We start from the raw sequence: 55,804 nt of genomic DNA, 5'->3' as shown, positions 1-55,804 counted from the left end.
ATCGCGCCCGGTTCGTCCGCGTGGACGATCGCGCCGCCGCTGCTCCTGATCGGCACCGCCGCGGGCCTGCTGTTCGGCATCGCCGACGGCCTCGCCCTCAGCCTGGTCGAGCCCGACCGCGCCGGAATGGCGTCCGGGTTCCTCAACACCATGCGCCTCGGCAGCGAGGCCATCGTGATCGCGGTCTTCGGCGCCGTCCTGGTCAGCCTGGTCGGCACGCGCGTCCTGCACCACCTGGCCGGACGCGTCGCCGCCGGGGACCTGACCGGCGGCGACCGTGCCCAGCTGGCGGACGCCTTCACCCACGCCCTGCACGTCAGCCTTTGGGGACTCGCCGCCGTCAGCGCGTTCGGCGCCGTCCTCATCTTCATGCTGCTCGCCCAGCCCCGCCGCCGCGCCTCCTCCCCGGCGCCCGCCGCGAGCGAGCCCGCCGCCGCCCCGGCCGAGGCCCGCTGACCCGGCCGGACTCCAGCCCGTCCGGACGGGCTAGAGCGATTCGGCGGCCTCGATCGCCTTGCGCAGCCGGGTCAGCTCCTTCGGGAAGTTCACCGTCGCCGCGCCCACGAGGACACCCTCGCGGGTGAAGGCGACGGCGAACTTCCCGTCTTCCGGCGCGCCGGTGACGACGGTGCTCGCGTCGGCGAGGTGCGGGAGGCCCGCGTACTGGATCCGGGTGCCGTGCACGCGCGTGCCCAGCGCCGGAACCTGCCCGAACGGGACGGCCCCGGACGGCCCGCGCAGCAGGTTCCGCGCCGCCGCCGCGCCCTGCTCGTTCGCGTTCGACCAGTGCTCGATCCGGACGGGCTCGTCCCCGAACAGCGCGTGCGGCCAGCGCGCCACGTCCCCGGCGGCGACGATGTCGGTGTGGCCGCGCGCGAACAGGCGCTCGTCGGTCACCACGCCGTCGTCCAGGTGGACGCCGCTGCCCTCCAGCCACTCGGTGTTCGGCACGACGCCCGTCCCGACCACGACCAGGTCGGCGTCCAGCGTGCGCGAGCCGTCCAGCCGGACGCCGGTCACCCGGCCCTGCTCGCCGACGAGTCCCGCGACGCGCGTGTTGGTGACCAGCTCGACGCCGTTGGCGCGGTGGTGTTCGGCCAGCCAGGTGCCGACCGTCCGGCCGAGGACGCGGACCATCGGCTCCGCCGCGTCCACGATGGCGACCTCGTGCCCCGCCGCGCGGACGGACGAGGCGACCTCGCCGCCGACGAACCCGCCGCCCATCACGACCACCCGCCCGCGGACGTCGGCGAGCGCCTTCCGCAGCTCCAGCGCGTCGTCGAGGGTGCGGAGCACGTGCACGCCGGTCAGCGCCATCTGCTCCTCGGGCAGCCGCCGCGGACGGGCGCCCGTCGCGATCACCAGGCCGTCGTAGGGCAGCTCGGTGCCGTCGTCCAGGGCGACGGTCCGGGCGGCGCCGTCCAGGCGGACGGCGCTGCGCCCGCCGAGCCAGTCCGCGTCGATCGCGTCCGCGCCGGGGAGGCTGACGTCGTCGTCGCCGTCCAGCACGCTCTTGGAGAGCGGAGGCCGGTTGTACGGGCGGTGCGGCTCCGCGCCGACGAGCGCGAGCGCGCCCGCGAACCCCTCCTCGCGCAGCGTCACCGCCGCGCGCAGTCCCGCCAGCGACGCGCCGACCACGACGATGCGCTCATGAGTACCCACTGCAAGCTCCTTCTGCTCGGTCCCGCTGCCCCGCGACAATACCTATAGGGGGCAGGGGTATCAAGCGATCATGGGAAGGCCGCCGCGCGCGGGCGGCCCTCACAGCGCGAGCTTGAAGCCCTCGTGGCTGCGCTCGAACCCGAGCGAGTCGTAGAACCGGTGCGCGTCCAGGCGCCTCTTGTTGCTGGTCAGCTGGACGAGGACGCAGCCGCGTGCGCGCGCCCGCTCGGTCGCGTGCTCCATCAGCGTCCGGCCGAGCCCGCCGCCGCGCCGGTCCGCGCGGATGCGCACCGCCTCGACCAGCGCCCGCTCCCCGCCGCCCTTGCCGAGGCCGGGGATGTAGGTCAGCTGGAGGCAGCCGACGACCGTCCCGCCGTCCCCCTCCTCGGCCATGACGAGCAGCTCGTTGCGCGGGTCGGCGTCGATCGCCGCGAACGCCCGCTCGTACCGGGCGGTCACCTCGACCGACGCCGGGTCGACGACGGTCTCCTCGTCGGCGAGCAGCGCGAGCACCGCGGGCAGGTCCCCGCGCGTCGCCGGACGTACCACGTGGGCAGGAGGGGGCACCATGCCCCGGACCCTACCGGGCCCCCTCAACAGGGGTTTCCCTACCTTCGCCCCCGCGGTGGTTCCGCCCGGGGCCGCCAGGGCACAGGCTGGATGTGAGTGACCGGAAGGACTGCCCCGGCTGCGACGGAGCCGGGGAGCAGCGACTGGGGCCGTTTCGGTTCGCCTGCTTCTTCTGCCGTGGAGCGGGACGTCTTGGCGAGGACAGTGAAGTGAGCAGTGGTACGGACCCGGCCCCGCGGAGGGCCTACACGCCGGTGTGGGAGCAGCCCGGGTCGGAGATCATGCCCGGCTGCCAGGCGTGCCTGGGCGTCGGGCGCGTCATCAGCCTCGGCGGGGACGTCCGCGGCGGCCGGCCGTCCAAGCTGACCGAGGCCCCCTGCCCCGTCTGCGCCGAACGCTGACCCGCACCCCCATCCCCTCGGAAAGCCGACCTGCGCCCTCCGCGGCGCGCCATGGGGCCGCCAAGGGTGGGGCAAGAAGGGGGAGCGGTCGCGTCGCGTGATCACCGGCCGGGAATCTCCCCGGTGACCGCGTCCGGGGAGCGGGCGCGCGGTGGCTGCGAAGGGGGCGGCGGGTGGTCGGCGCGGACCAGACGTCGGTGGTGGTGATCGCCGGGGCGGCGGTGCTGGCGCCGCTGCTCGCCGACCGGCTGGCGCGCTGGGTCGCGGTGCCGGGGGTGGTGCTCGAACTGCTGCTCGGCGTGCTGGCCGGGCCGGTCCTGCTCGGCTGGGCGAACGACCACGGCGCGATCGGGACGGTCGCCGACTTCGGCCTGGCCATGCTGATGTTCATGGCCGGGTACGAGATCGAGTTCGACCGCATCCGGGGCGGCCCGCTGCGCGAGGGGCTGACCGGCTGGGTGCTCTCGCTCGTGCTGGGCCTGGCCGCCGGCGGGCTGCTCGCGCTGACCGGCGACCACGGCGCGGGCATGGTCGTCGGGCTGGCGCTGACCACGACCGCGCTCGGCACGATCCTGCCGATCCTGCACGACGCGGGCATGGTGGCGACGCCGTTCGGGGCGCGGGTGATGGCGGTCGGGGCGATCGGCGAGTTCGGCCCCATCGTCGCGGTCGCGCTGCTGCTCACGAGCTCGCAACCGGGCCGGACGGTCCTGCTGCTGATCGCGTTCGCGCTGGTCACGGTCGCCGCGGGCCTGCTGGCGGTGCGCCAGCACGGCTCGGCGCGGATGGGGCGGCTGCTGCGCGCGACGCTGTCCACCAGCGCGCAGATGGCCGTCCGGATCACCATGTTCGGGCTGATCCTGATGCTGTGGATCGCCGGCTCGTTCGGGCTGGACGTGCTGCTCGGCGCGTTCGCGGCGGGGGTCATCGAGCGGATGGCGTTCGGCGCGAGCGACCTGTCGCCCGGGCAGGAGTCGCTGGTCGACGCGAAGCTCGAAGGGATCGGGTACGGGTTCCTGGTGCCGTTCTTCTTCGTCGTGAGCGGGATCCGGCTCGACCTGTCGGCGCTGGCCGACGACCCGCGCGCGGTGCTGCTGGTGCCCGGCTTCCTGCTGCTCTTCCTGGTCGTCCGGGGCGTGCCGACCTACCTGGTGAGCCGCCGGGACGAGGCGCTCGACCGGCCCCGCCGCCGGGCGCTGTCCCTGCTGGCCTCGACCGCGCTGCCGCTGGTCGTGGTCATCACGACGATCGGGGTGGAGGACCACCGGATCAAGACGAGCACGGCCGCGGCGCTGGTCTGCGCGGCGATGCTCTCCGTCCTCCTGTTCCCCCTGCTTGCCATGCGCCTCGCGAAGGAGCCCGCCGCAACGGGCTCCTAGCCGCAACAGGCGCCTAGAGGTTGGGGTCGGCGGGGTGCGGGGCTACAGGGAGCGGGGCCGCCAGGCGGCTTTCGCACATGTCGACCAGGACTCGGTAGGCGGGCTCTCCCATGAGCTCGACCAGTTCCGGGCGGTAGGTGATGTACAGGGGGTCGGGCGCGTCGTGCGCGGAGTGGGCGCTGGTGCACCACCAGTTCAGCCCGTGCCCGCCGGGACCCCACGTCCGCCGCTCGTACTCGGTGATCGTCACGATGAGGACGCGGGTGTCGTCCGGGCGGTCCCGCCACTCGAAGGTGCGGCGGATGGGCAGCTGCCAGCAGACGTCCGGCTTGTATTCGAGCGGTTCGCGCCCGTCCCGGAGGGCCTGGGCGTGCAGCGCGCACCCGGCGCCGCCCTTGAAACCGGGACGGTTCAGGAAGATGCACGCGCCGTTCAGGATGCGGGTGCGGCGCCCGCCGTCCGGCGTGGACGCGGTGAAACCGTCGCGCGTGCCGGTGCGGTGGTACTGCCAGACGTCCGGGGTGAGCCGCGCGACGTGCCCGGTGACGCGCTTCTCGTCATCGTCGTCGCTGAAGTGCGCGCCGAGCGAGCAGCACCCGTCGTCCGGACGGCCCGGGACGATGCCCTGGCAGCCGCGCGCGAACAGGCAGTTCCAGCGCGAGGTCAGCCAGGTCAGGTCGCAGCGGAACACCTGCTCGGCGTCGGCCGGGTCGGCGAACTCGACCCAGGCGCGCGGGAAGTCCGGGGCGGCCTCGTCATCCATCCGTCCACGTTCTCGCATGTCAGCCCGTCTCCGCCAGTGTCCACAGCAACGGAACGGTCAAACCGTCAGTCCACGCACGGGATGCCGCCGCCCTTGACCGCGCCGCCCTGCGCGCCGGTCGTCGGCAGCGTCGCGGTGGGCTTGGGCGCGGAACCGCCACCTCCGCCGAGGGACGGCACGACCGCCGCGGGCCCGAGGACGACCCGGACGGTCCCCGCCGGAAGCGACGGATCGGCGACGGCCTTCACCCCGAACAGCTTCGCGATCTTCTTGGCGTCCGCTCCGTCCGGCCCGTCCGCCCCGTCCTGCCCGCCGTACCGGACGGTCGTCCGCGCGGACGGCGCGGTGTTGGCGACCTTCCCCGTCGCGTAGCCGCCCTGGGACAGCGCCCCCGCGACCTTCGCCGCGAGCCCGGCGTGCCCGCCGCCGTTCAGCACGTCCACGGTGGTCTTCGCGCCGGAGCCCGAGGCGGACGGCGCGGGCGCCTGCTTGGGCGGGTCGAGCGTGTCGTGCACCATCGCGCGGATCTTGTCCGGGTCGACCAGGTTCACCGACTGCCGGTTGCGGGTGCCGAAGCCCTCGATGGGCAGCGTGTGGAACTCGACGTTCCCGCCGGTCAGGCTCCTGGCCTGCTGCGCGAAGCCGAGGACGTCCCACTCGGCGTCCATCACGACGTCCTTCCTGGCGACCTTCAGCAGCCCCCGCATCCGGCCGAGGTCGCCGAAGATCCCGTCCTGCTTGAGCTTGTGCGTGACCGATGCCAGGAACGCCTGCTGCCGGTGCGTCCGGTCGAGGTCGCCGTTGGGGAGGCCGTGCCGCTGCCGGACGAAAGCGAGCGCCTGCGAGCCGTTGAGGTGCTGGCGTCCGGCGGGGAAGTCGGCGCCGGAGTAGTGGTCCTGGACGGGGTGCTTGAGGCAGACGTCCACGCCGCCGAGCGTGGTGGCCAGGTCGTAGAACCCGGCGAGGTTGATCTCGGCGAAGTGGTCGATCGGGACGCCGAGCAGCTTCCGGACGGTCGAGATCGTGGACCTGCGGGCCGCCTCGCGCCCGTCGTGCTCCAGCGCGTGCTTGTCGTGCACGCCGCGGGCCATCAGCTTCTGCTCGGTGAACGCCTTGGTGACGCCGTAGGCCTCCTTGATCTTCCCGTGCTGCTGCGGCCCGACCGCGTCGGCGTAGTCCACGTAGTCGTCGCGGGGGATGGAGAACGCGGTCGCCTTGCCGCCGTCGTTCGGGACGTGCAGCAGGATCAGCGTGTTGGTGTTGTAGCCGCCGACGCCCTCCTCGTTCACGCCGCGCGCGCTGCCCGCGTGCAACTGCCGCAGGATCGCGTTCGGCAGCGGGTCGCCGTTCTGGTCCTTCCGCGAGTCGAGCCCGATGAGCAGGATGTTCGTCGCGCCGTCGGTCGACTTCGGGGCGTTCCCGATCGCATGGGACGAGCCGAGGCCGCGCAGGTTGTCCAGGACGAAGTAGGCCAGCCCGCTCGCCACCAGGACCGTCGCGGCCGCCGCGCAGGCGACCGCGTACACCAGCCCGCCGAGCACGCGCCGTCCCCGCCCGCGCGCAGGAGGGACGTCCTGCCCCGGCGCCCGCCCCGGCGCTCGCCGCCGCGTCGGCCCGGGCACGGCCGTCCGCCCGCGGGGCGCGCCCCCGCGCTGCGCCCCTCCGCGCGGGCGGCCGTGCGCTCCGCCGTACGGCCCGCCGTCGGACGGACGGCCCCGGTGCGTGGACGGTCCCACGGTTCCCCTTTCGGTCGGCGGTCGGGTGAAGCCCGCGCGGCGGATCCCGCGCGGCGCCGGTTCAGCGCGCGGTCGTCGCCCGGACGATCGCGACCGCCGCCACCAGCAGCGTCGCCGTCGCCATGGCCACGAACCCCGCGCTCAGCCAGCGGCTCACCGCGGTCGCGAGGCCCACCCCGCCGCGCGCCGACCCGGTGTCCCCGAGCAGTCCCGCCACGGCCGCCGCGACGGCGTACGCGAGCGGCGGCATCGGGAGCACGAGCCGGACGCGCCGCGCGTTCACCAGCGCCACGGCCAGCACCGACCCGGCGACCAGGCTCGCGCCGAGCACCAGCCCGGGACCGCCGCGTCCGAGGCCGTCCACCAGCGCCCCGGCGAGCGTCACGCCGCACAGCAGCGCGCCCGCGCCGAACCCGGTCAGCATCGGATCGATCCGTTCACGTGGCTTCCCCGTCGTCGGAGGCTGGTCGTGCCGCTCAGCCTGCCAATACTTAAGCATAAGCGCAAATAATGAAATGATCATTCTGCCCGACGCGGTGGCGCCCGTCCCGGAAAAGGGCGAAACCCGCTCGGAGCGGCGAAGCGCTCCGGGCGGGTCCCGGCAGGGTTCAGGCGGTCACTTGAGGCCGAAGGCCCTGATCACCTCCTGCTTGACCGTGTTGCCCGCGTGGTCCTTGGCGGACGCGCGGACCGAGACGAACGCGCCGGGCGTCCTCGGGAAGGAGACGCGGCCCGTCCAGGACGCGCCCCGGCGGTCGAGCCGGACGGTCTGCCACGTGGCGCCGTCGTCGAACGACACCTCCAGCGTCGCCGCGGTGGCCTTCGCGCCCGCGCCGACCGCCCCCGGCTGCTGCCAGGTGCTGATCCCGATCGTGCCGTTCGACCCGGCGCGGACATTGCCGCCCGTGTCGGTGCCGACGCTGTAGCCGAGCTGGAGCAGCGGCAGCATCGCCTTGGCGTCGGTGCCCGTGGAGGTGAACTCCCACGCGCTGCGCGTGGCGGTCGAGAAGCGCCGCGCGGCGTTGGTCGTGTCCTGCTCGAAGCGGTACGCGGCCGGGCCGTCCACGTGCGGGACGTCCCGCTGGATCGCCTGCGACGTGGACTTCGCGACCAGCGTCCCGTTCTGGAACAGCCGCGAGGCGATCTGCGTCCGGTCGTCGGCGCCCGTCGTGAGGGTGCCGCCGTCGGTCGGGACGTTCACCTGGAACCAGTCGCCGGTCCGGGCCGGTCCCCAGTAGCCCTGGCCGAGCCGCGGCCGGGTCACCGGGTCGAACCAGGACAGCGTGGACGCGCCGGGGGAGTAGGAGCGCCGCTCGTAGCGCTGCTCCCAGCCCGCCGGGTCCTGCGCGTCGGCGTACCAGGTGTTGCCCGGCTCGGTGGACACGTAGCTCACGCGCGTCCGGCCGAGGCCCTGCGGGTCGGTCGGGCCCAGGCACGGCGGCCACTGGTAGTCGCGGCAGTCGAGCCGCGCCTCGAACGCGACCTGCTTCGGTTCGCCGACGAACCGCTCGTCGATCCGCGCCAGGCGGTCATCTCGGATGCTCCAGGAGAGCCGGGACGGGATACCGCCCGGGTACGACTTGCTCAGGTCGTACTTGTACGGCGCGAACTCCTCGGCCGAGCCGACCAGCCGCGCGTGCCGCTTCGCTCCGGCGAGCAGCCGGGCGCCCTCCGCCTGCGTCACCGACGCGACGGGCAGCGTGGACGGCAGGTAGTTCGTGAACCGCCCCGGACGGTCGTTCGCGACCAGCAGGAACGCGGCCCCGGCGGCCTGCGCGGCGTTCACCGCGTCGGTCGGCGCGACCTTGTCGCTACGGGTGATCACGACCGCCGCGCCCTTGGCCGCCACGCCCTTGTACTCGTCGGCGCTGCCGTTCCCGGCGGACACGACGGGCAGGTCGACCCGGCCGTCCAGGCGGACCGCACCCCGGAAGTACAGCGGGTCGATTCGGCCGATCCCGGCGGTGCCACGGACGTCCAGGTACGGCTTGGTCATCCGGTACCGGACGGCGAAGTCGTACGTCCCGCCCGCGACCTTGCCAGTGGGCAGGGCGTACAGGTCGTCCATGTCGTTCGCAGCGGTGTAGGACGTGCTGAACGACGCGTACTGGCCGCCGATGCCCGAGTCATGGAACGACCCGAACCGCCGGTAGTCCGGGACCGACTGCTTCGGCGTCCGGACGGTCAGCCTGACCGCCTTGCCCGCGTCCAGCGTGAGCGCCGTGTTCTTGGTCAGGTTCAGATGGGGGTTGCTCAGGAACGCGACGCCCGCCGAGCCGGGACCGTGCTCGCCGGGGACCGCGACGAACCCGGTGATCGAGTAGACGCCGGGGGCCAGCCGCTGCTCGGGCACCGCGCCCGTCGCCGGGTCGGCCGAGATCTGGTGGACGAACTGGTCGCCGTACCGGTACAGCGAAAGGTCGCCGCCGAGCGGCTTGCCATCGCGGCCCTTGAGCGTGACGTCCAGGTTGTACCGCTCGTCCTCCTTGACCAGGCCGACGGCGGTGTGCGCGACGACCTTGCCGTCCGGGCCGGCGGCTTCGACCTGGCCGGTGAAGTTGCCGGTGCCGGGGGCGTCGTCCGCGTCGGCGGTGACGTTCACGTCGGCGCTGCCGTGCGCGGGGACGGTGATCTCGCCGGCCGACAGCTTGAACAGACCGTCCGCGGCCTTGCCATCCGGGCCGGACGCGTGCGCGCTCAGCTTGAACGTCTGCGCGCTGTCACCGGAGTTGGTGAAGGTGACCGGCTTCGTCACCGGGTCCGTGCCGGTGTGCGGCCAGGCGTGGAAGCCGAAGAACTGCGAGCCGGTCGCGGAGACGTCGCCGACCGCGCCGGGCAGCCAGAGCCGTCCGGTGCCGATGTCGAACGCGGACGTGCCCTTCAGCTCGGTCGAGGTGGACATGAGCGCGGCCTTGATCTGCGGCGCCTTCCAGTCCGGGTGCTGCTGGGCGAGGATCGCCGCCGCGCCCGCGACGTGCGGCGTCGCCATCGACGTGCCGCTCATCTTCACATAGGAGCCCGAACCGGGGGAGTCCTTGGACCGGGCCGCGATGATGTCCACGCCGGGCGCGGCGATGTCCGGCTTCATGCCGTGGTCGCCGCCGCGCGGGCCCAAGCTGGAGAAGTAGGCGCGCTCGTCGTTCGCGTCCACGGCCCCGACGGTCAGCGCGGAGTCGGCGGTGCCGGGGCTGCTGACCGTGCTCGGCCCGTACGCGCCGGTGTTGCCCGCCGCGATGACGAACAGCGAACCGGTCCGCCTGGTCAGGTTGTCGACGGCCTGCGCCATCGGGTCGCCCGCGACCGTGACGCTCGGGTCGCCGAGGCTCATGCTGACCACGCGGGCCTTGGACGCGGCCCACTCCATCCCGGAGATGATCCACGAGTCCTGGCCGTAGCCGTCGTCGCCGAGCACCTTGCCCATCAGGACCTTCGCCTCGGGCGCGACACCGGACTGCCTGCCGTCCGAGGCGGCGCCCGTCCCGGCGATCGTGGACGACACGTGCGTGCCGTGCCCGACCTTGTCGGCGATGCCCTGGCCCGGGACGAACGAGGTGCTGCCGTCGGCGACGCGTCCGGCCATGTCCGGGTGCGTGACGTCCAGGCCGGTGTCGAGCACGGCGACGGTCGCGCCGCCGCCCTTCTGGCCCTTCTTCCACACCTCGGGCGCGCCGATCTGCGGGTTGCTGACCTCGTCGGACGCCTTGACCTTGCCGTCCAGCCAGACCTTGCCGATCCCGGCGGACAGCGCGCGCGGCGCGACCCCCTTCGCGGCCGGGGCGAGCGACGCCCAGAACCCGGCGACCTGGCCCTTGCCGACCTGGAGCGCGGCGCCGTTGATGCTCGGCAGGTCCCGCTTGCGCTCCGCGCCGACCGGGACGGACCGGACGGCCCGCCCGGCGTACGACGCGATCAGCGGCAGGCCGGTGCCCGACTCGTTCGTGTACCCGAACCGGACGAGCTTGCTGACGTTGAACAGTTCCCGGTCGAGCCGGCCCTGGGCGAGCAGCGGCTTGGCGGCGTCGGGAAGGACGTAGGTGTCCTTCCCGACCGTCTGGACCTCGGACCCGCCGGACGAGCCGGGCGCCGGGGCGACGGTCGCGGTCGTCCTCCCGTCCGAGGCGGTGCCGACGGTGACGACGTCACCGGTGATCAGGGTGACCGACGCCTCCGTGCCGGCTGCCGCGCGCGGAGCGGGCGCGGGCTTGGCGGTGGGGGACGCGAGGGCCGGTGCGGCGGCGAGCGCGGGGGACGCGACGCCGACCCCGAGTGCGACCGCCACCGGCAGCAGGGCTGCCGGGAGGCCGCGGGAGGGAGATCTCATGAGGGGTACCTCCGGGGTGCGGGTGATCACCCCGAGGATCATGGCGGTGCCCCGTCACCCTCAATACGGAGATCGTGGCGGTTCCACGCCATGGCGTGTTCCCGTCACCCCGCCATGCCGCCGCTGGCGCGGGCCCGCCATCCGGGCTGCCATGCTGGCCGCGTGTTCGGACTGACCCCCGACGAGGCGTTCGCCTACCGCGAGCTGATCGCCGTCCCCGCCGCGTCCGCCGCCGAGCTGGCCGTCCGGCTGCGGCTGCCCGTCGCCGAGACTCGCGCTCTGCTGACCACGCTGGAGCGGCGCGGTCTCGCCTCGCACGACAGCCGGGACCTCGCCCGGTTCGTCGCCGCGCCGCCCGCCGCCGCGCTCGGCGCGCTGCTGGTCGAGCAGCAGAACGAGATCAAGCGCGCGGAGCTCCAGATCGACGCGCTGCAGGAGGTGTACCAGGCGGCGTCCGCGCGGCGCGGCATCTCCGGCCTGATCGACGTCGTGCAGGGGCAGCGGCAGGTCGCCGAGCGGTTCCGGCTGCTCCAGATGGGCGCGGAGAGCGAGGTGCTCGCGTTCGTCAAGGCCCCGGCGACGGCGGTGAGCGCCGCCGAGAACACCGCCGAGCAGCAGGCGCTCGGGCGCGGCGTCCGGTACCGGGTGGTGGCCGAGCGCGCCGCGCTGGAGGAGCAGGGCGGGCTCCAGGCGGCGCTCGCGACGATCCCGGACGGCGAGCGGGTGCGGCTGGCCGGCGAGGTCCCGCTGAAGCTGATCATCGTGGACCGGCGGGCCGCGTTCCTGCCGATCCTCGCCACCCCCGGCCCGGACGGCGCGGGCGCGGTCGTCGTGCACGAGTCCGCCCTGCTGGACGCGCTGCTCGCGCTGTTCGAGGCGGAGTGGATGCGGGCCACCCCGATCAGCACCGAGGGCGACCCCGAGGTCCCGGCGGGAGGCCCGCTGGACGGCACCGACGCGCGGCTCCTCGAACTGCTGCTCGCGGGCTACACCGACGACGCGGTGGCCAAGCAGCTCGGGATCTCGCTCCGGACCGTCCAGCGCCGCGTCGCCGCCCTGATGGGGCTCGCGCGCGTGCAGACCCGGATGCAGCTCGGCTGGCACGCCGCCACCCTCGGCTGGCTCGACCCGGGCGGGCCGGCCGCGCGGGTCTAGTCGGTGCCGAACTCCATGGCGGCGCTGTCGAGCAGCTCCTCGCCGCCGGGGGCGGTGCCGCGCGAGGCGATGGCGTCCGCGCCGCCCTCGTCCATCGGGCCGATGAGGGCGGTGCCCGCGCCGACGCCGGCGTGCAGCGCGGCCGGGTGGCCGGCGCCGACGACGCCGATCCCGGCGTACTGCTCCAGCCGGGCGCGGGAGTCGGCGATGTCCAGGTTGCGCATGGTCAGCTGGCCGATCCGGTCCACCGGGCCGAACGCCGAGTCCTCGGTGCGCTCCATGGACAGCTTGTCCGGGTGGTAGCTGAGCGCCGGGCCGGAGGTGTTGAGGACCGAGTAGTCCTCGCCGCGCCGCAGCCGCAGCGTGACCTCGCCGGTCACCGCCGAGCCGACCCACCGCTGGAGCGCCTCGCGGAGCATCAGCGCCTGCGGGTCGAGCCAGCGGCCCTCGTACATGAGCCGGCCGAGCCGCCGCCCCTCGGCGTGGTAGGTGGCGATGGTGTCCTCGTTGTGGACGGCGTTGACCAGCCGCTCGTAGGCGGCGTGCAGCAGCGCCATGCCGGGGGCCTCGTAGATGCCGCGGCTCTTGGCCTCGATGACGCGGTTCTCGATCTGGTCGGACATGCCGAGCCCGTGCCGCCCGCCGATCGCGTTGGCCTCCAGCACCAGGTCCACGGCGGAGGCGAACTCCTTGCCGTTGACGGTGACCGGGCGGCCCTGCTCGAAGCCGATGGTGACGTCCTCGGCGGGGATCTCGACGGCCGGGTCCCAGAACTTCACGCCCATGATCGGCTCGACCGTCTCGACACCGGCGTCCAGGTGCTCCAGGGCCTTGGCCTCGTGCGTCGCGCCCCAGATGTTGGCGTCGGTGGAGTAGGCCTTCTCGGCGCTGGCCCGGTAGGGCAGGTCGCGCTCCAGCAGCCACTCCGACATCTCCTGCCGGCCGCCGAGCTCGCCGACGAACGCGGCGTCCAGCCACGGCTTGTAGATCCGCAGCGCCGGGTTGGCGAGCAGGCCGTAGCGGTAGAACCGCTCGATGTCGTTGCCCTTGAAGGTGGAGCCGTCGCCCCAGATCTGGACGCCGTCCTCCAGCATCGCGCGGACCAGCAGGGTGCCGGTCACGGCGCGGCCGAGCGGCGTGGTGTTGAAGTAGGCGCGGCCGCCGGAGCGGATGTGGAAGGCGCCGCAGGCGAGCGCGGCCAGGCCCTCCTCCACCAGCGCGGCGCGGCAGTCGACCAGGCGCGCGACCTCCGCGCCGTAGAGGGCGGCGCGGCCGGGCACCGAGGCGACGTCGGGCTCGTCGTACTGGCCGAGCTCGGCCGTGTACGCGCAGGGCACGGCGCCCTTCTCGCGCATCCACGCGACCGCGACAGAGGTGTCGAGACCGCCGGAGAAGGCGATCCCGACGCGTTCACCGACGGGCAGGGAGGAGAGCACCTTGGACATAGGAAGAGTATGCACTGCAATGCATGAGCATGCAACGCCTGGCGCGGAAAACCTCCCCCGACTTCGCTGCCGGGGGCGGGAAAGCCTGGTTGACGGCCTGGACTGGGGCTTGTGCGAGGGGTCTAGAGGCTGGTCCAGAGGACGGGCTGGGCGGCGCCCCCGCTGATCATCCGGGTGCCCGACCAGTCGAGGTTCGCGTCCATGCAGTGGAAGGGCGTGGTGAGCTTCTTCAGCTCGGTCCTGGACGCCACGTCCCAGATCCGGATCGTGCCGTTCTCGCCGCCGTCGTCGCCCGCGCTGACGAGGCGCTTGCCGTCGCCGGAGAAGGCGACGCTGGTCACGCTCTTGTGGCCCTGGAGATCGCCGATCACCTGCCGGGTGTTCAGGTCCCGCAGCCGGACGACGTTCCGCTGGTCGCCGTAGGCCCCGTACTCGGCGACCGCGAGCAGCGAGCCGTCCGGAGAGACCGCGAGGTCGGTCGCCGAGACCGTCCCCACCTCGCCCTTGGACTTCCCGGTCTCGCCGTCGTAGAAGCGGAGCCTGTCGTCGGCCCCGGCTGTGATCAAGGTCTCGGTCTTGTGGTCGTAGACGACGGAGTACAGCTCGCCCGCGTACTTCGCCTTCCGTTCGAGCCGGGTCACCAGGCGCCCGTCCCGCCAGAGCCAGCCCCCGTCCGTGGCCCCGGCGGCGACCCCGTTCCCGAACGAGAAGGTCAGGCCCATCGCGCGGTTCTTGGGGCCCTTGAGCGTGAGCGTGGGCGCGCCGTTGCGGATGTCGAAGAGCCGGACCGTCCCGTCCGCGCAACCCGCGCCCAGCTCCGTGCCGGTCGCGTCGAAGGCCAGGACGTTCACGCCGTCCTTGCCGCCGCCGAACTGGTAGAGCAGCTTCATGTTCGCGTTGTCGTAGACGGCTATCGCGATCTCGTTGCCGGACGTCCAGCCGGCCGCGGCCAGGTACTTCCCATCGGGGGAGAAGACCGTCGAGCGCCACTCGTAGACCTTCGGCAGGCCCTCCAGCTTCTGGAACGGCGCCCCGGACGGATCGCCCTCGCCGAACCCGGACGCCTTCTTGAACGCGCCCGTCGCGCCGCGCAGCGCCCCGCCGCCCCCGTCGCCTGAGAACTCGCTCCAGCCGAGGACGGCCGCGCCGCCCGCGACCAGCGTCCCGGCCATCGCCGCGAGCACCGCGCGCCGCTTGACCTGCTGCGGCGTCGGTCCGGGGCGTCCGGGGCCTCCGGGCAGCGGCGGCACGGCGGGCGGGCGCACCGGCCCGCCGGGCATCGTCGCCGGCGCCCCCTGCCGCTCGATCGTCTGGGGCCCGGGCGCAGCGGGCGGCACCCCCACGGCAGGGGGAGGGGGCGCGACTTGCGCGGGGACGGCGGCTTCCGGGGTTCGCGCAGGTGGGGACGGTTGGATGGAGACCGGCTGCGGGGTGTCCGCGGCCGGGTCGGTGCGGAGGGCGGCCAGGAGTTGGGCGGCGGTGGGACGGGACGCGGGGTCCTTGGCGAGGCACTGCGCGAGGGCCGCGGCGAGGGACGGTTCGACGCCGTCCAGATCCGGGTCGCGGCTGACGACGCGGTGCACGATCGCGCCCGGGCTGGACGCCTCGAACGGCCCGCGCCCGGTCGCGGCGAAGGCGAGCACGCCGCCGAGCGAGAACACGTCGCTGGGCGGGCCCACCTCGTCCGCCTCGATCTGCTCGGGGGACATGTAGGCGAGGGTGCCGATGACGGCGCCGGTGGCGGTCATCGCGCTCGCGTCGAGCGCGCGGGCGATGCCGAAGTCGATGATGCGCGGGCCGTCCTCGGCGACGATGATGTTGCCCGGCTTGAGGTCGCGGTGCACCAGCCCGGACGAGTGGATCGCCGCGAGCCCCTCGGCGAGGCCGGCCCCGAGCGCGCGGACGCGTTCGGGCGGCAGCGCGCCCTGATCGGCGACGAGCGCGTGCAGGGAGGGCCCGGGCACGTAGGCGGTCGCCATCCACGGCGCCTCGGCCGCAGGGTCGGCGTCCACGACGGACGCGGTGTAGAAGTCGTTCACCTTCCGCGCCGCCTCGACCTCGCGCGCGAACCGGGCGCGGAAGTTCGGGTCGGCGGCGTGCTCGGACCGGATCACCTTGACCGCGACCCGGCGTCCGGCGGGGGTTTCGGCCAGGTACACGCGGCCCATGCCGCCCGCTCCCAGGCGGCCGGTCACCCGATAAGGGCCGACCATTTCCGGATCTTCCGGTCCCAACGACTCCATGCAAAGGGACAATATCGTTCGTTTGGAGGCGGCCGCCGCCGCGGCAGCCGCGGGAGCCGCTGCGGGAGCCGCGGGAGCCGCTGCGGGAGCCGCTGGGGGATTTGCCACCTTCCGCGGCGTGTGGGGGAGTTCACGGGGGGTTCATGTCCCGTTGCGCCCGGGGTGCCGGGGGCGGGTCTACCTTCGCGGGGCAATCCGTCCTTGATCCGGAGGCCCTGATGCGCCGGAAGTCCCTCCCCCTCCCCCTCCTCGGCACGGCGGCCGCCGTGCTCGCGGTGTCGTCCGCCGCGTACGCGGCCGGCGCCGGGGGCGCGAACAAGCCGCTGACCGACCACCTGGTGGGCCGTCAGTCGGACGGTTCCGTCCTCACCTCGAACAACCAGTACGTCACCCCCGCCGGGGTGAGCATCGAGCAGTCCGGACGGCCGATGGACCTGGCCGTCCGCCCCGACGGCAGGACCGCCGTCGACCTCACCAAGTCCGGCAGCGGCCTGTTCACCGTCGTCGACCTGGTGAACCACAAGGTGCTCCAGCAGTACACCCCGCCGAAGGGCACGGGCAGCGGCAACGTCGGCGTGACCGGCCTGCTGTACTCGCGCGACGGCGGGACGCTGTGGGCCACCCAGTCCAAGAACATCCTGCGCTTCGCGGTCGCGGCGGACGGCACGCTCAGCGCGCCCGCCGTCGTCGCGATCCCGGCCGACGCGTCCGTGCCGAAGGGTCCGGACGGCAGCGCCGCGCAGCCCCTCCCGAACGGCCTCGCCTGGGCCCCGGACGGCAAGCGCATCGTCGTCGCGCTCAGCGGCTGGGACCGGATCGCGGTCCTCGACCCGGCGACGAACACGTTCGGCGCGCCCACCAAGGTCGGCGTCGCGCCGCGTGACGTGGTCGTCGTGGGGCAGCACGCGTTCGTCAGCAACGAGGGCGGGCGCGTCCCGACCGCGGGCGACCACACCAACCTCAGCTACGACTCGCCGGTGGTCGCCGACCGCCGCGACGGCCGCGCGAACAGCGGCACCGTCTCCGAGGTCGACATCGAGTCCGGCAAGGTCGTGCGGCACTACAAGGTCGGGCTCGACCCGTCCAGCCTGCTCGCGCACGGCGGCGAGGTGCTGGTCACCAACTCCAGCGACGACACCGTCTCGGTGCTCGACACCGTCCACGGACGCGTCGCCCGGACGTTCAACGTGAACCCGCTGCCCGGCCAGCCGTACGGCAGCTCGCCCAACGCGCTGGAGTTCCTCGACTCCACGCACCTGGCGGTCAGCCTCGGCCGCGACAACGCGGTGGCGGTCTACCAGTACGCGGGCGGCCACCGCGAGCCCGCGTTCGACGGCCTGATCCCGACCGGCTGGTACCCGGGAACGCTCCACTGGGACGCCGCGCTCGGCAAGCTGGTCGTCGCGAGCCAGGCCGGCGTCGGCGCGCTCGGCCCGGACCGGACGATCAGCCAGGGCCCCGGCACCAACCCGGCCACCGGACGCCAGGTCTACGCCGACGTCGGCACGGTCGGGCTGATCGACAAGCCGTCCCCGAAGGAGATGGCGGCCTACACCGCCAAGGTGTTCGCGAACAACCAGTGGAACGGCCTGCGGCAGCGCAACCGCAAGGGCTCGCGCGGCGCCGCGCCGGTCGCCGTGCCGGTCCGCACCGGCTCGCCGTCCAAGATCAAGCACGTGTTCGTGATCGTCCGCGAGAACCGGACCTACGACCAGGTGTTCGGCGACGACCCGCGCGGCAACGGCAAGCCGGAGCTGGCGCAGTTCGGCGCGAAGACCACGCCGAACGCGCACGCGCTCGCGTCCCGGTTCCCGCTGATCGACAACCTGTACTCGGACGGCACCAACTCCGCGTCCGGCCACACCTGGCTCGACGCCGGGTTCGTCAACGACTACCTGGAGCGGTCGTACGCCAACTACGTCCGCGACTACGGCCAGCCGGACGCGATGGTCTACCCCAAGTCGGGGTTCCTCTGGGACAACGCGCGGGCGCACGGCCTGGACGCCAAGGTCTGGGGCGAGTACGCCGAGTGGTTCAACACCAAGGACGGCAAGGACTGCCCCGGCACGTGGCAGCAGTGGTACCAGGACTCCAAGATCCTTGAGGGCAAGGCGCAGGGCGACCTGCACATCCCGATGGGCACCTGCACCACCAAGACCGACGTGCCGTCCCTCAGCAAGATTCTCTCGCCGGACTTCCCGCAGTTCCAGACGCTCATCCCGGACCAGTACCGCGCCGACATCTTCCAGCGCGACTTGGCCGGCTATGAGAAGAGCGGCAAGCTCCCGGCGCTGAACATGCTCTGGGTCATGGACGATCACACCAACGGCGTCAGCCCCGGCTTCCCGACGCCGTCCGCGATGGTCGCCGACAACGACCTGGCCACCGGCCGGATCATCGACTCGATCTCGCACTCGAAGTTCTGGAAGGACAGCGCGGTCTTCGTCATTGAGGACGACTCCCAGAACGGCGTCGACCACGTGGACGGGCACCGCAACGTCACCATGATCGCCAGCCCGTACGCCAAGCGCGGCGCGGTCGACCACACCTACTACAGCCAGCTCAACGTGACCCGGACGATCGAGCAGATCCTCGGCCTGCCGCCGATGAACCAGCTCGACCTCGCCGCGGTGCCGATGTTCGGCGCGTTCACCGACAAGCCGGACTTCACGCCGTACTCGGCGGTGCCGAACCAGATCCCGCTCGACACCATGAACAAGTCGGCGGCGCAGGTCAGCGACCCCGTGCAGAAGGCCTGGCTGACCTGGTCGCAGAAGCAGGACTTCAAGTCCGAGGACAACCTCGCGTTCGCCCCGTTCAACCGCCTGACCTGGTACGCCAGCACCGGCTGGAAGCGCCCCTACCCGGGCGACACCAAGGTCATGACGCCGGACGAGGTGCTCGCGAGGTTCCCGCAGAACGTCCCGCAGAGCACCGGCGACACCGACCTGCCGCGCAACCGGGCGCAGGTTCCGCACCATGGCTGACGCCTCCTCCGAGGCGCCCGCGGTGGCGGCGGCCGTCGAAGCGCGCGGGCTCGCCCGCCGCTTCGACGGCGCCGTCGCCGTGGCCGGGCTCGACCTCACGGTCGGGCCCGGCCGGGTGCACGGCCTCGTCGGACCCAACGGCGCCGGGAAGACGACGCTGCTGTCGATGCTGCTCGGCCTCGTCCGCCCGGACGCCGGGACCCTCCGGCTGTTCGGGCGCACGCACGGCGAGCACGGTGCCCGCGCCCGCGACGGCGTCGCCGGGTTCGTCGAGGCGCCGCGCTTCTACCCGTACCTGACCGGACGCGCCAACCTCGAACTCCTCGCGGGCCTGGACGGCGGCGACGCCCGCTCCCGGATCGCGTCGGCGCTGGAGGTCTCCGGGCTCGGCGACGCGGCGAAGGCCAAGGTCGGCGGCTACTCGGTCGGCATGCGGCAGCGGCTCGGCATCGCCGCGTCGCTGCTGCGCGACCCGCGCCTGCTGATCCTGGACGAGCCGACCAGCGGCCTCGACCCGGCCGGCATGCGGGACGTCGCGGCCCTCGTGCGGCGGCTCGCCGGCGACGGTGTCGCGGTGCTGCTGAGCAGCCACGACATGGACGAGGTCGAGGGCCTCTGCGACGACGTCACCATCATGCACGCGGGCCGCGCCGCCTTCGACGGCACGATGGCCGAGCTCCGCGACCGCGCCCCGGCCCCCGAGTTCCTCCTCACCACGTCCGACGACGAGAAGGCCCTGGACGTCGCCACGTCCTCGGACGGGCTGGTGGTCGCTCGCGAGGCGGACGGTGAGGCGCTGTCGGTGCGGGCCGCGCGGGAGCGGCTGGACGAGTACGTGATCGCGCTCGGCCGCGCCGGGATCGCCGTGCGGACGCTGGCGCTCCGCACGTCCGCGCTGAAGTCGCTGTTCTTCGACCTCACCGGCGGCGGGCCGGCGGACGCCGCGACCGCCGCCGAACCGACTCTGGAGAAGGTGCCGGGATGACCGCACTGGACACGGCGGGTGCGGCCGTCCGCCCTGCCCCGGCCGCCGCCGTTCGCGGCGGGACGCTGGTCGTGTACCGGTGGGAGGCGGCCAAGCTCGTCCGGCAGGTCCGGACGAGGCTGGTCGTGCTCGCCTGCGTCCTCGCGCCGTTTCTGTTCGTCGCCGCGCTGAAGATGCAGACCACGACGCCGCAGGACACGCTGTTCGGGCGCTGGGTGCACGACAGCGGCTTCGCCGTCCCGCTCGTGGTGCTCGGGTTCGCCGGGCAGTGGGCGCTGCCCGCGCTCACCAGCGTCGTCGCCGGGGACATCTTCGCCTGCGAGGACCGGCACGGCACCTGGCGGACGATCCTGACCCGGTCCCGCTCGCGCGGGCAGATCTTCGCGGGCAAGACGCTCGCCGCCCTGACCTACGGCGTGGTCGTGACCGTCCTGCTCGGGGCGTCCAGCCTGGTCGCGGGCGTGCTGATGGTCGGCCACCAGCCGCTCGTCGGGCTGTCCGGCACGCTGCTCGCGCCCGGCCACGCCACCGCGCTGGTGCTGGCGAGCTGGGCGTCGGTGCTGCCGCCGGTGCTCGCCTTCACCGGCCTCGGTCTGCTGCTGTCGGTCGCGGGCCGCAACGGCGCGCTCGGCATCGGCGGCCCGGTCGTGATCGGCCTGCTGATGCAGCTCGGCTCGATGGCCGACCTGCCCGTCCCGGTCCGGACGCTGCTGCTCACCACGCCGTTCGGCGCCTGGCACGGCCTGTTCACCGACCCGCCGTTCCGCGGCCCGCTGCTGTGGGGCGCGGCCGTCAGCGCGGGCTACCTGGTCCTGTGCGTCGGCGGCGCGTACGCGCTGCTCCGCCGCCGCGACATCACCGGAGGATGACCGCCGTGCGCCGCACTCTCGCCCTCGCCGTGACGGCCCTGGCCCTGCTCGGCGCCGCCGGTTGCGACACGACCGGTGTCACCCGCGACCGGGTCAACGCCGCCGTCGCGCCGACCTTCGCGAACCTGTACGTCCTGCAGCAGCAGCTGCGCGGACGGAAGGTCGCGGTCGCCTCGGTCAAGGCCCGCGCCGACTGCGCCCGGGGGACGGGCCCGAACGCGTCCACGCGCGGTGCGGGCGACGACTGGACGTGCACGCTGACCTGGTTCAACGCGGGCCCGGCGATCACCGCGTCCGCGAACTACCAGCTGCACGTCCAGGCGAACGGCTGCTACACCGCCGACGGCGACGGCCCGTCCGACCTGAACGGCACGCCCACGCTCACCGCCTCGGACGGCGCGAACGTCACCAACCCCCTCTGGCGCTTCGACGGCTGCTTCGACCTCTCCTGACGCCGGGCGGGCCCGATCGTCAGGACGCGCCGGGCCGCACCTTCAGCCCTTCGAGGGCGAGGCTCAGGAAGCGGGTGCTGCCGTCGTGGTCCGGCGTGGCGTTCTCGCGGACCCAGGCGGCGGCGGTGAGCAGGTCGAACAGCTCGGTCGCGGTCAGGTCCGGGCGGATCGCGCCGGCCGCCTGCGCCGCGCGCAGCAGCTCGGCGCCGCTCCGGTGCATCGCGCCGCACATCTCGTGGGACGGCGTGCCCTCGTCGTACATGCTCTGCGTGAGGATGCCGACGAGGCCGCGGAAGGTGCTGAAGTGCCGCACCGCGTCGTCCATCCAGGCCGTGAGCGCGCCGAGCGCGTCGCCGCCCGCGCCCAGCGCCTCGGCGCGGTTCACCAGCGAGACCAGGCCGTCCCGGGTCGCGGCCTCCACCAGGGACGCGCGGCTGGGGAAGTGCCGGTAGAGCGTGCCGATCGCCACGTCCGCGCGGGCCGCGATGTCCTCCAGTGAGGCGTCCGCGCCGTCGCGCTCGAACGCGGCGCGGGCGGCGGCGAGTATCGCGTCGTAGTTGCGCTGCCCGTCGGCGCGCTTCGGACGCTGGGCGATGTGCGGGTGGGGCACCGGTCCTCCGTGGGCGTCGGGACGTCGGGTATTGACAACGTGAGGCTACCTCAGCTTAGCTGGGCGGATCCAAGTCGAGGCACCCTCACTTTAGCCCGGCTGTTAAGCTGAGGCTGCCTCATGTTGATCCCCGGGAGGATCGATGAGCACCGAGACGGTTCGGGACAGCACGGCGTCCGGCACGGCGGGGGACCGGGCGTGGGCCCTGGCCCTGGCCGCGATCGTCGGCGCGGAGTTCATGCTCCAGCTCGACGGCACGGTCGTGAACGTGGCGCTGCCCGCCCTCCAGGACGACCTGGGCCTCGGGGTCGCCCCGGCGTCGTGGGTCCCGAACGGGTTCCTGCTCGCGTTCGGCGGGCTGCTGCTGCTCGCCGGGCGCCTCGGCGACGTCCTCGGCCACCGCCGGGTGTTCCTGTCGGGGGTGGCGCTCGTCGTGGCCGCCTCGCTGGTGGCGGGGCTCGCGCCGGACCTGCCGGTCCTGCTCGCCGGACGGGTCGGGCAGGGCGCGGGCGCCGCCCTCGCCGGGCCGGCCGGGCTCGCGCTGCTCGCGACCCTGTCCGAGGGCGAGCGGCGGCAGCGCGCGTTCGGGCTCTACTCGACGGTGACCGGGCTCGGCGCGTCCGCCGGGATGGTCCTCGGCGGGCTGCTGACCTGGGCGGGCGACTGGCGCTGGAGCCTGCTGGTGAACGTGCCGGTGGGACTCGTGCTGCTGGGGCTGGCCGTCCGGGTGCTCGGGTTCCGCGACGAGGACGTCCGGTCGCGCGCGCTCGGGGTCCCGTCCGCCGTCCTGGCCACCGGAGCGCTCGCCGCCACCGTGTACTCGCTCGTCCACGCCGCGGAGCGCGGTTGGGGCGAGGCGTCGACGGCCGTCCTGCTCGCGGTCTCGGCGGTGCTGTGGGCCGCGCTGTTCCTCCTCGACCGGCGCGCGGCCGAGCCGCTCCTCCCGCTCGCGCTCTTCGCCGAACGGCGGCGGGCCGGGGCCGTGCTGAGCCTGCTGCTCCTCGCGGCCGTCCTCACGGGGTTCCTCGTCTACCTGGTCCAGTACCTGCAGAACACGCAGCACATGAACGCGCTGGAGAGCGGCCTCGCCATCCTTCCGTTCGGGCTCGCGCTGCTCGCCACCACCCAGCTGCTCACCAAGCACGTCGCGCGGTTCGACCTCCGGACGCGTGCGGTGGGCGGCCTCGTCGTCGTCCTCGCCGGGGTGCTCTGGCTGACGCGGCTTGACGGCGCGAGCGGCTACCCGGCGGACGTGCTGCCCGCGCTCGTCCTGATGGGCGCGGGCGTCGGGCTGGCGATCGTCCCGATGAACATGATCGTGCTGACCACCGCACCGCCCGAGTACGCCGGGGTCGCCGCGGGCGTCCTGCAGACCGCGCTCACCGTCGGCGGCTCGCTCGGGCTGGCCGTCCTGCTCGTCCCCTTCATCGGGGGCGGAGGCGTGTCCGGCGTGTTCACCTGGGCGGCCGTCGCACTGGTGGCTGCCGTCCTCGTCCAGGTCGCCCTCTGGTTCGGTCCCCGGCGAGGGGCGCCCGGAGCCTCCTGAAGTCGGCCGGAAACGTATGGTCGGTTGCGGATTGTTGGAAAACGCGGGGGTCTCGTGAGTCACGGTAGGTTCCTGACTTAAAGTGGTTCACTGCCGGTTCTTCCTGTCGCCGGCGGACGTCCCCGGGCCTCGGCCAAAGGGCGGCGCCCGCCTCCGACGACCGTTCGCCGGTGGAATGTCCGACCGGCGTCGTACGGTGGGCAGGTCACGGAAGGGGTCGGCCAGTGAAGCTGCTCACCGCAACCAACCTCACCCAGGGCTACCGCGACAACGACTTCGCCTGGTGCGTGGAGGGCGAGCTCGTGCACATCGGCGTGGTCTGCGACCGCGACGCGGGCGACCCGGACGGCGGCTGCGGCTGCGCCCGGTCGTTCGCCGGGCTCAACTCGCACCGCGCCACCACCACCGCCATGGTCCGCGACGTGCCCGGCTTCACCGAGGCCGACTACGTGGAGGCGATCCGCAGCAGCCTGCGGCAGCAGGGCTACGACGGCTCGCACGCCGAGCACGAGGCGGCGGGCCTGCGCACCCTGGTCCGCGACTGGCCGGTCGGCGCCATCGTCGAGCGCCGGCTGGACGAGATCGTCGTCCGCCAGGTCGTCCAGCCCTAGGACGCGACGGCGGTGTCCGGGGCGGGCGGCGGTCAGGCCGGGCGGCGGGAGTCAGGCCGGGCGGCGGGGGTCAGTCGAGGCAGGCGTGCACGCCTCCGGTGCCGCCCAGGGTGAACTCGGCGATGCGCTGGGCGGAGGTGCCGTGGTCGCCGGGGCGGGTCCAGGGGGTGCCGTCGCCGATCAGCCGGAACGCTCCGACGATCTCGTCGGTGTCGCCCGGCTCGAAGCGCAGCTCGCCGTCCCGCGCGGCGCCGTGCAGGGCCGCCCCCGCGAGGCAGTCGGCCTGCAGCTCGGTGCGGTCGGACACCAGCGACGACGGCATCCGGTGCTGGACGGCGTGCCCCCACTCGTGCGCGATGACCATGTAGACCCAGCCGTCGCCGCGTCCGAAGCCGTTGCGCATGAGGTGGTCGTCCCAGGCGAGGAAGTCGCCGTCCGGGCAGTACGCGGCGTTGTCGCGTTCGAGCGGGTGGCCGCCGCACTTCGGCGTTCCGGCGCGGTTGTCGCCGTCGTAGGAGCCGAGCACGCTGGGCGGGTCGTAATGTCCGCCGAAGTCCTCCGTCCAGTGCCGCCGCCAGAAGTCGTTGACGACGTCCTGGGCGTCCTGGAGGTCCCGCTGGAGGGTGGCGGGCTCGTCGGCCGAGCCGGAGAGTAGCTGCGGGCCCGGGGCCTGGCCGGACGTGCGGAACTCGCCCGTCGGAGTGCCGGGCATGAGCGATCCGGGGCTGGGGGCGACGGGCCCGTCCTCGGGCGTCGCGGTGAACGCGGACGCCGGGACGCCGCCGGTCGCGAGCGTCGCGCCCAGCGCCAGGACGGCCAGCGTCCGCGCGCGGTCGCGGGCCGGCGGCCAGTGGGGGAGTCGCATCGCCGCCTCCAGGGGAACTGGGTGACGGAACCATCCGACGCCATCCCGCGCCCGGCCGCCCGGCCGCCGCGGTGAACCGTGACGGTGGGGTGATCGAGGTCTCCCTCGCAGGTCACAGCCTGTTCAGGTGCTCCCCGTGCGGCGTGCCGGACTTGTCGCCCACCGAGCCGCTCTTGGCGCGCGCTGCGCCGGTCCTGTCGTCCAGCGTGCCGGTCTTGTCGTTCGCCGTGGGGCCGTGCGAGCGGAGGACGACCGGCGCGCCGAGCGCGTCCTCGACGGCCGCCACCGGATCGTCCATCTTGTCCACGAGGGGACGCGCCTTCAGGAGCCGTTCGGTGAGCGCCGCCTGCCGGTCAAGGTCGCGCGCCGGGTTGAGGGGCAGGCGGCGCACGGTCTCGCCGTCCATCGCGTAGGCGCGGCAGATCCCCAGGTCAGGACGTTGTGCGGCGATGTCCAGGTGGGTGAGGGCGAGGCCGTCCACGCCCCCGGCCGCGCGGAGCGCGTAGTCGAGCGCGACGGCGTCCAGATGCCCGACGCGGAACGCGCCCTGCCACGGTCCGGTGCCGTTGTGCGGGTCGGGCAGGTCGGCGGTCAGCGCCGGGTCCTCGGTCACGAACGGGCCGGGTCCGTGCCGGGTCGCGTAGGCGCGCAGCACGCCCAGCCGGTACCCCTCCTCGCCCGCTTCGGCCAGCAGCGCCTCGGCGTTCGCGAACGTCGTCGTCGACCACGTCGTGTACGGGTGGAAACCGTGCCACTCGTCCAGCAGGACGCCCTGCGCGCCCTCGAACACGACCCGCTCCGAACGCAGGACGCGCGGCAGGTACCCGTCGTCCACGATCCGGACGCTCGCCCCGAACGCCAGGAACACCGGCATGCACTCGTCCACGCTCGGCACGGCCTCGCCGCCGGGGGAGCGGGCGCCGGGGAACTCGGCGCGATACCAGTCGCGGACGGCGGTGAGGCGGCGGCGGAGGCGGGCGGGCGCGAGGCAGTCGCCGGCGCGGGGCGCGAGGTCGGGGTGGGCGAGCGCGAACGCGGCGGTCTCGCCCACGCCCATCCCGCACGAGCCGTGCCGGGCCGCGCCGCGCGCGGTCTCCCGCGCCCGGTTGGCGGCCCGGTGGTAGGGGGTGGTGAGCGGCGCGTCCCAGTTCACGGTGAGGCGGTCGAACGCGTCCCGGACGCCGAGCGCGCGCAGGTGCGCGTGCTCGGCGGCGAGCGACAGCGGGTCGACCATCATGAACCGCGAGAGATGCGTCCGGACGCCGGGGGTGAACGTCCCGGAGCCGAACTGCGCGAACGTGTGGTGCCGGCCGCCCGGCGCGACGACGTTGTGCGCGGCCTGCGCGCCGCCGTTGAACCGGACGACCGTGTGGACGGGCCCGGCCCCTGCTTCCCGCGCGGCGCGTGCCGCGTGCGCGCAGAGCCCGTCCACCACGGTGCCCTTCCCGGCGTCGCCGAACCCGAGGTCGACGACGATCACGTGCCGCATCCGAACCCCCGTTGCTTTCCTTGCCTGATCAGAGCCTGCGGTTGCCCGAGTCGCGGTCCTTGCCGCGCAGCCCGGACGGCGCGCCCGACACCGCCACCGAGCCGCGGCTCCGGTGCAGCGGGGTGAGCGCCTTCGACACGGCCGCGCCGGCGTCCGAGCCGAACTCGTCCAGGTGGGCGAGGCCCTCGTCGAGGTCGATGGCGTCCTCGCCGAGGCCGACGGTGAGCGCGATGGTCTCGCAGACCGCGTCCAGGTCGTCCAGGTAGAGGACGTTCTGGCCGAACTGCTCGCGCCAGAAGTCGCGCAGCCGCGCGTCGCCGGTGTGGTACGCGCCGTCCGGGATGATGAAGTACACGTCCCAGACGCGGGTCAGCTCGTCCAGCAGCGCCGGGAGCGGGAGGTCCTCCCGCAGGTCGTCGCCGATCAGCGCGCGCACCTGGGACTTGCGGACGGCCGGGTAGGCCAGCTCGTCCCCGATCATGAACAGGTAGCCGCGCTTGCCGCGCTTCTCGTAGCAGTCGATCGCGGTGTGCCGGGCCATGAAGTACATGGCCAGCTCGTAGGACTCCTTCATCTGGCCGCCGCCCCCGCCCTCCAGCAGGATCTTGCCCAGGTCGTCGTCCATCCGGTTGTCGGACTCGAACTGCCCGACCTGCAGCGGCGCGCGGTCGCAGTGCGCGTCGCCGATCGCGCCGAACATGATCTGCGGGTGCGCGACGTAGCCCTTGCGCAGCAGCAGCCCGAGCAGGTCGGGCAGCCGCGTCTGGAGGGTCCGCGGGACGGTGCCCATCGAGCCGGTGACGTCGAACAGCACCGAGATCGCGAGCGACTCGGGGTGCTCGTCGGAGTCGCGCGACTCGCGCAGCCCGGCGTCCTTCGGGTCGAGGTCGGGGTGGACGGAGGTCGCGCCCCCGTCGCTGTAGGCGAACGCGCTGATGCCGTTCGCGGCCTGGTAGGCGCGGTTGGCGTCGTAGACGTTGGTGGACCAGTTGCCACTACCCATGACTGCCTCCTACGGGCATGGTGAACGGGCGGAACGTACGGGGGCCGTAAAGCCGGTCGAGAAGCTCGTCGAGTTCGGCGAGCAGCCGCCAGGCGTCGCGCGGACGCCGCTGCGGCGAGGGGAGCGTGCAGCCCTTGACGAAGGCCCGCATCGCTCGCGGGGCGCGGTCGCCCATCAGCCGGGCGACGCACCGGGACGCCATGAACATGTCCGTCGCGGGGCCGGCGGGCTCGCGGGCGGGGACCTCGGGCGCGTACAGGCCGGCGTGCCGGTCGACCATCGCGGGGACCCGTCCGCCGGAGCGGGTGACCGAGTAGCACCAGTCGGCCAGGACGAGGCCGTGCTTCTCCGGATGGACGAGCACGTGCTCCGGCACGACCGCCCCGTGCACGACGCCCGCGCGGTGCGCGAAGCCGAGCGCGACGAGCAGCCGCCGCCACATCCACGCCGCGTCGCGCGGGTCGACGCCGTCCGGGTAGGCGGCGGCGATATCGGCGAACGTGACGAACCCGTCGAGCGGCGCGAGCACGTTGACGCGGCGCGTCTCGCCGCCGTCCGGGTCGCGGTGCCGGAACGAGGCGACCAGTTTCGGGGCGTACGCCCGGAACTTCGGGTCGCCGTCGCGGCGCAGCTTCCGGAGCGCCTCCTCCTCGCGGGATATGAGGTCGTTGTCGGCCGGGTCACGCGGCATCTTGAGCACGACGCGCCGAGCGTCGCGCGTGGCGTCGCGTGTGGCGTCGCGCGTGGCGTCGCGATCCCTGGTGTCGCGCCTGGCGTTCCGGCCCCTGGTGGAGCGGACGATGTGCTCGTCCTCGGCGGGGTACAGGTTCTCGTCCTCGGCGGCGTACAGCTCGGCGAGGTCGCCGCTCGCGACGGTCTCGCCGAGCCGGTACCGGTGCCCGCCGACCTCGATGACCGGGGTGTTCGCGGCGTTGTAGGCGTGCCACAGCTCCGACAGCCGCGCGAAGTGCCGGGACGAGCCGTCCAGCGTGGCGTCCGGGTGGACGAGCCGGGCCAGCCGCCGGTACAGGCGGGCGGCCTCCGCCGCGTCCGGGCCGAACAGGTCGTGCGGGGATGCGGCGCGCTCCAGCAGGGCCACCGCGTCCTCGTGAGTCATCTGATCTCCTCCTCCCGGCTGGGCCTCAGCAGGGCGGGGTGCAGCAGGCGCGCGTCGCCCGCGCGGTAGAGCTTGGGGCGCGGTCCGCCGCGCCGCCCCTCGCGGTCGGCGGTGCCGCCGGTCGCCTCGACGAAGCCCGGGACGGACAGCACCTTCCGGTGGAAGTTGCCCGCGTGCAGCTCCTCGCCCCAGACCGTCTCGTAGACCGAGCGCAGCTCGGGGATGGTGAACTCGGGCGGGCAGAACGCGGTGGCGAGCGGCGTGTACTCCAGCTTCCCGCGCGCCCGCTCCAGGCCGTCCGCGAGGATGCGGGCGTGGTCGAACGCGAGCTTGCGCGTGGTGCCCGGACGCTGCGCACCCGCCTCGCTGAGGCCCAGCTCGTCCACCCGGACCCAGGCGGCCTCGGCGGCGTCGCCGCCCGCGCGCGGGTCGGGCAGTTCGGGGGCGAACGCCAGGTACGCGACGGAGATGACGCGCATCCGGGGGTCGCGGCCGGGCGTGCCGTAGGTGGCGAGCTGCTCCAGGTGCAGGCGCTCCATCGGTCCGCCCTGCTCGTCCGGGTCGAGGCCGGTCTCCTCGGCCAGCTCGCGGCGCGCGGCGGCGGGCAGGTCCTCGGCGTCCTTCACACCCCGGACGAAACCGCCCGGCAGTGCCCACATCCCCGCGTACGGGGCCTGGCCGCGCCGCACCAGCAGGACGTCGAGCCCGCCGTCCCGGACGGTCAGCGCGACCACGTCCACCGTCACCGAGACGGGGTCGTAGGCGCGCGGATCGTAGGCGGCGAGGAACTCGCGCTCGTCCTGCGGCGGCTCGACCGGGCTCATCGTTCTCCTTCTGAGTCTTTCTCTCTTTGAGTCAATCTCGACTTGAGAAGAACATAGCGCGCGAGGGCGGTGCCCGTCCAGGGGTGATTTGAGGTGAATGGCGGCCGTGCTCTACGCTGCGACCTGGATCAATAAGGTTAGGTTTGCCTAACCTTCCCATTCTCCTATCGAACGGCGGTGAGCGGCGCGATGCTGCGCAGGCGGACGGCGGTGCTGGCGCTCGCCGCGCTCGCCCTCCTCGTCGCCGTCCTCGCCAGCCTCGCGCTCGGCAGCCGGTCCATCCCGCCCGGCCACGTGTGGGACGCGCTGGCCCACCGCGGCGACACCGACGAGGACCTCATCGTCCGCTCGCTCCGCGTGCCGCGCACGGTCGTCGGCCTCGCCGCCGGCGCCGCGCTCGCCGTCGCGGGCGTCCTCATGCAGGCGCTCACCCGCAACCCGCTCGCCGACCCCCGCATCATGGGCGTGACGTCCGGCGCCTCGCTCGGCGTCGTCATCGCGATCAGCGTGTTCGGGCTGACCGCGCTGCCGTCCTACCTCTGGTTCGGCGTCGCCGGCGCGGCGCTCGCGGGCGCGTTCGTCTACGCGCTGTCCGCGCGGACCCGCGACGGCGCGTCCCCGGTCACCCTCGCCCTCGCCGGGACGGCCCTGGACGCGTCGCTCACCGGCGTCGTCGTCGGCGTCCTCACCGTCAACCAGCAGACCTTCGACACCTTCCGGTTCTGGGCGGTCGGCTCGCTCGCCGGACGCCCGCCGCAGGTCGCCACCTGGGTCATCCCGTTCGTCCTGGTCGGCGTGCTCGTCGCGTTCGCGTCCGCGCGCGGCCTGGACGCGCTCGCGCTCGGCGACGACGTGGCGCGCGGCCTCGGCCGCAACGTCGGCCGCGTCCGGCTCAGCGCCGCCGTCGCCGCGATCCTCCTCACCGGCGCGGCCGTCGCCGCCGCCGGACCGATCGGCTTCGTCGGCCTCGCCGTCCCGCACCTAGCCCGCGCCCTGGTCGGCGCCGACCACCGCTGGACCCTCGCCGTCTCCCTCCTCCTCGGCCCCACGCTGCTCCTGGTCGCCGACGTCCTGGGCCGCCTGGTAGTCCCACCCGCCGAAGTCCGCGCGGGTGTCGTGACAGCCCTGCTAGGCGCCCCATTCCTGCTCCTCCTCGTCCGCCGGGCCCGAACGGTGACCGCATGATGGCTGTTCGGCATCCTGCGGCGGGGACGCTCGTGCTCGGCTTTGGGCCGGTCGCGGTGACCGTCCGGCGGCGCGCGCTGGTTTTCGGTCTTGTTCTTGTGGCGCTTACGGCTGTTGCGGCGTTGGCTTCGCTGGCGGTCGGGAGCACGTTCGTTCCGCCTACGGACGTGCTGCGCGCGCTTGGCGGGGACGGGCCCGCGAGTCTGGTCGTCCAGGATCTTCGGCTGCCAAGGGTCGAGGTCGGGCTCGCCGTGGGGGCGCTGCTCGGCGTGTCCGGCGCGCTGCTCCAGGCCGTGACCCGCAACCCGCTCGCCGGGCCGGACGTCATGGGCGTCACGCAGGGCGCGGGCCTCGCCGCGACGGCCGTGATGACGTTCGGACTCGGCGCGTCCTGGCTCGGCCCGGCCGCGCTGCTCGGCGGGCTCGCCGCAGCGGCCGCCGTCTTCGCCTTCGCCGGACGCACGGGCCTCACCGCGAACCGTTTCGTCCTGTCCGGAATCGCCGTCGCGCTCGCCCTCAAGGCCCTCACCGAGGTCTTCATCGTCGGCGCGGACCCGGCGGACGGCGAGCGCGCCCGCGTCTGGCTGTCCGGCAGCCTCGCCGGGCTCGGCCAGCGCGAGACGCTGACCCTGCTCGTCCCGCTGCTGGTGCTTTCGCCGGTGCTGGTCTGGGCGGGCCGCGCGCTCGACACCGCCGGGCTGGACGACGACCTCGCGCGCGGGCTCGGCGTCCGCGTCGGGGCGCGGAGGCTGCTGCTCGGCGCGGTCGCCGTCGTCCTCGCCGCGCTGGCCGTCTCGCAGGCCGGGGCGGTGGACTTCGTCGCGCTCGCCGCGCCGCAGCTCGCCCGCCGCCTGCTGCGCGCGGACCGCCCGCCGCTGCTCTGCGCCGCCCTCACCGGCGCGCTGCTCACCGTCGTCGCCGACCTCATCGCGCGGACCGCGTTCGCGCCCGTCCAGCTCCCGGTCGGCGTGCTCACCGCCGCGCTCGGCGGCCCCTACCTGCTCTGGCTGCTCGTCCGGAGGAAGAACGCATGACCGAAACCTCCGCGCGCCCGCCGGTGACCCTCGCCGCGCGCGACCTGACCGTCGGCTACGGCGACCGGACGATCCTGTCCGGCCTCGACCTGGAACTGCCCGGCGGCGCGTTCACCGTGGTCATCGGGCCGAACGCGTGCGGCAAGTCCACGCTGCTGCGCACCCTCGCCCGGCTGCTCGCCCCGCGCGGCGGCGCCGCTCTCATCGACGGCGCGGACGTGCACGGCATCAACACGCGCGAGCTGGCGCGCCGCCTCGGCGTCCTGCCGCAGTCGCCGGTCACGCCCGAGGGCCTCACCGTCGCCGACCTCGTCGCGCGCGGGCGCCAGCCGCACCAGCGCTGGTTCCGCCAGTGGAGCGCCGCCGACACCGAGGCCGTCGAGCGCGCGCTGAAGCTCACCGACCTCGCCGAGCTCCGGGACCGTCCGGTGGACGCCCTGTCCGGCGGCCAGCGCCAGCGCGTCTGGATCGCGCTCACGCTCGCCCAGGACACCGACGCCCTGCTGCTGGACGAACCCACCACCTACCTGGACCTCGCCCACCAGATCGAGGTGCTCGACCTGCTGCGGCGCCTGAACCGCGGCGCCGGGAGGTCGGTCGGGGTCGGTTGGTCGGGGGAAAGCAGTGGCCACACCGTCGCCGCCGTCCTGCACGACCTGAACCAGGCGTGCCGCTACGCCGACCACCTGGTCGTCATGAAGGACGGTGCGGTCGTGCGGCAGGGCGCCCCCGCCGACGTGATGGACGCCCGCTGCCTGTCCGAGGTGTTCGGCCTCGGCGGCGTGGTCGTCCCCTGCCCGGTCACGGGCGCGCCGATGGTCGTGCCGGACGCCCCGGCCTGAACGAAGGAGACAGATGAGACTCGTCAAGGGACTGGCGGCCGCCGCCGTCGCGGCCATGGCGCTGAGCGCGTGCGGCGGCGGCTCGGGCGGCTCGTCCGCGTCCGGCGCGACGCACGTGGTGAAGCACGGGATGGGGGAGGCGAAGGTCTCGGACGCGCCCAAGAAGATCGTTGTGCTGGACACCGACAAGCTCGACACCCTGGCGACCCTCGGCCTGACCCCGGTCGGCGCGACCGTCCCCGACCAGAAGGCCGGGATGCCGAAGTACCTCGGGCCCGGCTTCGCCAAGGTGAAGAGCGTCGGCACGACCCAGCAGCCGGACGTCGAGGCCATCGCCGCGCTCAAGCCGGACCTCATCCTCGGCTCGAAGTTCCGGATGGAGAAGTACTACTCCCAGCTCTCCAAGATCGCCCCGACCGTCTTCACGGCGCAGGTCGGCATCACCTGGAAGCAGAACTTCCTCCTGGACGCCGAGGCCGTGGGCAGGAAGGCCGAGGGCGAGCAGAAGCTCAAGGCGTACGAGGACCGGGCCCGCAAGGTCGGCGCGTCGCTCGGCGACCCGTCCAAGCTGAAGATCAGCGTCATCCGCTTCATGCCGGACGAGATCCGCCAGTACGGGCCCGACTCGTTCTCCGGCATCGTCCTGCACGACGCGGGCCTCGGCCGTCCGGACGCGCAGCTGCTGAAGGACAAGTCCGACAAGCGCTTCGCCCCCCTCAGCCCCGAGCGCATCGACCAGGCCGACGGCGACTTCGTCTTCGTCGCCGCCTACGGCGCCAAGGCCGCCACCGAGCAGGCCAAGGTCACCGCCGGGCCCCTCTGGCAGCGCCTGTCCGCAGTCAAGGCCGGCCACACCAAGCCCGCCGACGACGAGATCTGGATGACCGGCATCGGCCCCACCGCCGCCAACAAACTCCTGGACGACCTCCAGAGCAACCTGGCTCCGCTGGCCAAGAAGTAGCGCCATCGAAGGCCCCGCCCGCTGGCGGGGCCTTCTCACAGCTGGTGGAAGTTCTCCCCGTAGAGGTACCAGCGCCCATCGAACCGAACGGCGCGTCCGGCAGGCAGCGGCTTCGCGACCCGTTCCGGGAGGGGCACCTCCGTCCAATCCAGCCGGACACTGTCGTCCGTCCCGAGCCGCAGCGCCCGATCCACATGCCGCACCGAAACGGGCTCGCCCGGCGTATGGACTTCCACCCTCAGCTCGTCGTCAGGCAGCGGATCGAACGAGTCCGACTCCGGGTCCCAGTAGTCCTCGAACCCCTCGGCGTCGTCCCCGAGCAGCTCCTCGTCGAGGACGTCCCCCCACGGGTAGTCCGCGACCCAGGCGTCGACGACCTGGCGAACCTCGGCCAGGTCGTTGACCACCCAGCACGTCTCCGCCCGCTCCCCGCTATGGGACGCCACGGTGTTGTGCCGGAACACGAAGAACCCGTGCGCGCACCGGCACACGTCCGACGCGACGGCCTCCGGCACGGGACGCCCGTCCAGACCGGCCACCAGTCCCGCGACCACGTGATCGCCCGGATCAACCCGAAGCGCCTCAACCCAGGCAGCCCGCGCGCCCGCGTCGTCCCCGAGCCGGTAAAGGGCATGCCCGATGAGAAACGCGGCCAGGTTCTCGTCCGGCTCAAGTTCCAGCGCCCGCCGCTCCCACCGCACGACCTCCAGGGCAAGCTCCCGAACCACGGGATCATCGCCCTTCCGAGGATCGGGCAACTCCTCCAGCGGCCCGAGGCGGCCCACCTCCCACTCGCGCAGGAACCGGCTCCGCCGCTCCGTCCCGTGGACGACGTAAGCCAGCAACTTCACGCTGTGCAGAACGGTGAGCCCGAGCATCGCCGTGACGGGCGCATCGTCCAGAAGCGCCTCGTACCGCCCCCGGACCTCCAGGAACGCCGGCTCGACCCGCCCTGCGGGCGAGACCTGCGCCGCCCGGACGTACCCGCCGAGCAACCCGGCGACCTCACGAACTCCCGCCTGATCCACTCGCCGAACCGTAGCCCGGCCCCGCCCAATTGATCAAGAAGGATCCGTCACAGCCGCGACGGCCTCGATCTCAACAAGCTGGTCCTCGTACCCGAGCACGGTGACCCCCAGCAGAGTGCTGGGCACGTCATGCTCCCCGAACGCGTCCCGCACCACTTGCCAGGTCGCCCCCAGATCCGCCTGCCGCGTAGAAGCAACAAGAACCCGCGTACTGATGACGTCCCGCAACGACGCCCCAGCATCCTTCAGAGCGACCTGCAAGTTCTCGATCGCCTTCGCCGTCTGCCCCACGTAATCCCCAACAGCCACCGTGACCCCGTCCTCATCCAACGGACAGGCCCCCGCCAGAAAAATCAGCCGAGCCCCCGCAGGCGCCGTGGCCGCATACGCATACTCCACAACATCCGAAAGCGACCCAGACCGAATCAACCTGACACCACTACCCACGCCCCACCACCCCACCCACGAACCCCCCATCCTGCCAACCCCCTCCCACCCCCCGCCTCCCCTTTTCCACCCACCCACCACCTGCCAAAGCAGGCCCGTCCGGACGGACGAGTGGATCGGCCGCCCCGCAGGAACGACTTCGCATGCAAGTTCGTGCAACTCGCCTGCGTGCGCGCCCTGGCCGTCCCTAACGTGATGGCCTGCAGGGCTTCCGGGGGGAAGGTGCTTCGCGGTGGGCAAGCACGAGAAGGGCAAGTAGGTGGTCGACCCGGGAGCATTGTCGGCGCGGCTGGTCGCCGAGCTGGCTGAAGCAGGTGACCTGGTGCCGGAGTGGCGTCCGGCGTTCGAGGCGGTGCCTCGGCACCTGTTCGTCCCGGACACGGTGTGGGTCGAGGACGGCGACCGGCTGCTCCCGGTCCATCGTGCCGACGACGAGACCGCCTGGTTGGAGCTGTGCTACGCCAACGAGTTCGTGATCACCCAGGTGGACGACGGGGTTCCGGCAGGGCCGGGGCAGGTCGCCGGGAAATCACCAGTTCGGCGAGCCGGCCCGACGTGGTGGCCTCGATGTTGGCGGCGCTGGAGGTCGAGCCCGGGATGAGCGTGCTGGAGATCGGCACAGGCACCGGCTGGAATGCCGCCCTGCTGGCGGAACGGCTCGGAGCGGATCGCGTGACCTCGGTCGAGGTCGATGCTGCGCTGGCCGAGCGTGCCCGGCACGTGCTGGCGGACGTGGGGCGCCACGTCCAGGTCGTGGTGGGGGACGGAGCGTTGGGACATCGGGCGTCCGCTCCGTTCGACCGCGTGATCGCCACCGTCGCCGCCGACCGGATCCCGCACGCGTGGGCGGCCCAGACCCGGCCAGGCGGCCGGGTACTGGTGCCATGGACCACCGACTTCCACAATGGCGCGCTGGTGTCGTTCGAGGTGTCGCGGGACGCGGTGATGCGGGGCCGGATCGTGGGGAACGTGGCGTTCATGAGGCTGCGGGACCAGCGCGGCAAGCGGGCATCGCTGGAACGTCACGTCCGCGACGTGGATGGGGCGCGCCGCTCGTTCACCGAGACGCATCCGTCCACGGTTCTCGGTGAGTACGACGCGTCCCTTGCCGTCGGCATCAAGGTTCCGCACTGCAAGCTGGTCGTCGCCTTCCACGACGAGCGGGCCTACACGGTGTGGCTGGTCGATCCGTGGTCGCGTTCATGGGCCAGTTTGGACGTCGAACCGGGCGCCGAGAAATTTCCCGTCCGGCAGTCAGGTGAGCGCGACCTCTGGCAGGAGGTCGAGGACGCTCACCGCTGGTGGGACCAACTCGGCCGTCCCACCGCCGACCGTTGGGGTCTGACCGTCACGGCGCAAGGGCAGGACGTTTGGCTCGACTGCGAGAGCCGGCGCGTCGTGTAGGTCAGCGTGCCTGTAGTGGCTCGGTGTCTGGGGAGGACGGGGTTGTGTCGCGGGAGCGGATCCAGGTGGTGAAGGATTCGATGGCGTCGACCACCGCTTCGAAGCGGAAGGAGTGGTAGAGGTCGAAGGCGTGGTTGCCGCCGCGCAGTTCGGCGTAGACGACGGGGTTGGACGAGGCGCGGCGTAGCCGGTCGGCGAAGTCTCGGGCGTCGGCCGCGGGGACGAGCGGGTCCAGGTCGCCGTGTGCGATGAAGAAGGGCGGCGCGTCCGCGTTGAGGTGGCCGAGTGGCGAGGACTCGGGGCCTAGGCCGAAATAGTCGCCGTACCAGCCGTTCAGGTAGATGGCACCCGATACGGAGGTGTCGGCGTCCTCGAAGCCCGGCTGGAATTCAGGGTCGTTCGGGGTGAGGGCGGCCAGCGCGGCCATGTGCCCGCCAGCCGAGCTGCCCGCCACGAACAGCGTCGCCGGGTCTGCGCCGTACTCGTGGGCGTGCTCGCGCGCCCAAGCGATCACCTTCTTGAGGTCGATCAGGTGGTCGGGGTGCTGGGCGTGCGGGCGCAGACGGTAGTTGGCGCTGATGCACACCCAGCCGCGGCTCGCCAGGTGGTGCAGGAGCGGGAGCGACTGGCTGTTCTTGTGCCCATGGCGGTATTCGCCGCCGTGCATATGGATCAGGACGGGCGCGCCTTCCGGACGTGAACGCTGGTGGTAGACGTCCAGGAGGTTGCGGCGTCCCGCATCGCCGTAGGAGAGGTTGGCCACGCGCCGCACGTCCCACCGGCGCCGGAAGAACGGCACGAACATGACACGCGCCAGCGAAGGACGCCGCCGCAACCCTTTGGCCAGATCAGCGTCTAGGGTGTCACGCCATCCCGCGCCGAGCCCTTCGTCCATGGCGCGCTCGATCCGCGCCCGGTCCCCGAGCCCGCGACGCCCGATGAGGACGAGCCCGGCCGCCGTCAGGACGGCGAAGGCGACGGCGAGCCATCCGCCCACCGAGTCGATGTCGCCCTCGGAGAAGGCCAGGACGGTCGGCAGGAACAGCAAGTAGAAGAAGGCCGTGAAGGGAATCTCGTTGACGACAAGCCCGAAATGGTAGGTCACCATCTGGAGCGCACGCGGCCGCCGCACCGGCGCCAGCGCGGACAACGCCCCGACCGCGACGATCGCCACAGGGATCACATAACCGACGGGCACCGAACCTCCAAGGCCGAACGCGGCCGACCGAAAACCGCACCCACGCACGCCCCGAACCGGGCCAGGCCCCGTAGCGACCCGCGATCACCCGCGACACTATGCCTTGCGAGATCTACATTCCAAGGTCAACATCGCTACCCCGTCATGCCCCCAAAGGCATGACCCGCCCCCGCGCGTCCCACCCCTCGGATCAGGCACTCCCACTCGGCGAGCGTCAGCACGATGACCGGACCGCTGGGGGCCTTGCTGTCGCGGACAGCGACTGAACGATCTGCGTTCGCAAGCTCCACGCAGTTGCCGTTCTGACCGCTATGAGAGCTCTTGCGCCAGCGTGAGTTGGTGAGACCTGGCGCCTTCATAGCGTCATCCTCTCCAGGAGGGAGGGTGCTGGTCGTCCTTGATTTGCTGGACGAGGTGTTGCCAGTCGGCGAGTGCGAAGGTGAGGAGGGGGCCGGCCGGGTTCTTGCTGTCGCGGACGGCCAGCGAACCCGGAATACGGGCGACCGCAACGCATTCGCCGTTCTGCTGGCTGTGTTTGCTCGTGCGCCAGACTGCGCAGGACAGGTCTGGAACGTTCATCGAGGCCCCTACTCGGTGCGCTTATTGCGCAGTACGGGACAGCCGCTGGATGAGGAGGCGCCAGTCGGCGGGCGCGAGGGCGATGACTGGACCAGAGGGGTCCTTGCTGTCGCGGATGGCGACGGTGGTGGGGACGGACGCGACTTCGACGCACGCGCCGCCCGATCCGTTGCTGTGGCTGCTCTTGCGCCAGACGGCGTTGGTGAGGTTGGGCATGCGCGCTTCCTCTAGGCCGGGGGGTGCTGGTCGTCCTTGATTTGGTGGACGAGGCGGTGCCAGTCGGCGGGCGCGAGGGCGATGGCGGGGCCGGTCGGGTTCTTGCTGTCGCGGATGGCGACGGTGGTGGGGACGGACGCGACTTCGACGCATTCGCCGCCCGATCCGTTGCTGTGGCTGCTCTTGCGCCACCGGGCGTTGATGAGATCCGGCGCGTTCATGACGCGATCCCCTCTCCATCTGTCAGTGCAGAGCATCCAGGACGCTCCTGATGAAGGCCGTGGAGGCTTCGGGAGACAGGGCGGACGCTCTCAGGTGGTCGATAACCAGCGTATAGCGCTCGATGTCCTCCGGCTCCTCCAAGTACTGGCTGCTCGTCAGGTCCTCGATGTAGATGATGCCCGTGCCTCCCGTCTCGGGGAAGGTGAGGTAGCTGAATGCGGTGCCCATCGATGCATGTGCACCGTGCTCGAACGGCAGTACCTGCAATGTCACGGATGGAAGGTCCGCCAGCACGAGCAGGTGCTGGAGTTGGGCGCCCATGACATCGGTTCCTCCCACATTGCGGCGGAGGACGGCCTCGTCGAGGACGATCCAGGCTTCCAGGGCGTCGCGGCGCGTGAGCAGTGACTGCCTGGTCGCTCGCGCTGCGACTTGGCGCTCCACTTCGTCGATGGCGATGTTCGGTCGCGCCGATCGAATGACGGCTTCGGCGTAGCCCTCAGTCTGCATGAGTCCTGGGACGAGTTGGTTCTGGTACATCGTCACGGACTTCGCGCCGTCCTCTAGGCCCACGTAGCTGTTGAACCACTGGGGGAGGGCGTCGGCGTAGGAGGCCCACCAGCCGCGGTGGCTGGCCTGCCTGCGGAGGGTCTGGAGGTCGGTGCGCAGGTCGTCCGCCAGGTTGTAGGCGTCCATGAGCAGGTCGAGGTCGTTCGTTCGGACGCCGACGCGGCCGGTTTCGATGCGGCTGACCTTCGACTCGGACCAGCCCACCTTGCGTGCGACCTCGGCGCAGCTCAGGCCGCGCTCCTCGCGCAGGCCGCGAAGCACGGTGGCGAGTCGGCGACGGCGGGCCGTCGGGCTCGAACGGGGTGCCATCTGACGATCCTTCCGGGGAGTTTCTGCAACTCGCTTGTGCTGCTGCACCTTGCAACCTACGGTGCGAGTAGGTCGGATGTCAGAGTGTCACGACAAGGATGCGAGTGGTGACGAATGCCGAAATTGCTTCGCTCGCTTGCGGTGGTCGATGCACTGGGCGTCACAGGCGTCTGCTGCGGACGCTCGTCCTCAATGGCGTCCGACATGTGAGCGGCCCCGGCGGGTGCGGGCACACCTGCCGGGGCCTTGGCCGACTGGAAAGGAGTCGGACATGGACAACCTACCTGCGGACGCTCCACCTCCGCTGGGTGGCGAGGGGACGGTCGCGCGGCTGCGGCTGTTCGTCGGGCTCATGGCGGAACTGCACGCGCTCGGGCGCGGGGTTTCGCTTGCGTTGGCCGCGCACGGTCAGCCCGTCCTCTATGTGCGGGACGGTGAGACCGCCCTCGCCGTTCTCAGCATGCGAGCTGTGAGTGGCGCCTGGTTGTTCTGCTGGGGTGGCGGGCATGTGGCGGCGGCCGATGGCGCCGCTCACGCCGCGCATCAGATCGCGGCGGGTGTGCGGTGATGGTGTGGGATGCCGTCACCACTCGGAGGGTGACGGGGCAGCGGGACGGGCAGCTCGACGTCCGGGCCGTCCGCGCGCAGGTTCGCGAGTGGGTCGGACCGATGGAATCCGTGGACGTCGATGACCTGGACCTTGTTGTGACGGAGGTCGTCACGAATGCTGTGCGGCACACGGCGTCCGGGCGCGACGGCGGCGGTGTTGACGTGACCGTCCGGACGTCCGCCGGGAGGGTTCGGGTCGAGGTTCTCGACGATGGCGGCGCTGCGGGTGCGCCGCGGTTTCCGGACCATAACCGTCCCCTCGGGGTGGACGATTTCTCCGCCGAGTCGGGACGCGGGTTGGTCATTGTGGCTGGGCTGGCGCGGGCTGCTGGGGCCGAGTGGATCGCGGGCGACGGCTCGGCCGGGCGGTGGGGTGTTTGGTTTGAGATGTAGGCCGGGCAGGCTCGGCGTCCTATAGAGGGCGCCGAGCCTGATCCGTTAGCGGTGGTGGCGGCCGCCTTGGGGTGGGTAGTCGTCTTCGTTCGGTGGGGTTTGGGGGTGGTCGCCGCTGCGGTGGCGGCCGGTGCCGGAGCTGTAGCGGTCGTCCTCGGACGGCATGTGGTAGCCGCCCGTGGCGTGGCGTCCGGACGGGGAATCGTACGGGGTGGCGTAGGGGCCGGTTGCTTGCGGGGGCATTCGGTAGTCGCCGGTTTGGTGCGGCTGGTTGCCGGTTGCATAGCGGCCGGACGGATGCGGATCGGCCGGCGGGCGCGGCGCGGACGAGCGCGGGTCGGACGATGAGCGCGGGTCGGCGGCGGGGCGGCCGTAGCCCATTCCTATGACGTCATCGTCGTCCTGGTAGTAGCCGCGTCCGGCCTGCGAGCCGTACGTCTCCTGGTAGGCGGCGCGCTGCGGCGGGACCTGGAACGGGTCGTTCGACGGCGGCGAGTCGTAGACCGGACGGTCGTACTGCTGCCGTTCGTAGTACGGCGTTTCAAAGGAGGGACGGGCGACCGGGGGAGGAGGAGCGGCCATCGTCGGGTTGCTCGCGCCCGGCCCGCCCGGCATGTAGCCGGCGGTTCCGCGCATCGGAGCCGGGACGCCCGACATCGGGCCGGAGGCGCCAGGGCCCGGGACGCCGGGCGCCATGGGGGCGCCGGTGGGCGCAGGGACCGGGTACGGGACGGAGATGCGCGCGGGCGGCGGCTGCGCCAGCAGGAGCTTCAGCTGGCTGCGGCGGCGTCCATAAACCAGGTAAAGCACCATGCCGCCGGCCATCCAGATGCCGAAGTAGGCCCAGGTGCGCAGCTCCAGGTTCAGCATCAGCCACGCGACCAGGACGATCGTCACGATCGCGGTGAGGCGGGCGGCCGGGACGCGGAACGGGCGGGCCAGGTCGGGGCGGTCGCGGCGCATCCGCAGGACGGACGCGGAGACGAACAGGAACGCGAACATCGTCCCGATGACGACCATGTGCTCCAGCGTCAGCACGTTGAGCGTCTGCGACATCAGCACGGCCGCGGCGCCCGCGACGAGCGTCGCGCGGGTCGGGACGCGGTACTTGCCGACCGCCGAGATGCCGCGCGGGAGCAGGCCGTCCCGGGACATGGAGAACAGCACGCGGGTGAGGCTGATCAGCACCACCAGGATCACGGTGGTGAGGCCGAGCACCGCGCCGACGTCCACGATCTTGCCCATGGAGCTGGCGCCGACCATGCCGAACGCGGTGCTGAGCGCGGGCTTGGCCGGGTCGAGGCGGCTGTAGGAGACCATGCCGAGCATCGCGATCGCGACGCCGATGTACAGCACCACCGCGATGCACAGCGAGGCGATCATGCCGCGCGGGATGCGGTGCGGGGCGTCGTCGGTCTCCTCGGCGGCGGTCGCGATCAGGTCGAAGCCGATGTAGGCGAACACGATCGCGGGCGTCGCGGCGAGGATGCCCCAGATGCCGAACACGTGCGGGGAGCCGCCGGTGATCGCGCCGGTCAGCGCGTCCAGGACGGTCTGCGCGCTGTCGTCCGGCGCGGCCTTCGCGGGCGGGACGAACGGGGTCATGTTGTGCGGGGCGAAGAACTTCAGCCCGGTCGCGATCAGCAGGACGATGACGATGAGCTTCGCCAGCACCATGAACCACAGCGTCCGGATGCTCATCCGGCTGCCGATCGCGAGCATCGCGACGATCAGCACCAGGATGCCGAGCGCGAAGACGTCGAAGCCCTTCTCCTGCCCGATCACGCTGCCGAGCGCGCCCGGTATCGGCACCGAGAAGTCGTGCAGCATCTGCGTCGCGAACAGCGACCAGGCCCGCGCGATCACCGACGCCGCCAGCAGCAGCTCCAGGATCAGCGACCAGCCCACCACCCACGCCCACACCTCGCCGAACGCGACGTAGGAGAACGAGTAGGCGCTGCCCGCGACCGGGATGATCGAGGACAGCTCGGCGTAGGACAGCGCGGCCAGCAGGCACACGATCCCGGCCACCACGAACGAGACGATCACGGCGGGACCGGCGGTGTTCGCGGCCAGCTGCCCGGAGATCTTGAAGATCCCGGAGCCGACCATGACGCCGAGGCCGAGCACGATCAGGTCGCGGGTGCGGTACACCACGCGCAGCCGGTGGCGGCCGCCGTGCACCTCACCGGTCGCACGCTCTACCGGCAGCCGCCGGAAAATGTTGTTGGGCATGGCGAAGTCCCAGGTCTTAGGCGATGTTTCCCCAGGGCCTGAACCCGCGCCGCTGTTCGCGAGACAGCACTGCTGAAGTCCCTAAGAATTCACCACGAACAGGTAAAACCGCAACGATTTCCATGAGATTGCTGTGGCGAGGTGAGGCCACCGCGACCGCCCGGGCGGCCGCGCCCGGACCGGCCGATCTTCAGGAAGCCCTTGCAGGTAAGGGCTGTCGCGGGGCGTCCGGGGTCGGTCGGGACGCTGGCGCTCGGCGGAGATCGGTGGCACCTTGGGGGACGCCGGTTCCGGAGGAGGTCCCGTGTCGTTCCCCGCGCCGTCCCGCCGCAGCGCGCGCCGCCTGTCCCGCCGCCCGTCCAGCAGCCCGTTCCGCCGTCCGTCCAGTGGCCGCAGGGGTGTCGCCGTCGCCGCGGCCGTCACCGCCGCCGCCGCGCTGGCCGTTCCCGGCCAGGCCGCCGCCGACCCGCCGTCGTCGCACCGCCCGCCGGACGCCAAGCAGCCCGTCGCGACCGGCTACGGAGGCGCCGTCTCCACCGTCGACCTGGACGCGAGCCGCAGCGCCCTGGAAGTCCTGCGGCACGGCGGCAACGCGATGGACGCAGCCGTCGCCGCCACCGCGACCCTCGGCGTCACCGAGCCGTACGTGTCGGCGATCGGGGGCGGCGGCTACTTCACCTACTACGACGCCCGCACCCGCCGCGTCTACACGATCGACGGACGCGAGAAGGCCCCCAAGGCGATGAAGGACACCTCCTTCATCGACCCGACCACGAACCAGCCGCTGCCCTTCGACCAGGCCGTGACAAGCGGACTGTCCGTCGGCGTGCCCGGCACGGTCGCCCAGTGGGACGCCGGGCTCCGCCGGTTCGGCTCGCGCTCGATGGCCGCGCTGCTCCAGCCCGCCATCCGCGTCGCCGAGCACGGCTTCACCGTCGACCAGGAGTTCCAGGACCAGACCGCCACGAACGAGGCGCGGTTCCGCGACATCGTCCCGACGCGGGACCTGTTCCTGCCCGGCGGGAAGCTGCCGCAGGTCGGCTCCACGTTCCGCAACCCCGACCTCGCGCGGACCTACCGGGAGCTGGCGCGGCGCGGGCCGTCCTGGCTGTACGGGGGCGAGCTGGGCAAGGAGATCGTCCGGACCGTCCAGCACCCGCCGAAGGACCCGGCCGCCACCCGCAACGTCCGGCCCGGACTGATGGCGGACGCCGACCTGCCCGCCTACAGGCCGGTCTGGCGCGACCCGACGCACGTGGAGTACCGCGGCCTGGACGTGTACGGGATGGCGCCCTCGTCGTCCGGCGGGATCACCGTCGGCGAGGCGCTGAACATCCTCGGCAACTTCCACCTCAGCCCCAAGGACCCGGTCACCGCGCTGCACTACTACCTGGAGGCGTCCAAGCTCGCCTACGCCGACCGCGGCCGCTACATCGGCGACGCCGACAAGGTGACCGTCCCGGTGAAGGAGCTGCTGTCGCAGGGATACGCCCGCGAGCGTGCCTGCCTCATCAAGCCGGACGCCGCCGCGCCCGCGCCCGTCGCGCCGGGGAACCCCGACGGCGACTACCCGCCCTGCAAGCCGCCGGGCAACACGACACGTGCACTCGCCGCCGAGGGCCCGCAGACCACGCACCTGGTCGTCGCCGACCGGTGGGGGAACGTCGCGTCCTACACATTGTCGATCGAGCAGTTCGGCGGCAGCGGCCTGACCGTCCCCGGACGCGGCTTCCTGCTCAACAACGAGCTGACCGACTTCAGCTTCCAGCCGCCCGCGCCCGGCCAGCCCGCCGACCCGAACGTCCCGGGACCCGAGAAGCGCCCGCGCAGCAGCATGGCCCCGACGATCGTGCTGAAGGACGGCCGTCCGGTGCTCGCGGTCGGCACCCCCGGCGGCTCGACGATCATCACGACCGTGCTGCAGATCCTGCTGAACCGGATCGACCTCGGGATGAGCCTGCCGGACGCGCTCGCCGCGCCCCGCGCAACGCAGCGCAACACCCCGCAGGTCTTCGCGGAACAGGCATTCCTCGACAAGTACGGCATGGGACTCGCGGCTCGCGGGCACCGGTTGCAGCTGTGGCCCGGCCCGCCGGTCGGCCAGATCGGCGCCGCGACCGGCCTGGAGTTCCTCGCGCCGGGACTCGTCCAGGCCGTCGCGGAACCCGTGCGCCGCCACGGCGGAAGCGCCCTGGTCGTCCGGCCCCAGCGCTGAGCCAGCGACCGTCCGGTCATCCGGCCTCAGCGCTGAGCCAGCGACCGTCCGGTCGTCCGGCCCCAGCGCTGACGCCGCGACCGTCCGGTCGTCCGGCCTCAGTGCTGAGCCAGCGGCCGTCCGGTCGTCCGGCCTCAGCACTGAGTCGGCGACCGTACGCCCGGCCGCCTCGCGTCCACGTCCCGCAGCGGGGCGCGAGGCCGATCCGGGCCCCGATGCCTACGATCGGTTCCACGGGGGAAGGAGACGGGGCATGGCCGACGCGTATGTGCAGGTGACCACCACGACCGACTCGCGGGCGGAGGCGGCGGAGCTCGCCCGGTCCGCCGTCGCCGAGCGGCTGGCCGCCTGCGCCCAGCTGATCGGCCCGATCGCCAGCACCTACTGGTGGGAGGGCGAGATCGAGTCGGCGGAGGAGTGGATGGTGGTGTTCAAGACCACCGTCGACCGGTTCGACGAGCTGGCCAGCCTCATCACCGACGAGCACTCCTATGACACCCCGGAGATCGTCGCGACCCCGGTCGTCGCGGGCAGCATGGATTACCTCGCCTGGGTCGCCGAGCAGACCGGCCCGAACGAGCCCGAACCCGAGGAAGCCTGACCCGGGACGCCTCGGGCACTGCGTCTCCGGGACGCAGGGCTCGGGGGCTCACGTGATCGTCCGGGCGGTGTGAGGCGGGCCATATCCGGGAAATAAGTGGGTACTTGCTGCGCCGTCCGTGGTTACCTCGTGGGGCATGAGCGGCGCCGCAGGGCGCGGAAACCGTGCGGGAAGGGGCGGACGATGGAGACCGACGCGCGCGCTTCGGAGGCCGGCGGCCCGGGCGAGGCCCTGGCCTTCCAGGACGGCGGGCCGGACGGCCCGGGCGACGACTTCGGGCTGTTCGGGCCGGAGTCGGTGACCTGGCGGGTCATGGGCGAGCCGGTGCTGATCGTCGGCGGGATCCGCGCGCTGCTGCTCCAGGCCCTGCACCCGCACTCGATGTGGGGCACCGCCCAGAACTCCGAGCTGATGGACCCGGCGACCGCGTGGGCCCGGCTCGGCCGGACGGTCGAGTTCGTCCGCGTCCGCACCTGGGGGACGACCGAGGAGGTCGAGCGCGTCGGGCGCCGCATCCGCAAGCTGCACTCCAAGCTCACCGGCGTGGACATGCGCACCGGCCAGGAGTTCCGCGTGGACGAGCCGGAGAACCTGCTCTGGGTGCACATGGGCGAGGTCGACTCCTACCTGGACGTCGCGCGCCGCTCCGGCGTCCCGCTGAGCCGCGCCGACGCCGACCGGTTCGTGGACGAGCAGCGCCTCGCCGCCGAGGTCGTCGGCCTCGACCCGGCGGACGTCCCGTCCAGCGTCGCCGAGATGCGCGACTACTACGCCGACATGCGCCGCGTGGTGTGGGCGTGCGACGAGGCGAAGGAGGGCTTCCGCCGGATGTTCAACCCGGCCCTGCCGAGCCGGCTCGTCCCGCTCAAGCTCGCCGCGCCGGCGGTCGGGCTGCTCGTCGTCTCCACGCTGCCGCGCTGGGCGCGCCGCAAGTACGGCCTGCCGGGCCTCCCGACGTCCGACCTGGCCGCGACCCTGACCCTCAAGGGCCTCTACCGGACGACCCGGGTCGTCCCCGAGCGCTACCGCTACAGCCCCGACGCCCGCCGCGCCCGCGCCCTGATCCGCGAACACGAATCCGACCCGTCCGCCTGGGACATCGCCTCCTGACCTGCCCCCTCATACGGCCGTCGTCCCGCTCGGGCGTGACCGCGTGGCCCGGCTCACGCCACAGGCGGCGGCGCGTCGTTGCTGGCGCGGTTGCCGTGGTGGGGGAGTAGGAGCGCGGGGATGATCAGCGCCGCGCCCAGGGCGAGGGCGACCCAGAAGGTGGTGGCGAACGCCTGGGCGAGATGCGGCGCTACCAGCGGGCGCAGCTTCTCCGGGATCTCGCCGCCGACGCGTCCGCCCGTCGCACCACGCGCGGCGGCGGGCATGCGCGCGGTGATCTCCCGGGACAGGACGACCGCCAGCAGCGCCGTCCCGAACGAGCCGCCCAGCTGGACGATGATGTTGAGCGCGCTGGTCGCGCGCGGGACGGCGTCCCGGCGCAGCGTGGCGACCGCCGCCGACATGGACGGCATCATGGTCGCGCCGATCCCGAGGCCGCGGACGAACATCGCGGCGCCGAGCAGCCAGAACGACGTATCGGCATGGACCTGGGTGAACGGGACGGTCCCGAGCGTCAGCACGACGACCCCGACGGGCACGACGCGTCCCGCGCCGAGGCGGTCGGTGAGCATCCCGGCGAACGGCATGGACACCGCCGCGCCGAGGCCCTGCGGCGCCATCAGCAGCCCGGCGGCGAGCGCGCCCTCGCCGCGTCCGACCTGGTAGTACAGCGGGATCAGCAGCATCGAGCCGAGCAGGACGGTGCCGACCAGGAACGCCACGGCGGACGCGGTCGCGTACGTCCGGTCCCGGTAGAGCCGGACGTCGATCAGCGCCCGGTCGCCGCGCAGCGCGGCGTGCGCGATGAACGCCGCGACGAGCACGCCCCCGGTGGCCAGCCACGCGATCGTGGACGCCTGGCCGAACCCGCCGCCTCCGCTCGCCCGGGACAGCCCGTAGATCAGCAGCACGAACCCCGGCGACAGCAGCAGCATGCCGCGCAGGTCGAGCGCCGCGCCGTCCTCCCGGGGCCGTCCGCCGGGGATCTTCCACCAGGCCAGCAGCAGCGCGAGCGCGCCGACCGGAAGGTTCACGAAGAAGATCCACCGCCAGTCCGCGCGCTCGACCAGGTACCCGCCGATGACCGGCCCGAACACCGGTCCGAGCAGCATCGGGACGCCGACGATGCTCATCACGCGGCCCATCCGGCGCGGCCCGGCGGCCATGGTCAGGATCGCCATCCCGGTCGGCATCAGCATGCCGCCGCCGAGGCCCTGCACGATCCGGAACGCGATCAGCGTGCCCACGTTCCACGCCGACCCGGCCAGCGCCGACCCGAGGACGAACAGCGCGATCGACGTCATCCAGACGCGGCGTCCGCCGAACCGGTCGATGGCCCAGCCGGTCAGCGGGATCACCATCGCGAGCGCGAGCAGGTAGCCGGTGACGACCCACTGGATCGTGGACAGCCCGGCGTGGAAGTCGTCGCCGAGCGTGCGGAGCGCCACGTTGACGATGGTGGTGTCGAGGATCGCCATCACCGTGCCGCAGACGACCACCAGCCCGAGCACGATGACGCCGCGGTCCAGCCGGTCGCCGCCCGGCGCGTCCGGCGGGTCCGGCGGCGCGCCGGGACGCTCGGCGCCGGTCAGCTGCTCGTCAGCCATGGCGGCCCCCTTGCCGGGCCCGGGACGCCCCAAACCCGCAGAAGTTCAAGGTTTTCGCAGCACACCACGCCGAATCGTGAACATCAAGAGGCCCCGGCCGGGGCGGAGGGGGCGGCCGCGGCTTATGAGACGCCCCGCGGCCGGGTCAGCCCCGGCGCATGGCGGCCCGCGGAGGCGTCAGCCGCGGCGCATGGCGGCCCGCGGAGGCGCCAGCCGCGGGGCATGGCGGCCCGCGGCGGGGGTCAGCCGCGGCGCATGAGGCGGCCGACGGCGGCCATCAGCTCGGTGCTCATCTCGTCGGACTTCCCGTCGTGCGCGCCCTCGGCGACGCAGTGCCGGACGTGCCCGTCGAGCAGCCCGAGCGCCACCTTGTCGAGCGCCGCCTGGATCGCACTGATCTGCGTAAGGATGTCGATGCAGTACCGGTCGTCCTCGACCATCCGCTCGATCCCGCGCACCTGGCCCTCGATCCGGCGCAGCCGCGTCTGCAGCTGGTCCTTGGTGGCGGTGTAGCCGCGGGTCGGGGTCTCGCTGGTCGCCATCGTCGTCCTCACAGTCGCCGGCGGTGCGGGGGTTCGGCCACGATACCCCCGGGGGAAACCCCCCAGGGGGTATCTTACCCGCTCCTCCCGGAACCACCCCGGCCCGCGCCCGCCGGCTCCCGCCCCGGGGCGCGCCAGGCCCGGACGGGGGTCAGCGGACGCGGGCGGACGAGGCGAACAGGACCGCGCCGGTGGCGATCAGAGCGCAGCCGCCGGTCAGCAGCCATACCAGGACGTAGCGGCCCTCGGGCGCCGAACTCCCGCCGGACGAGGCCAGCAGCGTCCCGAACACCCCGCCCGCCAGCGCCCCGCCGAGCGTCTTCACGTTGTTGTAGAGCGCGGTCGCCACCCCCGAGCGGGACGGGTCGGACGCCTCGACGATCACGGTCGGCATCGCGCTCAGCGCCGCGCCGATGCCGAAGCCCGCGACCACGTACAACGCGATCATCACGCCGAGCGAGCCGTGCCCGAGCGCGAACCCGGCGAACGCGGCCGCGATCAGCAGGTACGCGCAGACCAGCACCCGGCCGTATCCGAGCCGTCCCGCCAGCCGCGCGGCCAGCGCCGACCCGGCCACGCTGCTCACCACACCCGGCAGCAGCGCCGCCGAGATCGCGATCGCGGACATCCCGAACCCGTACCCGGCGCGGTCCGGATCGGCCGCGAAGAACGTCGCGTTCGGGGCCTGGCTGCCGAAGAACACCACGCCGAACACGAACGAGGTCAGGTAGACCGGCGCCACGCGGCGTCCGGCCATGGCGCGCAGGTCCACCAGCGGCTCCCGGACGCGCAGCTCCACGACCGTCCACACCGCGAGCAGGAGCAGCCCCGCCAGGACGGGCAGCAGCGTCGCCGCCGAACCCCATCCGGACCGTCCGGCCGCGCCCACCCCGCCCAGCAGCGCGATCATCGACAGGCTGAGCAGGACGACGCCGGGCCAGTCCACCCGGCCGTCCGCGCGCCGCGCCGACTCGGGCACCGCGACGAACGAGACCGGCACGCAGACCACGGCGAGGAGCGCCGCCAGCCACAGCGCCATGCGGACGTCCCCGAACGCCTTGTCGGCGAGCGCGAGGCCGACGCCGCCGAGCAGCCCGCCCAGCGTCAGGGCTCCGACCAGGCGGGCGATCGCGCGCCGGGCGAGGTCCGTGGGCAGCCGGTCCCGGACGAGCGCGATCTCCAGCGGCAGCAGCGCGGCCAGCGGCCCCTGGAGCACCCGGCCCGCCAGCAGCACCGGGAAGGACGGCGCGGCGGCGACGATCACCGAGCCCGCCGCGACCGAGACCAGCGCGATCCGCAGCATCCGCCGGTGCCCGTGCAGGTCGCCGAGGCGCCCGAACGCCGGGACGCAGACGGCGGCGGCGAGCAGCTGCACCGAGACCACCCAGTTCACCGTCGCGTCCGACACCGCGAACCGGTCGCCGATCGCTGGCAGCAGCGGCCCGATCCCGGTCTGGAGGATGCCGCTGACCAGCTCGAACAGCACCAGCAGCCCGACCACGGCGGTGACCGACCGGGCCCCCGGCGCCTCCCCGTCCGCCGCCTCCTCGGACCGGGGCAGGACCCCGGTCACGCAGCCCGCCCCGCGTCCGCGCCCGCCTTCGTGGCCCCGTCCGTGGCCGCCCCCGCGCTCGCGCCCGTGGTCGTGCCCGCGTCCGCGTTCGTGGGGGTTTCGGAGGCGCGGGAGAGGCGGCGGACGGCCAGGTCGGCGAGCAAGGCGGCGGCGTCCGGCAGGACGGCGTCGTCGAAGCGCGCGTGCGCCGAGTGGTTCATGGGCGCGGTCGCCGGGTCGATGTCCGGCGGGCAGGCGCCGAGGCCGAGGAAGGCGCCCGGCACCTCGTTCAGGACGAACGCGAAGTCCTCCGAGCCGGCCACCGGGCGCGGGGCGGTGAACACGCGGCCCGCGCCGAGCAGCTCGCCCGCCGCGTCCAGTGCGAACGCGGCCTCGGCGGCGTCGTTGACCGTCACCGGGTACATCTCGTCGTAGTCGATCTCCACTCCGACGCCGTGCGCGTCCGCGATGCCGCGCACCACCCGCTCGATCCCCGCGCGGACGCGGCGGTGCGCGTCCTCCGAGAAGGACCGGACGGTCGCGACGAACTCCGCGGTGTCCGGGATGACGTTCCCGGCGCTGCCCGCGCGGAGCCTCCCGACAGTGACGACGGCCGGGTCCATGGCGTCCAGGTCGCGGGTGACCATGGTCTGGAGCGCGGTGACCATCGCGCAGAGCGCGGGCACCGGGTCCTTGGCGGTGTGCGGGGACGACCCGTGCCCGCCGCGACCCCGCACCACCACGCTCACCTGGTCGGACGCCGCGAGGATCGGGCCCGGGCGGCTGACCGCGATGCCGCGCGGCAGCGTGTTGGAGAAGACGTGCAGCGCGTAGGCGCCGATCACCCGCGTCCGGGCCGCGTCCAGGACGCCCTCGTCGATCATCAGCTTCGCGCCGCCGAGGCCCTCCTCGCCGGGCTGGAACATGAACACCACGTCCCCGGCGAGCGCCTCGCGCCGGGCGGCGAGCAGGCGCGCCGCGCCGACCAGGCCGGCGGTGTGCAGGTCGTGCCCGCAGGCGTGCATGGCGCCGCCGGACGCCGCGTAGTCCAGGCCCGTCTCCTCGCGGACGGGCAGCGCGTCCATGTCCCCGCGCAGCAGCACGGCGGGACCGGGCCGTCCGCCGCGCAGGACGGCCGTCACCGAGGTCAGCGCGCGGCCGAGCGTGATCTCCAGCGGCAGGCCGTCCAGGGCGGCGAGCACCTTCTCCTGGGTGCGCGGCAGGTCGAGCCCGATCTCCGGTTCCCGGTGCAGCGCGCGGCGCAGCGCGGTGAGGTCTTCCCGCAGGTCATCGCTGTCAGAGAGGAGAGACATGGCGATATCGTGAGGATCACCGCCCATCCCGGGCCGTCGAACGCAGCAATCCACCGGAACCAGGTGATCAATTGCCGACATCCGCCACAGGCGCGCCCGTCCGGCTGGACGATCTCGACCACCTGCTCGTCACCGCGCTCCAGACCGCGCCGCGTGCCGACTGGCGGCGGATCGGCGCGGCGCTCGGCGTGGACGGCTCGACCGCCGCGCGCCGCTGGGCCCGGCTGACCGGCGCCGGGCTGGCCTGGCTCACCTGCTTCCCGCTGCACGTCGGCGACCAGACCTGGCTGAGCGCGTTCGTCGAGGTCGACTGCGCGCCCGGGCGGCTGCACGAGGTCGCCGCCGCGCTGGTGGAGGACCCGAACGTGTTCAACCTGGAGCACGTCACCGGCGGCCGCGACCTGCTGCTCACCCTGGTCTGCCGGGACCAGGCCGAGCTGGCCCGGTACGTCGGGTTCCGGCTCGGCCGCCTGCCGGGCGTCGCGGCGACCCGCACCCAGATCGCGACGACCCTGCACGCCGAGGGCAGCCGGTGGCGGCTGGACCGGCTGAACGAGGAGCAGCGCCGGATCCTGCTGGGGGACGGCCCGAACCGTCCGGCCGAACCTCGTCCGATGCGTCCCGGCGACCTCGAACTGGCGCGCGTTCTGGCGCAGGACTGCCGCGCCTCCGTCGCCGAACTCGCCGCGCGGACCGGGCTCAGCCCGTCCACGGTGCGGCGGCGGCTGGCGCGCATGGAGGCGGACGGCGGGCTGGCGTTCCGCTGCGAGGTGGCGCGCGACCTGTCCGGCTGGCCCGTCGCCGCCTACCTGTGGCTGAGCGCGCCCGCGGGGGAGGCGGCGCGGATCGTGGCGCTGCTCGCCGGGCTGCGCGAGACCCGGCTCTGCGCCTCGCTGACCGGCGCCGACAACCTGCTGGTCAACGTTTGGCTGCGGTCGATGGACGGCATCCACGCCGTCGAGCAGGCGCTCGTCCGGCGGTTCCCGGAGCTGCGCGTCACCGACCGCACGGTGACGCTCTGGCCGGTCAAGATGGCCGGGCAGCTGCTCGACCCGCACGGCCGCTGGCTGCGCGCCGTCCCGGTCTGGCTCTGGGACGACCCGACCACCGAAGCCGAACTCGGCGCCCTCCTGGGCCGCCTCCGCACCGGCACCCTGCCGGACGCCTAGGAAGGCTGGACGGCCAGGCTGGACGGCCAGGCGGGACGGCCAGGCGGGACGGCCAGGAAGGTGGGACGGCCAGGAACGCGGGACGTTCCAGGAAGGCTCGCCGCCTACGCGGGCGGGACGTTCCAGGACGTGACGACCGGTCGCTCGTGCTCGGTGCCGAGCGTCGAGACCGTGCCCGTGCTCAGCGCGAAAAGGCGTCCCTCGGTCGGGTCCAGGCCGAGCCACCGCGCGGTGAGGACGCGCAGGACGTGCCCGTGCGCGACCAGGGCGACGTCCCCCTCGGCCAGCAGCGGCCGGACGCGCTCCAGCACGCGGTCGGCGCGCTTTCCGACCTGCTCGACGGTCTCGCCCGGATGCTCGGCGTCGCCGGGGATCACGCCGTCGTCCCACAGGTACCAGCCGGGACGGCCCTCGCGGATCTCGGCGCTGGTGATGCCCTCGTAGCCGCCGTAGTCCCATTCCCACAGGTCGGCGTCGGTCTCGTCCACGGTGAGGCCGGCCAGCTCGGCCGTCCGCTGGGCCCGTTCGGCCGGGCTCGCCACCACCCGCGCCGGACGCAGCTCGGCGAGCGCCGGGACCAGGGCGCGTGCCTGCTCCTCGCCCTTGGCGGTGAGCGGGATGTCGGTGCGTCCCGTGTGCCGCCGGTCCCGGCTCCACTCGGTCTCACCGTGCCGAAGGATGATCAGTTCCCCCATGGGGGACACCCTACGGGTCGGCCCGACCCGGCCCCGAGGCCGGGCCACGCCCTGGCGCGGACATGACGACGGCCCCCGTCCACCGCCTGTGGGGAGGCATCGGACGAGGGCCGTCGGGTCTAGGGGCCGACGAGGGCGGCGGGTTCGGGAACCGCGGGTCAGGCGAGGACGGACTCCAGGGACACGTGGTTCATGCCGTGCGCCTCGGCGACGTGGTCGTAGACGAGGCTGCCCGCGTGCGTGTTGAGGCCGAGGGCGAGGGCGCGGTCGGCGATCAGGGCGTCCTTCCAGCCCTTGTTCGCGATGGAGACCGCGTAGGGGAGCGTTACGTTGGTGAGGGCGTAGGTGGAGGTGTTCGGCACCGAGCCCGGCATGTTGGCCACGCAGTAGAAGACCGAGTCGTGCACCTTGAAGGTCGGGTCGGCGTGCGTGGTCGGACGGGAGTCCTCGAAGCAGCCGCCCTGGTCGATCGCGATGTCCACCAGCACCGAGCCGGACTTCATGTGCGCGACGAGGTGGTTGGAGACCAGCTTCGGGGCCTTCGCGCCGGGGATCAGCACCGCGCCGATCACCAGGTCGGCCTCCCGGCACTGCTCTTCGAGCGTGTAGGCGTTGGAGACCAGGGTCTTCAGCCGGCCCTGGTAGATCGCGTCGATGTGCCGGAGCCGGTCGACGTTGACGTCCAGGATGGTCACGTCCGCGCCCATGCCGACGGCGATCTGCGCGGCGTTCAGCCCGGACACGCCGCCGCCGATGACCACGACCTTGGCCGGGGCGACACCCGGCACGCCGCCGGGCAGCACGCCGCGCCCGCCGTTGAACTTCATCAGGTTGTACGCGCCGACCTGCGGGGCGAGCCGTCCCGCGACCTCCGACATCGGGGCGAGCAGCGGCAGCGACCGGTCCGGCAGCTGGACGGTCTCGTAGGCGATCGCGGTGACGCCGGCGTCCAGCAGCGCCTCGGTGCACTCGCGGGACGCGGCCAGGTGCAGGTAGGTGAACAGGGTCTGGCCGTCGCGCATCCGGTGGTACTCGGCCTTGATCGGCTCCTTGACCTTGAGGATCAGGTCGCCCTCGGCCCACACCTCGTCGGCGCTCTCCAGGATCTTCGCCCCGGCCGAGGTGTAGTCGTCGTCGAGGATCGCCGAGCCCTCGCCGGCGCCGCGCTCGACGAACACCTCGTGCCCGTTCCGGGTCAGCTCGTGCACCCCGGCGGGGGTGATGGCGACGCGGTACTCGTGGTTCTTGATCTCGCGCGGAACGCCGACCTTCATGTTGCCCTCCGTCAACGCTGACAGGTTGTGACCAGCTGGTACGCCTCAAGGGTGAGGTCTGCCGGCACCTGCGTGCCATGTCCAGTATGTATGGTCATTCCCGAATCGGCTGACAGTATGTAAAGGCCGGTCCGGGCGGGTCAGAACCGCGCCCCCACGGGCGGGAGCCACTCGTCCGCGATCGCCACGGTGAGCCGCTCCAGCAGCGGACCTGCGGTGTTGGGCGCCCGGGACAGCGCCGGGTCGATGTCGGCGAGCGCGTAGACCGCCTGGATCCGCGCCCGGCGCAGCCGCTCGCCGGTCAGCCCCCGCCGTCCGGCCACCGCGACCGCCGGGACGCCCGCCCGGGCCGCCGCGCGCGCCACCGAGGCCGCCACGCCGCCACGGAGCGTGCCCGTGTCGATGGCCTCCGCGCCGGTCACCACCAGCCGCGCGCCGCGCGCCCGGCCCGCGAAGTCGATCAGATCCAGGACCGTCCCGGGCCCGGCCTCCACGGTCGCGCCGAGCAGCGTCAGCGCCGCGAACCCCGCGCCGCCCGCCGCGCCCGCGCCCGGTAGCTCGCGCGCCCGCCGCCGGCTCACCGACTCGGCGAGGTCGGCCCAGCGCAGCAGCCCGGCCTCCAGGATCCGCGCCTGCGTCCGCCCCAGCTCGTGCGCCGTCCCGCCCGACAGGACGGACGCGACCGCCCCCGCCCGTCCCAGCAGCGGACGGCCTGTATCGCCGACGAGCGTGATCGTGACGCCGGAAAGGTCCGGAAGGCCGCGCAGATCGAGCGCGTGCAGCGAGCGCAGCGCGGCCCCGCCGAGCGGCAGCTCGCGCCCCAGGCCGTCCAGCAGCCGCCCGCCGAGCCCCTGGAACAGCCCCGCGCCGCCGTCCGGCGCCGCCGACGCCCCCGCCGACAGCACGATCCGCCGCGCCCCGAGCCGCAGCGCGTGCGCGATCAGCTGCCCCACGCCGACCGTGGTCGCCGACAGCGGGCGCGGCGGACCGTCCGGCAGCCGCCGCGGCCCCGCCGCCTCACCGACCTCCACCACCGCGCACCGGCCGTCGAACGCCAGCGACGCGGGGACGGGCCGCCCGGCCGGCCCGCACACCTTCACCTCGATCCGGCGGAACCCCGCCGCGACCGCGGCCTCCGCCGTCCCGTCCCCGCCGCCGGACACCGGCAGCTCCACGACCGGCACGTCCGGCCGCGCGAGCCGCAGCCCGGCGGCCAGCCGCCGCGACACCTCCACGGCGGGCAGCGCCCCCCGGAACCGGTCGGGCGCGAGCAGCACATGGCCGCGCGGTGAGGGCTCGCCGGGGGGCTCGGGCAGGGACACGGGCAGCCACGCCTTTCACGCCGGGGGTCAGCGTTCCGTTAGTTCCTTACCCCCTGCTCACGCGCGGACGCCACTATTTGACGCCGAGCACTTCCTGGACGGGATGCAGCGCGAAGTACACGAGGAACACCACCGCGAT

The 55,804-nt window shown here is 73.1% G+C and carries 52 protein-coding genes (1 of these 52 cut by a window edge); 22 read left to right on the top strand and 30 right to left on the bottom strand.

The genetic code is table 11. The features are described 5' to 3' along the window. Positions 1–456, top strand: partial view of an MFS transporter gene (locus FHU30_RS19695; protein ID WP_253877669.1) — the 3' end only. It extends 1,059 nt beyond the left edge of the window; the window shows 456 of its 1,515 coding nt (coding positions 1,060–1,515); its start codon lies off the left edge, out of view; it ends in the stop codon at positions 454–456. A 30-nt stretch (positions 457–486) separates the two neighbouring features. Here the strand turns inward: FHU30_RS19695 and FHU30_RS19690 are convergent, their stop codons facing one another. Together FHU30_RS19690 and FHU30_RS19685 are read right to left on the bottom strand one after the other, a co-directional pair. Beyond that, on the bottom strand, positions 487–1,662 hold the full coding sequence (locus FHU30_RS19690; RefSeq protein ID WP_253877667.1) for an NAD(P)/FAD-dependent oxidoreductase: 1,176 nt from the start codon (positions 1,660–1,662) through the stop codon (positions 487–489). Positions 1,663–1,761: 99 nt separating this feature from the next. Then, entirely contained in the window at positions 1,762–2,232 is a 471-nt protein-coding gene (locus FHU30_RS19685) for a GNAT family N-acetyltransferase (RefSeq protein WP_253877665.1), read from the bottom strand. Positions 2,233–2,441: 209 nt separating this feature from the next. Here FHU30_RS19685 and FHU30_RS19680 point away from each other — a divergent pair, with 209 nt between their 5' ends. Then, on the top strand, positions 2,442–2,633 hold the full coding sequence (locus tag FHU30_RS19680) for a hypothetical protein (protein ID WP_253877663.1): 192 nt from the start codon (positions 2,442–2,444) through the stop codon (positions 2,631–2,633). A gap of 173 nt (positions 2,634–2,806) precedes the next feature. Next, positions 2,807–4,012 carry a cation:proton antiporter gene (locus FHU30_RS19675; RefSeq protein WP_253877661.1) on the top strand — a complete coding sequence of 402 codons (1,206 nt, stop codon included), beginning with the start codon at positions 2,807–2,809 and terminating at the stop codon, positions 4,010–4,012. A gap of 13 nt (positions 4,013–4,025) precedes the next feature. Here the strand turns inward: FHU30_RS19675 and FHU30_RS19670 are convergent, their stop codons facing one another. The 4 genes from FHU30_RS19670 to FHU30_RS19655 all read right to left on the bottom strand — a co-directional run bounded on the left by FHU30_RS19670 (position 4,026) and on the right by FHU30_RS19655 (position 10,832). Further along, complete coding sequence (locus FHU30_RS19670; protein WP_253877659.1) at positions 4,026–4,775, bottom strand: DUF3109 family protein; 750 nt, start codon at positions 4,773–4,775, stop codon at positions 4,026–4,028. A 65-nt stretch (positions 4,776–4,840) separates the two neighbouring features. Then, positions 4,841–6,316, bottom strand: coding sequence for an LCP family protein (locus FHU30_RS19665; protein ID WP_253877657.1), 1,476 nt, complete (start codon positions 6,314–6,316; stop codon positions 4,841–4,843). Between the two features lie 256 nt (positions 6,317–6,572). Further along, positions 6,573–6,935: a DUF6542 domain-containing protein gene (locus FHU30_RS19660; protein ID WP_253877656.1), complete on the bottom strand. Its 363-nt coding sequence runs from the start codon at positions 6,933–6,935 to the stop codon at positions 6,573–6,575. A gap of 192 nt (positions 6,936–7,127) precedes the next feature. Continuing rightward, on the bottom strand, positions 7,128–10,832 hold the full coding sequence (locus FHU30_RS19655) for a S8 family serine peptidase (protein ID WP_253877655.1): 3,705 nt from the start codon (positions 10,830–10,832) through the stop codon (positions 7,128–7,130). Positions 10,833–10,994: 162 nt separating this feature from the next. Between FHU30_RS19655 and FHU30_RS19650 the strand changes: the two genes are divergently transcribed. Then, positions 10,995–11,987 carry a helix-turn-helix domain-containing protein gene (locus FHU30_RS19650; RefSeq protein ID WP_253877654.1) on the top strand — a complete coding sequence of 331 codons (993 nt, stop codon included), beginning with the start codon at positions 10,995–10,997 and terminating at the stop codon, positions 11,985–11,987. Here FHU30_RS19650 and argG read toward each other — a convergent pair. Next, positions 11,984–13,432, bottom strand: a complete 1,449-nt coding sequence (gene argG, locus FHU30_RS19645; RefSeq protein ID WP_253877653.1) for an argininosuccinate synthase — start codon at positions 13,430–13,432, stop codon at positions 11,984–11,986. The two genes, FHU30_RS19650 and argG, sit on opposite strands and share 4 nt — an antisense overlap. Positions 13,433–13,554: 122 nt before the next feature. Continuing rightward, on the bottom strand, positions 13,555–15,675 hold the full coding sequence (locus tag FHU30_RS19640; protein ID WP_253877652.1) for a WD40 repeat domain-containing serine/threonine protein kinase: 2,121 nt from the start codon (positions 15,673–15,675) through the stop codon (positions 13,555–13,557). Between the two features lie 218 nt (positions 15,676–15,893). On the opposite strand from FHU30_RS19640, the gene FHU30_RS19635 reads away from it, so the two are divergent. Genes FHU30_RS19635 through FHU30_RS19620 form a run of 4 tightly spaced genes read left to right on the top strand, consistent with a single transcriptional unit; the run spans position 15,894 to position 20,968 of the window. Next, complete coding sequence (locus FHU30_RS19635) at positions 15,894–18,662, top strand: bifunctional YncE family protein/alkaline phosphatase family protein (RefSeq protein ID WP_253877651.1); 2,769 nt, start codon at positions 15,894–15,896, stop codon at positions 18,660–18,662. Next, entirely contained in the window at positions 18,655–19,647 is a 993-nt protein-coding gene (locus FHU30_RS19630) for an ABC transporter ATP-binding protein (protein WP_253877650.1), read from the top strand. Before FHU30_RS19635 ends, FHU30_RS19630 begins: the two co-directional genes overlap by 8 nt. After that, complete coding sequence (locus FHU30_RS19625) at positions 19,644–20,516, top strand: ABC transporter permease (protein WP_253877648.1); 873 nt, start codon at positions 19,644–19,646, stop codon at positions 20,514–20,516. Before FHU30_RS19630 ends, FHU30_RS19625 begins: the two co-directional genes overlap by 4 nt. Before the next feature lie 5 nt (positions 20,517–20,521). After that, entirely contained in the window at positions 20,522–20,968 is a 447-nt protein-coding gene (locus FHU30_RS19620) for a hypothetical protein (protein WP_253877646.1), read from the top strand. A gap of 19 nt (positions 20,969–20,987) precedes the next feature. Here the strand turns inward: FHU30_RS19620 and FHU30_RS19615 are convergent, their stop codons facing one another. Next, complete coding sequence (locus FHU30_RS19615) at positions 20,988–21,578, bottom strand: TetR/AcrR family transcriptional regulator (protein WP_253877644.1); 591 nt, start codon at positions 21,576–21,578, stop codon at positions 20,988–20,990. Positions 21,579–21,720: 142 nt separating this feature from the next. Here FHU30_RS19615 and FHU30_RS19610 point away from each other — a divergent pair, with 142 nt between their 5' ends. Both FHU30_RS19610 and FHU30_RS19605 read left to right on the top strand, forming a co-directional pair. Beyond that, a complete protein-coding gene (locus tag FHU30_RS19610) occupies positions 21,721–23,124 on the top strand; it encodes an MFS transporter (RefSeq protein WP_253877642.1) in 1,404 nt (467 codons plus the stop codon). A gap of 224 nt (positions 23,125–23,348) precedes the next feature. Next, positions 23,349–23,735 carry a DUF7715 family protein gene (locus FHU30_RS19605; RefSeq protein ID WP_253877640.1) on the top strand — a complete coding sequence of 129 codons (387 nt, stop codon included), beginning with the start codon at positions 23,349–23,351 and terminating at the stop codon, positions 23,733–23,735. A 70-nt stretch (positions 23,736–23,805) separates the two neighbouring features. Here the strand turns inward: FHU30_RS19605 and FHU30_RS19600 are convergent, their stop codons facing one another. From FHU30_RS19600 to FHU30_RS19580, 5 genes are all read right to left on the bottom strand, one after another. After that, the gene (locus FHU30_RS19600) at positions 23,806–24,600 is read right to left on the bottom strand and encodes a neutral zinc metallopeptidase (protein WP_253877638.1); all 795 of its coding nucleotides are present in this window, start codon (positions 24,598–24,600) and stop codon (positions 23,806–23,808) included. 112 nt (positions 24,601–24,712) lie between these two features. Next, on the bottom strand, positions 24,713–26,089 hold the full coding sequence (locus FHU30_RS19595) for an adenylosuccinate synthetase (RefSeq protein WP_253877637.1): 1,377 nt from the start codon (positions 26,087–26,089) through the stop codon (positions 24,713–24,715). 28 nt (positions 26,090–26,117) lie between these two features. Then, positions 26,118–27,092 (bottom strand): hypothetical protein, encoded by a 975-nt coding sequence (locus FHU30_RS19590; RefSeq protein ID WP_253877636.1) that lies wholly within the window; start codon positions 27,090–27,092, stop codon positions 26,118–26,120. After that, entirely contained in the window at positions 27,085–28,209 is a 1,125-nt protein-coding gene (locus tag FHU30_RS19585; RefSeq protein WP_253877635.1) for a protein kinase family protein, read from the bottom strand. Before FHU30_RS19585 ends, FHU30_RS19590 begins: the two co-directional genes overlap by 8 nt. Beyond that, positions 28,206–29,033: an NUDIX hydrolase gene (locus FHU30_RS19580; RefSeq protein ID WP_253877634.1), complete on the bottom strand. Its 828-nt coding sequence runs from the start codon at positions 29,031–29,033 to the stop codon at positions 28,206–28,208. The genes FHU30_RS19585 and FHU30_RS19580 overlap by 4 nt, the downstream gene beginning before the upstream one ends. A 177-nt stretch (positions 29,034–29,210) precedes the next feature. Between FHU30_RS19580 and FHU30_RS19575 the strand changes: the two genes are divergently transcribed. The 4 genes from FHU30_RS19575 to FHU30_RS19560 are packed head-to-tail and all read left to right on the top strand — an operon-like array spanning position 29,211 to position 33,055. Further along, on the top strand, positions 29,211–30,218 hold the full coding sequence (locus FHU30_RS19575) for a FecCD family ABC transporter permease (RefSeq protein ID WP_253877632.1): 1,008 nt from the start codon (positions 29,211–29,213) through the stop codon (positions 30,216–30,218). Continuing rightward, positions 30,215–31,252, top strand: a complete 1,038-nt coding sequence (locus FHU30_RS19570; protein ID WP_253877631.1) for a FecCD family ABC transporter permease — start codon at positions 30,215–30,217, stop codon at positions 31,250–31,252. The genes FHU30_RS19575 and FHU30_RS19570 overlap by 4 nt, the downstream gene beginning before the upstream one ends. Further along, a complete protein-coding gene (locus tag FHU30_RS19565) occupies positions 31,249–32,094 on the top strand; it encodes an ABC transporter ATP-binding protein (RefSeq protein WP_253877629.1) in 846 nt (281 codons plus the stop codon). Before FHU30_RS19570 ends, FHU30_RS19565 begins: the two co-directional genes overlap by 4 nt. Positions 32,095–32,107: 13 nt before the next feature. Further along, positions 32,108–33,055, top strand: coding sequence for an ABC transporter substrate-binding protein (locus tag FHU30_RS19560; protein ID WP_253877627.1), 948 nt, complete (start codon positions 32,108–32,110; stop codon positions 33,053–33,055). Between the two features lie 35 nt (positions 33,056–33,090). Here FHU30_RS19560 and FHU30_RS19555 read toward each other — a convergent pair whose 3' ends face one another. Then, positions 33,091–34,083 (bottom strand): tetratricopeptide repeat protein, encoded by a 993-nt coding sequence (locus tag FHU30_RS19555; protein WP_253877625.1) that lies wholly within the window; start codon positions 34,081–34,083, stop codon positions 33,091–33,093. Between the two features lie 33 nt (positions 34,084–34,116). Further along, positions 34,117–34,530, bottom strand: a complete 414-nt coding sequence (locus FHU30_RS19550; RefSeq protein WP_253877623.1) for a RidA family protein — start codon at positions 34,528–34,530, stop codon at positions 34,117–34,119. 259 nt (positions 34,531–34,789) lie between these two features. Here FHU30_RS19550 and FHU30_RS19545 point away from each other — a divergent pair, with 259 nt between their 5' ends. Both FHU30_RS19545 and FHU30_RS19540 read left to right on the top strand, forming a co-directional pair. Continuing rightward, positions 34,790–35,131 (top strand): hypothetical protein, encoded by a 342-nt coding sequence (locus FHU30_RS19545; protein ID WP_253877621.1) that lies wholly within the window; start codon positions 34,790–34,792, stop codon positions 35,129–35,131. Then, a complete protein-coding gene (locus FHU30_RS19540) occupies positions 35,098–35,934 on the top strand; it encodes a methyltransferase domain-containing protein (protein WP_253877619.1) in 837 nt (278 codons plus the stop codon). Before FHU30_RS19545 ends, FHU30_RS19540 begins: the two co-directional genes overlap by 34 nt. A gap of 1 nt (position 35,935) precedes the next feature. On the opposite strand, the gene FHU30_RS19535 is transcribed toward FHU30_RS19540, so the two are convergent. The 6 genes from FHU30_RS19535 to FHU30_RS19510 all read right to left on the bottom strand — a co-directional run bounded on the left by FHU30_RS19535 (position 35,936) and on the right by FHU30_RS19510 (position 39,028). Continuing rightward, positions 35,936–37,132 (bottom strand): alpha/beta hydrolase, encoded by a 1,197-nt coding sequence (locus tag FHU30_RS19535; protein ID WP_253877617.1) that lies wholly within the window; start codon positions 37,130–37,132, stop codon positions 35,936–35,938. A gap of 134 nt (positions 37,133–37,266) precedes the next feature. After that, the gene (locus tag FHU30_RS19530; protein ID WP_253877615.1) at positions 37,267–37,491 is read right to left on the bottom strand and encodes a DUF397 domain-containing protein; all 225 of its coding nucleotides are present in this window, start codon (positions 37,489–37,491) and stop codon (positions 37,267–37,269) included. Positions 37,492–37,495: 4 nt separating this feature from the next. Continuing rightward, positions 37,496–37,711: a DUF397 domain-containing protein gene (locus tag FHU30_RS19525; protein ID WP_253877613.1), complete on the bottom strand. Its 216-nt coding sequence runs from the start codon at positions 37,709–37,711 to the stop codon at positions 37,496–37,498. 21 nt (positions 37,712–37,732) lie between these two features. Then, positions 37,733–37,927, bottom strand: coding sequence for a DUF397 domain-containing protein (locus FHU30_RS19520; RefSeq protein WP_253877611.1), 195 nt, complete (start codon positions 37,925–37,927; stop codon positions 37,733–37,735). A gap of 11 nt (positions 37,928–37,938) precedes the next feature. Continuing rightward, on the bottom strand, positions 37,939–38,148 hold the full coding sequence (locus FHU30_RS19515) for a DUF397 domain-containing protein (RefSeq protein WP_253877610.1): 210 nt from the start codon (positions 38,146–38,148) through the stop codon (positions 37,939–37,941). Positions 38,149–38,170: 22 nt separating this feature from the next. Beyond that, the gene (locus tag FHU30_RS19510) at positions 38,171–39,028 is read right to left on the bottom strand and encodes a helix-turn-helix domain-containing protein (protein WP_253877609.1); all 858 of its coding nucleotides are present in this window, start codon (positions 39,026–39,028) and stop codon (positions 38,171–38,173) included. A gap of 271 nt (positions 39,029–39,299) precedes the next feature. Here FHU30_RS19510 and FHU30_RS19505 point away from each other — a divergent pair, with 271 nt between their 5' ends. Further along, positions 39,300–39,596, top strand: a complete 297-nt coding sequence (locus tag FHU30_RS19505; RefSeq protein ID WP_253877608.1) for a hypothetical protein — start codon at positions 39,300–39,302, stop codon at positions 39,594–39,596. Next, on the top strand, positions 39,596–40,030 hold the full coding sequence (locus FHU30_RS47670) for an ATP-binding protein (RefSeq protein WP_372503917.1): 435 nt from the start codon (positions 39,596–39,598) through the stop codon (positions 40,028–40,030). Before FHU30_RS19505 ends, FHU30_RS47670 begins: the two co-directional genes overlap by 1 nt. Before the next feature lie 45 nt (positions 40,031–40,075). Here the strand turns inward: FHU30_RS47670 and FHU30_RS19495 are convergent, their stop codons facing one another. Then, positions 40,076–42,265 (bottom strand): amino acid permease, encoded by a 2,190-nt coding sequence (locus tag FHU30_RS19495; RefSeq protein WP_253877606.1) that lies wholly within the window; start codon positions 42,263–42,265, stop codon positions 40,076–40,078. A gap of 304 nt (positions 42,266–42,569) precedes the next feature. On the opposite strand from FHU30_RS19495, the gene ggt reads away from it, so the two are divergent. The 3 genes from ggt (at position 42,570) to FHU30_RS19480 (ending at position 46,191) form a co-directional block, all read left to right on the top strand. Continuing rightward, entirely contained in the window at positions 42,570–44,480 is a 1,911-nt protein-coding gene (gene ggt, locus FHU30_RS19490; protein WP_308211339.1) for a gamma-glutamyltransferase, read from the top strand. A gap of 253 nt (positions 44,481–44,733) precedes the next feature. Next, a complete protein-coding gene (gene cutA / locus FHU30_RS19485; RefSeq protein ID WP_253877605.1) occupies positions 44,734–45,081 on the top strand; it encodes a divalent-cation tolerance protein CutA in 348 nt (115 codons plus the stop codon). A 183-nt stretch (positions 45,082–45,264) separates the two neighbouring features. Then, on the top strand, positions 45,265–46,191 hold the full coding sequence (locus FHU30_RS19480; RefSeq protein WP_253877604.1) for an oxygenase MpaB family protein: 927 nt from the start codon (positions 45,265–45,267) through the stop codon (positions 46,189–46,191). Positions 46,192–46,244: 53 nt separating this feature from the next. Here FHU30_RS19480 and FHU30_RS19475 read toward each other — a convergent pair whose 3' ends face one another. The 4 genes from FHU30_RS19475 to FHU30_RS19460 all read right to left on the bottom strand — a co-directional run bounded on the left by FHU30_RS19475 (position 46,245) and on the right by FHU30_RS19460 (position 51,205). Beyond that, positions 46,245–47,798 (bottom strand): MDR family MFS transporter, encoded by a 1,554-nt coding sequence (locus FHU30_RS19475; protein WP_253877602.1) that lies wholly within the window; start codon positions 47,796–47,798, stop codon positions 46,245–46,247. A gap of 242 nt (positions 47,799–48,040) precedes the next feature. Continuing rightward, positions 48,041–48,340: a metal-sensitive transcriptional regulator gene (locus FHU30_RS19470; RefSeq protein ID WP_253877600.1), complete on the bottom strand. Its 300-nt coding sequence runs from the start codon at positions 48,338–48,340 to the stop codon at positions 48,041–48,043. A 151-nt stretch (positions 48,341–48,491) separates the two neighbouring features. Next, on the bottom strand, positions 48,492–49,913 hold the full coding sequence (locus FHU30_RS19465; RefSeq protein ID WP_253877599.1) for an MFS transporter: 1,422 nt from the start codon (positions 49,911–49,913) through the stop codon (positions 48,492–48,494). Continuing rightward, positions 49,910–51,205, bottom strand: coding sequence for a M20 metallopeptidase family protein (locus FHU30_RS19460; protein ID WP_253877598.1), 1,296 nt, complete (start codon positions 51,203–51,205; stop codon positions 49,910–49,912). Before FHU30_RS19460 ends, FHU30_RS19465 begins: the two co-directional genes overlap by 4 nt. A gap of 71 nt (positions 51,206–51,276) precedes the next feature. Between FHU30_RS19460 and FHU30_RS19455 the strand changes: the two genes are divergently transcribed. After that, positions 51,277–52,374 (top strand): Lrp/AsnC family transcriptional regulator, encoded by a 1,098-nt coding sequence (locus tag FHU30_RS19455; protein ID WP_253877597.1) that lies wholly within the window; start codon positions 51,277–51,279, stop codon positions 52,372–52,374. A gap of 104 nt (positions 52,375–52,478) precedes the next feature. On the opposite strand, the gene FHU30_RS19450 is transcribed toward FHU30_RS19455, so the two are convergent. The 3 genes from FHU30_RS19450 to FHU30_RS19440 all read right to left on the bottom strand — a co-directional run bounded on the left by FHU30_RS19450 (position 52,479) and on the right by FHU30_RS19440 (position 55,665). After that, positions 52,479–53,069: a histidine phosphatase family protein gene (locus tag FHU30_RS19450; RefSeq protein ID WP_253877596.1), complete on the bottom strand. Its 591-nt coding sequence runs from the start codon at positions 53,067–53,069 to the stop codon at positions 52,479–52,481. Between the two features lie 158 nt (positions 53,070–53,227). After that, the gene (ald, locus tag FHU30_RS19445; protein WP_253877595.1) at positions 53,228–54,343 is read right to left on the bottom strand and encodes an alanine dehydrogenase; all 1,116 of its coding nucleotides are present in this window, start codon (positions 54,341–54,343) and stop codon (positions 53,228–53,230) included. Between the two features lie 140 nt (positions 54,344–54,483). Further along, a complete protein-coding gene (locus FHU30_RS19440; protein ID WP_253877594.1) occupies positions 54,484–55,665 on the bottom strand; it encodes a glycerate kinase in 1,182 nt (393 codons plus the stop codon). Between the last annotated feature and the right edge of the window lie 139 nt (positions 55,666–55,804).

The sequence above is a fragment of the Actinomadura rupiterrae genome, from assembly GCF_024172125.1.
Lineage (GTDB): Bacteria > Actinomycetota > Actinomycetes > Streptosporangiales > Streptosporangiaceae > Spirillospora > Spirillospora rupiterrae.
This window is presented reverse-complemented; position numbering and strand designations above follow the sequence as displayed.

Excerpts from the sequence above, each read along its gene's own strand:
- FHU30_RS19685 (WP_253877665.1), bottom strand. The coding sequence starts at position 2,232 with ATGGTGCCCCCTCCTGCCCACGTGGTACGTCCGGCGACGCGCGGGGAC.
- FHU30_RS19670 (WP_253877659.1), bottom strand. The coding sequence starts at position 4,775 with ATGGATGACGAGGCCGCCCCGGACTTCCCGCGCGCCTGGGTCGAGTTC.
- FHU30_RS19660 (WP_253877656.1), bottom strand. The coding sequence starts at position 6,935 with ATGCTGACCGGGTTCGGCGCGGGCGCGCTGCTGTGCGGCGTGACGCTC.
- FHU30_RS19655 (WP_253877655.1), bottom strand. The coding sequence starts at position 10,832 with ATGAGATCTCCCTCCCGCGGCCTCCCGGCAGCCCTGCTGCCGGTGGCG.
- argG (WP_253877653.1), bottom strand. The coding sequence starts at position 13,432 with ATGTCCAAGGTGCTCTCCTCCCTGCCCGTCGGTGAACGCGTCGGGATC.
- FHU30_RS19640 (WP_253877652.1), bottom strand. The coding sequence starts at position 15,675 with ATGGAGTCGTTGGGACCGGAAGATCCGGAAATGGTCGGCCCTTATCGG.
- FHU30_RS19635 (WP_253877651.1), top strand. The coding sequence starts at position 15,894 with ATGCGCCGGAAGTCCCTCCCCCTCCCCCTCCTCGGCACGGCGGCCGCC.
- FHU30_RS19630 (WP_253877650.1), top strand. The coding sequence starts at position 18,655 with ATGGCTGACGCCTCCTCCGAGGCGCCCGCGGTGGCGGCGGCCGTCGAA.
- FHU30_RS19625 (WP_253877648.1), top strand. The coding sequence starts at position 19,644 with ATGACCGCACTGGACACGGCGGGTGCGGCCGTCCGCCCTGCCCCGGCC.
- FHU30_RS19610 (WP_253877642.1), top strand. The coding sequence starts at position 21,721 with ATGAGCACCGAGACGGTTCGGGACAGCACGGCGTCCGGCACGGCGGGG.
- FHU30_RS19600 (WP_253877638.1), bottom strand. The coding sequence starts at position 24,600 with ATGCGACTCCCCCACTGGCCGCCGGCCCGCGACCGCGCGCGGACGCTG.
- FHU30_RS19595 (WP_253877637.1), bottom strand. The coding sequence starts at position 26,089 with ATGCGGCACGTGATCGTCGTCGACCTCGGGTTCGGCGACGCCGGGAAG.
- FHU30_RS19590 (WP_253877636.1), bottom strand. The coding sequence starts at position 27,092 with ATGGGTAGTGGCAACTGGTCCACCAACGTCTACGACGCCAACCGCGCC.
- FHU30_RS19585 (WP_253877635.1), bottom strand. The coding sequence starts at position 28,209 with ATGACTCACGAGGACGCGGTGGCCCTGCTGGAGCGCGCCGCATCCCCG.
- FHU30_RS19580 (WP_253877634.1), bottom strand. The coding sequence starts at position 29,033 with ATGAGCCCGGTCGAGCCGCCGCAGGACGAGCGCGAGTTCCTCGCCGCC.
- FHU30_RS19570 (WP_253877631.1), top strand. The coding sequence starts at position 30,215 with ATGATGGCTGTTCGGCATCCTGCGGCGGGGACGCTCGTGCTCGGCTTT.
- FHU30_RS19565 (WP_253877629.1), top strand. The coding sequence starts at position 31,249 with ATGACCGAAACCTCCGCGCGCCCGCCGGTGACCCTCGCCGCGCGCGAC.
- FHU30_RS19560 (WP_253877627.1), top strand. The coding sequence starts at position 32,108 with ATGAGACTCGTCAAGGGACTGGCGGCCGCCGCCGTCGCGGCCATGGCG.
- FHU30_RS19540 (WP_253877619.1), top strand. The coding sequence starts at position 35,098 with ATGTTGGCGGCGCTGGAGGTCGAGCCCGGGATGAGCGTGCTGGAGATC.
- FHU30_RS19530 (WP_253877615.1), bottom strand. The coding sequence starts at position 37,491 with ATGAAGGCGCCAGGTCTCACCAACTCACGCTGGCGCAAGAGCTCTCAT.
- FHU30_RS19525 (WP_253877613.1), bottom strand. The coding sequence starts at position 37,711 with ATGAACGTTCCAGACCTGTCCTGCGCAGTCTGGCGCACGAGCAAACAC.
- FHU30_RS19520 (WP_253877611.1), bottom strand. The coding sequence starts at position 37,927 with ATGCCCAACCTCACCAACGCCGTCTGGCGCAAGAGCAGCCACAGCAAC.
- FHU30_RS19515 (WP_253877610.1), bottom strand. The coding sequence starts at position 38,148 with ATGAACGCGCCGGATCTCATCAACGCCCGGTGGCGCAAGAGCAGCCAC.
- FHU30_RS19510 (WP_253877609.1), bottom strand. The coding sequence starts at position 39,028 with ATGGCACCCCGTTCGAGCCCGACGGCCCGCCGTCGCCGACTCGCCACC.
- FHU30_RS19505 (WP_253877608.1), top strand. The coding sequence starts at position 39,300 with ATGGACAACCTACCTGCGGACGCTCCACCTCCGCTGGGTGGCGAGGGG.
- FHU30_RS47670 (WP_372503917.1), top strand. The coding sequence starts at position 39,596 with ATGGTGTGGGATGCCGTCACCACTCGGAGGGTGACGGGGCAGCGGGAC.
- FHU30_RS19495 (WP_253877606.1), bottom strand. The coding sequence starts at position 42,265 with ATGCCCAACAACATTTTCCGGCGGCTGCCGGTAGAGCGTGCGACCGGT.
- cutA (WP_253877605.1), top strand. The coding sequence starts at position 44,734 with ATGGCCGACGCGTATGTGCAGGTGACCACCACGACCGACTCGCGGGCG.
- FHU30_RS19480 (WP_253877604.1), top strand. The coding sequence starts at position 45,265 with ATGGAGACCGACGCGCGCGCTTCGGAGGCCGGCGGCCCGGGCGAGGCC.
- FHU30_RS19475 (WP_253877602.1), bottom strand. The coding sequence starts at position 47,798 with ATGGCTGACGAGCAGCTGACCGGCGCCGAGCGTCCCGGCGCGCCGCCG.
- FHU30_RS19470 (WP_253877600.1), bottom strand. The coding sequence starts at position 48,340 with ATGGCGACCAGCGAGACCCCGACCCGCGGCTACACCGCCACCAAGGAC.
- FHU30_RS19460 (WP_253877598.1), bottom strand. The coding sequence starts at position 51,205 with ATGTCTCTCCTCTCTGACAGCGATGACCTGCGGGAAGACCTCACCGCG.
- FHU30_RS19450 (WP_253877596.1), bottom strand. The coding sequence starts at position 53,069 with ATGGGGGAACTGATCATCCTTCGGCACGGTGAGACCGAGTGGAGCCGG.
- ald (WP_253877595.1), bottom strand. The coding sequence starts at position 54,343 with ATGAAGGTCGGCGTTCCGCGCGAGATCAAGAACCACGAGTACCGCGTC.